General features: G+C 41.1%; 53 protein-coding genes (2 of these 53 only partly in view). 36 read left to right on the top strand and 17 right to left on the bottom strand.

Translation table 11 applies throughout. The features are described from left to right. The 6 genes from NAF19_RS15575 to NAF19_RS15550 all read right to left on the bottom strand — a co-directional run. Nucleotides 1-1503: part of a putative Ig domain-containing protein coding region (locus NAF19_RS15575; RefSeq protein ID WP_252790994.1), annotated on the bottom strand (this coding region is incomplete at its 3' end). The annotated region extends 5199 nt beyond the left edge of the window; the window shows 1503 of its 6702 annotated nt. Nucleotides 1504-2012: 509 nt separating this feature from the next. After that, a complete protein-coding gene (locus tag NAF19_RS15570) occupies nt 2013-2390 on the bottom strand; it encodes a hypothetical protein (protein WP_252790993.1) in 378 nt (125 codons plus the stop codon). A gap of 40 nt (nt 2391-2430) precedes the next feature. Next, nucleotides 2431-4821: an ABC transporter permease gene (locus NAF19_RS15565; RefSeq protein WP_252790992.1), complete on the bottom strand. Its 2391-nt coding sequence runs from the start codon at nt 4819-4821 to the stop codon at nt 2431-2433. A 110-nt stretch (nt 4822-4931) separates the two neighbouring features. Further along, on the bottom strand, nt 4932-6080 hold the full coding sequence (locus tag NAF19_RS15560) for a M56 family metallopeptidase (RefSeq protein WP_252790991.1): 1149 nt from the start codon (nt 6078-6080) through the stop codon (nt 4932-4934). A gap of 1 nt (nt 6081) precedes the next feature. Next, nucleotides 6082-6486, bottom strand: a complete 405-nt coding sequence (locus NAF19_RS15555) for a BlaI/MecI/CopY family transcriptional regulator (protein ID WP_252790990.1) — start codon at nt 6484-6486, stop codon at nt 6082-6084. Nucleotides 6487-6781: 295 nt separating this feature from the next. Next, entirely contained in the window at nt 6782-7966 is a 1185-nt protein-coding gene (locus NAF19_RS15550; RefSeq protein ID WP_252790989.1) for a proline dehydrogenase family protein, read from the bottom strand. Between the two features lie 149 nt (nt 7967-8115). Here NAF19_RS15550 and NAF19_RS15545 point away from each other — a divergent pair, with 149 nt between their 5' ends. The 4 genes from NAF19_RS15545 to NAF19_RS15530 all read left to right on the top strand — a co-directional run bounded on the left by NAF19_RS15545 (nt 8116) and on the right by NAF19_RS15530 (nt 10956). Continuing rightward, nucleotides 8116-8322: an RNA-binding S4 domain-containing protein gene (locus tag NAF19_RS15545; protein ID WP_252790988.1), complete on the top strand. Its 207-nt coding sequence runs from the start codon at nt 8116-8118 to the stop codon at nt 8320-8322. Nucleotides 8323-8324: 2 nt separating this feature from the next. Next, nucleotides 8325-9383: a 3-dehydroquinate synthase gene (gene aroB, locus NAF19_RS15540; RefSeq protein WP_252790987.1), complete on the top strand. Its 1059-nt coding sequence runs from the start codon at nt 8325-8327 to the stop codon at nt 9381-9383. Nucleotides 9384-9451: 68 nt separating this feature from the next. Then, nucleotides 9452-10354: a sterol desaturase family protein gene (locus NAF19_RS15535; protein WP_252790986.1), complete on the top strand. Its 903-nt coding sequence runs from the start codon at nt 9452-9454 to the stop codon at nt 10352-10354. A gap of 101 nt (nt 10355-10455) precedes the next feature. Next, the gene (locus tag NAF19_RS15530) at nt 10456-10956 is read left to right on the top strand and encodes a hypothetical protein (RefSeq protein ID WP_252790985.1); all 501 of its coding nucleotides are present in this window, start codon (nt 10456-10458) and stop codon (nt 10954-10956) included. 64 nt (nt 10957-11020) lie between these two features. On the opposite strand, the gene NAF19_RS15525 is transcribed toward NAF19_RS15530, so the two are convergent. After that, nucleotides 11021-11503: a nuclear transport factor 2 family protein gene (locus NAF19_RS15525; RefSeq protein WP_252790984.1), complete on the bottom strand. Its 483-nt coding sequence runs from the start codon at nt 11501-11503 to the stop codon at nt 11021-11023. A 234-nt stretch (nt 11504-11737) separates the two neighbouring features. On the opposite strand from NAF19_RS15525, the gene NAF19_RS15520 reads away from it, so the two are divergent. The 11 genes from NAF19_RS15520 (at nt 11738) to NAF19_RS15470 (ending at nt 22389) form a co-directional block, all read left to right on the top strand. Next, nucleotides 11738-12583 carry a sugar phosphate isomerase/epimerase family protein gene (locus NAF19_RS15520; protein WP_252790983.1) on the top strand — a complete coding sequence of 282 codons (846 nt, stop codon included), beginning with the start codon at nt 11738-11740 and terminating at the stop codon, nt 12581-12583. Between the two features lie 28 nt (nt 12584-12611). Further along, nucleotides 12612-12968, top strand: a complete 357-nt coding sequence (locus tag NAF19_RS15515) for a hypothetical protein (RefSeq protein WP_252790982.1) — start codon at nt 12612-12614, stop codon at nt 12966-12968. Between the two features lie 89 nt (nt 12969-13057). Then, nucleotides 13058-13423: a hypothetical protein gene (locus NAF19_RS15510; RefSeq protein ID WP_252790981.1), complete on the top strand. Its 366-nt coding sequence runs from the start codon at nt 13058-13060 to the stop codon at nt 13421-13423. A 331-nt stretch (nt 13424-13754) separates the two neighbouring features. Then, nucleotides 13755-14663: a prephenate dehydratase gene (locus tag NAF19_RS15505; protein ID WP_252790980.1), complete on the top strand. Its 909-nt coding sequence runs from the start codon at nt 13755-13757 to the stop codon at nt 14661-14663. Nucleotides 14664-14823: 160 nt separating this feature from the next. Continuing rightward, entirely contained in the window at nt 14824-15951 is a 1128-nt protein-coding gene (locus tag NAF19_RS15500) for a chorismate mutase (protein ID WP_252790979.1), read from the top strand. Between the two features lie 158 nt (nt 15952-16109). Beyond that, on the top strand, nt 16110-17393 hold the full coding sequence (gene aroA / locus NAF19_RS15495; RefSeq protein WP_252790978.1) for a 3-phosphoshikimate 1-carboxyvinyltransferase: 1284 nt from the start codon (nt 16110-16112) through the stop codon (nt 17391-17393). Nucleotides 17394-17467: 74 nt separating this feature from the next. Next, nucleotides 17468-18592, top strand: a complete 1125-nt coding sequence (gene aroC, locus NAF19_RS15490) for a chorismate synthase (protein WP_252790977.1) — start codon at nt 17468-17470, stop codon at nt 18590-18592. 316 nt (nt 18593-18908) lie between these two features. Continuing rightward, nucleotides 18909-20744, top strand: coding sequence for an ATP-dependent DNA helicase (locus tag NAF19_RS15485; protein WP_252790976.1), 1836 nt, complete (start codon nt 18909-18911; stop codon nt 20742-20744). Between the two features lie 87 nt (nt 20745-20831). Next, nucleotides 20832-21398: an MFS transporter gene (locus tag NAF19_RS15480; RefSeq protein ID WP_252790975.1), complete on the top strand. Its 567-nt coding sequence runs from the start codon at nt 20832-20834 to the stop codon at nt 21396-21398. A gap of 5 nt (nt 21399-21403) precedes the next feature. Further along, nucleotides 21404-22033, top strand: a complete 630-nt coding sequence (locus tag NAF19_RS15475; RefSeq protein WP_252790974.1) for an MFS transporter — start codon at nt 21404-21406, stop codon at nt 22031-22033. A gap of 50 nt (nt 22034-22083) precedes the next feature. After that, a complete protein-coding gene (locus NAF19_RS15470) occupies nt 22084-22389 on the top strand; it encodes a HigA family addiction module antitoxin (RefSeq protein WP_252790973.1) in 306 nt (101 codons plus the stop codon). A 52-nt stretch (nt 22390-22441) separates the two neighbouring features. On the opposite strand, the gene NAF19_RS15465 is transcribed toward NAF19_RS15470, so the two are convergent. Beyond that, nucleotides 22442-23026 carry an LOG family protein gene (locus tag NAF19_RS15465; RefSeq protein ID WP_252790972.1) on the bottom strand — a complete coding sequence of 195 codons (585 nt, stop codon included), beginning with the start codon at nt 23024-23026 and terminating at the stop codon, nt 22442-22444. Between the two features lie 139 nt (nt 23027-23165). On the opposite strand from NAF19_RS15465, the gene NAF19_RS15460 reads away from it, so the two are divergent. From NAF19_RS15460 to NAF19_RS15445, 4 genes are all read left to right on the top strand, one after another. After that, complete coding sequence (locus NAF19_RS15460) at nt 23166-25781, top strand: glycoside hydrolase family 2 protein (protein ID WP_252790971.1); 2616 nt, start codon at nt 23166-23168, stop codon at nt 25779-25781. Nucleotides 25782-25841: 60 nt separating this feature from the next. Continuing rightward, nucleotides 25842-26888, top strand: a complete 1047-nt coding sequence (locus NAF19_RS15455) for a hypothetical protein (RefSeq protein ID WP_252790970.1) — start codon at nt 25842-25844, stop codon at nt 26886-26888. 114 nt (nt 26889-27002) lie between these two features. Further along, nucleotides 27003-27512 (top strand): DUF3347 domain-containing protein, encoded by a 510-nt coding sequence (locus tag NAF19_RS15450; RefSeq protein ID WP_252790969.1) that lies wholly within the window; start codon nt 27003-27005, stop codon nt 27510-27512. Between the two features lie 172 nt (nt 27513-27684). Next, nucleotides 27685-28152, top strand: coding sequence for a DUF3659 domain-containing protein (locus tag NAF19_RS15445; RefSeq protein ID WP_252790968.1), 468 nt, complete (start codon nt 27685-27687; stop codon nt 28150-28152). A gap of 133 nt (nt 28153-28285) precedes the next feature. On the opposite strand, the gene NAF19_RS15440 is transcribed toward NAF19_RS15445, so the two are convergent. Further along, on the bottom strand, nt 28286-29059 hold the full coding sequence (locus NAF19_RS15440; RefSeq protein ID WP_252790967.1) for an HAD-IIA family hydrolase: 774 nt from the start codon (nt 29057-29059) through the stop codon (nt 28286-28288). A 287-nt stretch (nt 29060-29346) separates the two neighbouring features. After that, nucleotides 29347-30213, bottom strand: a complete 867-nt coding sequence (locus NAF19_RS15435) for an OmpA family protein (RefSeq protein ID WP_252790966.1) — start codon at nt 30211-30213, stop codon at nt 29347-29349. 349 nt (nt 30214-30562) lie between these two features. On the opposite strand from NAF19_RS15435, the gene NAF19_RS15430 reads away from it, so the two are divergent. Continuing rightward, nucleotides 30563-31087 carry a YceI family protein gene (locus NAF19_RS15430; RefSeq protein WP_252790965.1) on the top strand — a complete coding sequence of 175 codons (525 nt, stop codon included), beginning with the start codon at nt 30563-30565 and terminating at the stop codon, nt 31085-31087. Between the two features lie 71 nt (nt 31088-31158). On the opposite strand, the gene NAF19_RS15425 is transcribed toward NAF19_RS15430, so the two are convergent. The 3 genes from NAF19_RS15425 to NAF19_RS15415 form a co-directional block, all read right to left on the bottom strand. Further along, entirely contained in the window at nt 31159-31482 is a 324-nt protein-coding gene (locus NAF19_RS15425; RefSeq protein ID WP_252790964.1) for a hypothetical protein, read from the bottom strand. Nucleotides 31483-31619: 137 nt separating this feature from the next. Beyond that, nucleotides 31620-33575 (bottom strand): SGNH/GDSL hydrolase family protein, encoded by a 1956-nt coding sequence (locus NAF19_RS30795; RefSeq protein WP_252790963.1) that lies wholly within the window; start codon nt 33573-33575, stop codon nt 31620-31622. A 39-nt stretch (nt 33576-33614) separates the two neighbouring features. Then, a complete protein-coding gene (locus NAF19_RS15415; protein WP_252790962.1) occupies nt 33615-33866 on the bottom strand; it encodes a hypothetical protein in 252 nt (83 codons plus the stop codon). Nucleotides 33867-34037: 171 nt separating this feature from the next. Between NAF19_RS15415 and NAF19_RS15410 the strand changes: the two genes are divergently transcribed. After that, entirely contained in the window at nt 34038-35042 is a 1005-nt protein-coding gene (locus NAF19_RS15410; protein ID WP_252790961.1) for a PDDEXK nuclease domain-containing protein, read from the top strand. 205 nt (nt 35043-35247) lie between these two features. Here the strand turns inward: NAF19_RS15410 and NAF19_RS15405 are convergent, their stop codons facing one another. The 4 genes from NAF19_RS15405 to NAF19_RS15390 all read right to left on the bottom strand — a co-directional run bounded on the left by NAF19_RS15405 (nt 35248) and on the right by NAF19_RS15390 (nt 39900). Next, on the bottom strand, nt 35248-36519 hold the full coding sequence (locus tag NAF19_RS15405) for a DUF4262 domain-containing protein (RefSeq protein WP_252790960.1): 1272 nt from the start codon (nt 36517-36519) through the stop codon (nt 35248-35250). A 79-nt stretch (nt 36520-36598) separates the two neighbouring features. Further along, the gene (locus tag NAF19_RS15400) at nt 36599-37360 is read right to left on the bottom strand and encodes a DUF4272 domain-containing protein (RefSeq protein WP_252790959.1); all 762 of its coding nucleotides are present in this window, start codon (nt 37358-37360) and stop codon (nt 36599-36601) included. Between the two features lie 180 nt (nt 37361-37540). After that, the gene (locus NAF19_RS15395) at nt 37541-37975 is read right to left on the bottom strand and encodes a hypothetical protein (protein WP_252790958.1); all 435 of its coding nucleotides are present in this window, start codon (nt 37973-37975) and stop codon (nt 37541-37543) included. A 317-nt stretch (nt 37976-38292) separates the two neighbouring features. Beyond that, nucleotides 38293-39900, bottom strand: coding sequence for an AAA family ATPase (locus NAF19_RS15390; protein WP_252790957.1), 1608 nt, complete (start codon nt 39898-39900; stop codon nt 38293-38295). 709 nt (nt 39901-40609) lie between these two features. Between NAF19_RS15390 and NAF19_RS15385 the strand changes: the two genes are divergently transcribed. The 15 genes from NAF19_RS15385 to NAF19_RS15315 all read left to right on the top strand — a co-directional run. Then, complete coding sequence (locus tag NAF19_RS15385) at nt 40610-41422, top strand: polysaccharide biosynthesis/export family protein (protein WP_252790956.1); 813 nt, start codon at nt 40610-40612, stop codon at nt 41420-41422. A 7-nt stretch (nt 41423-41429) separates the two neighbouring features. Further along, the gene (locus tag NAF19_RS15380) at nt 41430-43853 is read left to right on the top strand and encodes a GumC family protein (protein WP_252790955.1); all 2424 of its coding nucleotides are present in this window, start codon (nt 41430-41432) and stop codon (nt 43851-43853) included. Nucleotides 43854-43994: 141 nt separating this feature from the next. After that, nucleotides 43995-45032, top strand: a complete 1038-nt coding sequence (locus NAF19_RS15375; protein ID WP_252790954.1) for a ferredoxin--NADP reductase — start codon at nt 43995-43997, stop codon at nt 45030-45032. 17 nt (nt 45033-45049) lie between these two features. Next, nucleotides 45050-45820, top strand: coding sequence for a glucose-1-phosphate cytidylyltransferase (rfbF, locus tag NAF19_RS15370; protein ID WP_252790953.1), 771 nt, complete (start codon nt 45050-45052; stop codon nt 45818-45820). 3 nt (nt 45821-45823) lie between these two features. Beyond that, complete coding sequence (gene rfbG / locus NAF19_RS15365) at nt 45824-46912, top strand: CDP-glucose 4,6-dehydratase (RefSeq protein ID WP_252790952.1); 1089 nt, start codon at nt 45824-45826, stop codon at nt 46910-46912. After that, on the top strand, nt 46900-47796 hold the full coding sequence (locus NAF19_RS15360; protein ID WP_252790951.1) for an NAD-dependent epimerase/dehydratase family protein: 897 nt from the start codon (nt 46900-46902) through the stop codon (nt 47794-47796). The genes rfbG and NAF19_RS15360 overlap by 13 nt, the downstream gene beginning before the upstream one ends. Further along, nucleotides 47780-49057 (top strand): lipopolysaccharide biosynthesis protein RfbH, encoded by a 1278-nt coding sequence (gene rfbH, locus NAF19_RS15355; RefSeq protein WP_252790950.1) that lies wholly within the window; start codon nt 47780-47782, stop codon nt 49055-49057. Before NAF19_RS15360 ends, rfbH begins: the two co-directional genes overlap by 17 nt. A gap of 9 nt (nt 49058-49066) precedes the next feature. Then, nucleotides 49067-50089 (top strand): GDP-mannose 4,6-dehydratase, encoded by a 1023-nt coding sequence (locus NAF19_RS15350; RefSeq protein ID WP_252790949.1) that lies wholly within the window; start codon nt 49067-49069, stop codon nt 50087-50089. Nucleotides 50090-50378: 289 nt separating this feature from the next. Next, complete coding sequence (locus tag NAF19_RS15345; protein ID WP_252790948.1) at nt 50379-51311, top strand: glycosyltransferase family 2 protein; 933 nt, start codon at nt 50379-50381, stop codon at nt 51309-51311. Nucleotides 51312-51338: 27 nt separating this feature from the next. Beyond that, nucleotides 51339-52760, top strand: coding sequence for a lipopolysaccharide biosynthesis protein (locus NAF19_RS15340; protein WP_252790947.1), 1422 nt, complete (start codon nt 51339-51341; stop codon nt 52758-52760). Nucleotides 52761-52771: 11 nt separating this feature from the next. After that, on the top strand, nt 52772-53968 hold the full coding sequence (locus NAF19_RS15335; protein ID WP_252790946.1) for a glycosyltransferase family 4 protein: 1197 nt from the start codon (nt 52772-52774) through the stop codon (nt 53966-53968). Between the two features lie 235 nt (nt 53969-54203). Further along, a complete protein-coding gene (locus tag NAF19_RS15330) occupies nt 54204-55205 on the top strand; it encodes an O-antigen ligase family protein (RefSeq protein WP_252790945.1) in 1002 nt (333 codons plus the stop codon). Then, entirely contained in the window at nt 55186-56238 is a 1053-nt protein-coding gene (locus NAF19_RS15325) for a glycosyltransferase family 4 protein (protein WP_252790944.1), read from the top strand. Before NAF19_RS15330 ends, NAF19_RS15325 begins: the two co-directional genes overlap by 20 nt. Nucleotides 56239-56281: 43 nt before the next feature. Then, nucleotides 56282-57298, top strand: coding sequence for a glycosyl hydrolase (locus NAF19_RS15320; RefSeq protein ID WP_252790943.1), 1017 nt, complete (start codon nt 56282-56284; stop codon nt 57296-57298). Nucleotides 57299-57306: 8 nt separating this feature from the next. Continuing rightward, nucleotides 57307-57671 carry the 5' portion of a glycosyltransferase gene (locus NAF19_RS15315; RefSeq protein ID WP_252790942.1) on the top strand. The gene runs 778 nt beyond the window's last position, so 365 of the gene's 1143 nt are visible here — the first part of the coding sequence; the start codon lies at nt 57307-57309; the stop codon falls past the right edge of the window.

Genomic DNA, 57671 nt, shown 5'->3' with positions numbered 1-57671 from the left:
GCTAATATCAGTCACAAAAACATTGCCCGCTGCATCAACTGCAACTCCAGTTGGATGAATAAAACCCGAACCAAGCGTAACAGGTGCGCCGCCGCCAATAGGTATTCTTTTAACAACACCACCAAGATAGTCGGCAACATAAATATTCCCGGCCGCATCTAATGTAAGACCACGGGGGCCGCTAAAGGCGTTGCTTACCGTTATCGGCACATTATCATAAGCCGGGGCGCCAACACCGCTGCCCGAAGGTGATAGCGGTGTGATACCCACACCGGCAGTATAGGTTGGCGGGATGCTGTAAATAAGTGTAAGCGGGGTAACTTTAATATTAACAATTGCCTGGCTGCCCCCAAAGCTATTATACGCCGTAACTGTATAATCGGTAGCCGGGCTGGCTTTTGCCGGTGTACCGGTTATATTGCCGGTTGCACCGCTAAATTTTAAACCTGCGGGCAACACCTTATTTATGAAATAGCCGCCAAGCGCGTCAACTTTTTTAACAAGGCTGTTGTTATAGTCTGACGCATAAATACTGCCAGCCCCATCAACCGTTATTCCGGTTATTAAGCTTGTGGTTAAAGTTAACGTAGTGGGTGCGCCCCCGAGCACCGGGTATTTTTTAATTAGATTGCCGGTAGCATCGGCTATGTAAACGTTGCCTTCCCCGTCTGACGATATGGCAATAGGGTTGGTAAATCCTGTGGCAAAAACCATCGGCACATTTGTGCCGGCAGGAAATTTGTATATTGTTTTATCTATTGAATCGCCGGTATAAACATTGCCAAAGCCATCAATCCCAACACTTATTAATGATTGGTAACCCGCTGCAATAACTACAGGTGCACCGCCTCCAGCTGGAATCATTTTTAAAGCTTTATTGCCTCCATCAGCCACATAAATATTTCCGGCCGGATCGCATGCAATGGAATATGCACTATTAAAACCCATGCAAACAACAACAGTTGCGCCGCCGCCAACCGGTACTTTTTTTACCGTATTGGTACCAACATCCGAAACATACACATTACCTGCAGCGTCAACGGCTACAGCAATAGGGTTTGAAAAGCCCGAACCTACAATACTTGGCGAACCGCCGCCCACCGGTATTTTTTTCACCTGGTTATTGGTATAATCGGCCACATACACATTCCCGGCTGCATCTGTAGCCAAACCACGAGGCCCGTTAAATGCCGAGCCAACCATTACCCCTGCAAGATTATAAGCCAAGGCAGCCACCCCGCTGCTTGTTGGTGATAATGTGGCAATTGCCACAGTACCCATGTAATTATGCGGAGTAGTATAACTGATAGCAGGAACAGCCTGTCCATGCGTTTTTCTTATTTTTGATGAAGCCGGCACCTCTTTTTCATTAGGCTTTGCTGCCGGTTTACCCGCATAAAGTGAATTACTAAAACAAACAAGCAGGACAAAAATGACTAATAATTTTGCCGCAAGGGAAGTTTGCGAAATCGTGTTGCGTGATGAAAGTAAAGATGTTTTCATAATAGGTCGGTGTTTATGACGGTATTGTTTGATAGCTATTTTTTTACGGTGAGATATAAGTATCACTTCAAGTTTCAAAGCTACCTTGCACACGATTCGTAAAAAATCATCTTTTAGGGTGATATTGGGGTAGCTGCTAAGGCTTCGGGGTTAGTTTCGGGGGGATTTTGCAGTATTTTTCAATACCGGTTTGGCAAGTGGTGGTGGGTATGCAGGTTATTGTTATTTGTGATGATGAAAATCACATACCTATTTCGGTAAAAAATCCCTCCCGGTAATTATTTGCTATTGGAATTTCTTTTTGTTTTACAAATACCCGGTTGCCATCAATATGGCTGATCATTGTTTTGTTGATCACAAACGATCGAAAAGGGAACCAAATTAGTTCCTGGCATTTACACCGGTTTACTCCGATTCATCCGTATTATCTTGCAATATCCGAAGATGGTTAATAAGTTATATAATATGCAGCCGCTCAATAAAATGAGGGCTGCATTTTTCATATTGGGTTATTGCTTCTTTTGTTTCAGGTAAGCATCATATTGCGCAGGCGTTAAAATTCCCTGCAATATTTTTAAAAACTCCTGTTGGTTTGCTGCCAGTTTATCTTTCTTTTCTTTCTCGCTAACCTGTGCTACTTTAATTTCATCCACAGATTTGGTATTTCCCAAATAGGCGTTGAATACTTTTTTTGTGGTGGCATCGTCTAAACCCAAAGATTGTTTAAGCCCGTCGGCAAATTTTTTCGAGCGCATCAGCACATCTTTGGGCATCTGCCATTCATTGCCGTTTTTTACGGGTGTTTCGGCCTGTTCGCCTGTTTGTGCTTTGGCTTTTATACCGCACAGGGTGAGCGCCAATGCGCTTAGGATAATTGCTTTTTTCATTTTTTAAAGATTTATTGTATTGCCTTTTTTTAATTAACTATTACGCGTTCCGCAACGATTTCACCGGGTTCGACAGCGCCGCCCTTAAGGCCTGCAAACCTACAGCCAGCGTGGCAATTACCAATGATAAGGCCCCAGCTAACGCGAAGCGCCACCAACTAAGTTCAACCCGGTAAGCGAAATTTTGCAGCCAGTTTTGCATTACCAGCCAGCCAACGGGTATCGCTATTGCAAACGCCAGCAACACAAGGTTGACAAAGTCTTTAACCAACATCGCGGTTAAAGTTGTTACCGACGCTCCCAATACTTTACGTACGCCAACTTCTTTCTCTCTTTTTTGCGCCGATAACAGCGCCAGGCCTAAAAGCCCTATTGCCGAAATAAAAATGGTGATGGCTGCAGCAAAGGTGATAACCTGTTTCCAGCGGTTTTCAGTTTCATAGGCCGCCCGGTTCTCTTCATCGCGAAACTGGTATTGAAAAGGATGATCAGGGTAAAGCTGGTGGTAGGTTTTCTCCATCGAAAGCAGCGTGGCGGCGGTATTTCCTCCCTTTATACGCAATATCATTTTTCCCAACGGTAATAAAGGTTCCTGCGTAAAAACTATGGGCTGTATTTTTTCTTTTAACGACTCATTATGATAATCTTTTACCACCCCCACTATGGTTACCCTTCGGCTTCCCCAGGTTGGTAGGTTCATATAATCGATGGTTTTACCGACAATATTTATTATCCCCAATTGCTTGGCCAGCGTTTCGTTCACTAATACCGATAAGGTCGAATCAGAAGAAAATGCAGCCGAAAAATTGCGACCGGCAACTATGTTTACACCCAATACTGGTAAATAGTCGTCGGCGATATGCTCATAAGTGGCAGTAAACTCTTTAGTTCCAATCCGGGTTTTGCCACCAAAGTGTCCGACATTGGTGTACGATACTCCGGTTACTCCCAGTAGTTTCGAAAACTCTGTTCGGTATAAGTCCATTACCTGTCTGCTCCTTATTCCCTGGCTAACAGTAAAATCAACCAGGTTTTTATCGGCATAACCTACTGATGTTTGCGTAAGCAGGTTAAACTGTGCATAAATAAACAGGGTTGAGATAATAAAAAACGTAGCCAGTGCAAACTGGATAACCACCAGGCTTTTGGCTAAATAGTTTTTTCCTATGGTATTTGCTTTGCCATTTAATGCTGTCAGCGGGTTAAATCCGGATAATACCATTGCCGGGTAAACTCCCGCCAGGCTGCCTGTAAGTACAGGCAACATAATAAATATCGCAATAAGTCGCCAATCCACTAAGGAAAAAAAGCCCAGTTGTTTGTTGGCTAAAACATTAAAAACAGGCAAGGCAACTACCGCCAACCCTACAGCCAAAACAGCTGCAATTAAACAGGTAATCACCGATTCGCCTACAAACTGTACGGCCAAACGGCTGCGTTTGCTCCCCATCACCTTCCTGATGCCAATTTCCTTACCCCGCTTAATGGACTGTGCTACAGTCAGGTTCACAAAATTAATGCAGGCAATCAGCAATATAAACACCGCAACGCCGCCCAGGATATAGGAGTATACCGGGTTGCTGCCCATGGGCGTACCCGCATATTCGGTATTTAAATGCATAGCGGTGATTGGCTGTAGTCCCCAATTGAAATGATTGCCATATCCTGCAAGGTTATTCAAATCAATTTCATCCTTTGCCCTGGTTTGATAAACCTGGTCCATTTTGCGGGCAACATTCTGGAGGTTAGCCCCTGGCGACATTAAAAAATAGGTAGGAAACGATACCCACATCCACCCATTATCGGGGCTTGCGGTTTCGAAATATGAAAAGGGCAAAAGTACGTTTAACTGTATGCTGGAGTTCTTCGGTGCATCTTTGGCTATGCCGGTAATGGTAAACGGCTCAAACCTTCCATTAATTTCCAGCAGCAAGGTTTTACCGGCGACTTGCGTTGTGCCAAAATATTTTATGGCGGCGGTTTCGCTCAGCACCATGGAATGGTGGTCGGCCAATACACTGTTGACATTACCCGAAAGCAGCGGAAAACTAAATATGTTAAAAAAGCTTTTATCAACCCAGGTAACCTGTTCACTAAAAATGTCGTTGTTCCTTTTTATAACGATGTCCTTTGGGTTTACACGGGTAAAATCCTGAATTTCGGGTATTTGCTGCTTAAAGGCCGGGCCCTGCACCAATGCGGCAATGGCAAATTTTTGGCTGCCGCCGTCCTGTTCTGTGCGGACACACGTCAGCTGGCATATATTGTCTTTTTTAAGATGAAAACCGTCGAAACTTAACTCATCTTTTATGTAAAGAATGATAAGTATACAGCAGGCCAGCCCAATACAAAGCCCGGCTATATTAATGAACGAAAGCACTTTGTTTTTGCGGATATTCCGCAGTGCTATTTTTATATAATTGCGTAACATAACGTAGTTTTTTAGTTGATTTTTTATGCAATGGCAACCCAGGGACGCCATTTGAAGCATGCATTTTATGTATTGAGTAAGTATTAATCTGTGATTCCTGCTAACGGCCTTTATGGACTGGTGCCCGGCTTTCGTGTTCGTTCTGCAGCTGCTTTCTCAGCTTGTTTTTTAGCCTCGAGTGCCTTGGCATTAACAGCATTTTGCGGTAAAGCTGTTTGTTTTGTATTTATTAACGAACGGATATTATTTACCGGGCCGGCACTAATAAAGAGCACGCCGAAAGCCAGCAATATAGCAAGGCAAATAATTTCAAAGTAGTTAAGTCCGCGGTTGCGGTTGTTGATCATCCGCTCCATACGTGCTATTATAGCGGTACCATTGCCGCCTAAAGCAAAAGTATGCCTGGGTGGGTTAAAGTTATACTCCTGGAAGTGCACCAAAGCCCTGATATAGTTTATTTTATTACCGGTTTGGGCCAACACTACGTCATCGCAACAGTTTTCGCGTTCCGTTTTTATTAAATGTGATAGCCAAAGCACTGCCGGATTAAAAAACAACAGCGTTTCCATTATGCTTTGCAGCAGGTTAACCAGGTAATCATTCCTGCCGATGTGGGCCAGTTCGTGCAAAAGAATGGCTTCCACTTCCGGTTGTTCCATTGAATTGACCAAGCCTACAGGTATAAGTATCACCGGCTTCAGATAGCCAATAACCAAAGGTATTTTTGCGATACCCGATTCGAGCAACGTTACGGTTTGTTTAATTTTTAATGATGAGCTTAATTCTAAAAGCTTCTGGCTCCAAAAAATCGGTACCCGGTTAATTTTTACCCGCTTTAACCGCTTGGTTATGTAAAGGCCAAAAAGTAATCGCGCACATTGCAACATTACCACCATTAACCATATTGCAACAATAATTCCTTCCTGTTCATGCGCATATTTCATACCAAAACCGAGATTGCTCCAAACGTCCGTTAAAGCATTAGTTTTTGCACTAACTGAAGCTTTGTTGATATTAAAATTGCTTTCGACCCGGTTTAAAAGCTCAAATGCAAGGGTATAAACAAATACAATAGTAAACAACAACAAGGTGCCGGTCAGCAGCCGGTATCTTATGGCAGCGTTTGCCTTCCTGGTAAATAACACGATAATGCCTGTTAGTATTGCCAACAATATTCCCTGCCAAAGCGAGTGCATCAGCGCATGACAAATAGCCTGGCTGATGCGTGGGGGGAATAAATGTTGTATCCGCTGCTCCATCTTATTTAACGTCCTTTTGCAATTTGTCCAGCAGTTCCTTCATTTTCTGTAAATCCTCTTTAGTGGTTTTTTTATTGCCGGCCAGCTGCATCATCAGGCTGCCTGCCGAACCCTGGTAAAGTGTATCTAAAAACTTATCCAGTAAATGTTCTTTGGTTTTATTTTCTTCCTCCACCACATGGTAAACATGCTGCATGCGGCTCTCATCCCGTTTTAAAATACCTTTATCTACCATTAACTGCATCAGCTTTAAGGTGGCGGTATAGTTCAACTCGCGAATTTTGTTGAGCTCCCCCATCACAAACCGAACCGGTGAAGGCCCATGCTGCCACAACACCTGCAGTATCTCCAGTTCTGATTTGGTGGGCTCTATGGGTTTATTATCTGTGGGTTGAGTAATATTCATATTACAAACCTACAAATAATTTTGTAGGTACAAAATTATTTGTAGGTTAATGGGATTATTTAACAAATTTTAACAGGGTACGGGGAAATTGTGGGTGCCGAAAGGCATTCAAACGTAAAGACGCAATGTTTTTTGGTCTCCCATTTTTGTAGAGACGCAATACTTGCGTCTCCCACGTGCAAATCAAAAAAGACGTTATTTCAAAACGTTGGTTTTAGAGACGCAAAGTATTGCTCTCCGAAAAAAATTATTTTACCCGGCAAATTTAGAGACGCAAGTTTGCGTCTCTACAAAATCATTTCGAAAGCTTCCTGCGCTTAACCTCTTTAGTAATCAAACCCAGCTCACGGCTCATTTGGCCGGCTATGGCAGTGTTCTCTTGCGCCCGTCTGAAAAGGTAAGGCAAAACAGCTTTTATAGGTCCATAAGGCACATATTTAGCCACATTGTATTTGGCATTAGCAAGGTTAAAGCTCAAGTTATCGCTCATGCCCAAAAGCTGTGAAAAATAAACATGGGGGTTATTATGGTCGATGTTCTTTTTATCTAACAATTCGGCAAGCTTGCGGCAACTTTCTTCATTGTGGGTGCCTGCCACGAAAGCAATTTGGGCGACGTGATCGGTGCAATAATCTAACGATAAATCGTAATCCCTGTCTGACGATTGTTTATCCGGCTGTATGGGTGATTGATAGCCTTTTTCTTCAGCTCGTTTACGTTCTTTCTCCATGTACGCTCCCCGCACCAGTTTGGCGCCCAAAATAAAGCCCCCTGTGGATGCGACCTCATGGTCGTTTTTTAATGATTGTAGTTTATCATGCCTGTAAAGCTGGTAAGTATTGTATACAATGGCTTTTTCGGTATTGTACAGGTGCATCATATCCAAAGCCAGCATATCTATGGTTTTCTGTATCCAGCTTTCTTCGGCATCTATCATTACCGGAATTCCTTTGGCATGTGCCGCTGTACAAATTGCCAAAACGCGCGACTGTACCTTTTCCCATTCTTCCTGTTCTAAAATACTAAGCTGCGCCTTTTCATCAAGTTTTTCCAGCAGCGAGAACCGGGCCACGCCTGTAACCTTAAAAACAGTAATCGGAACAGACTTATCCACGGCTGCGCGTTCGATGGTACGGATAATTTCGTCGCGGGTATTGTCAAATACATGCTCATCGTCCTCCCCTTCTATCGAATAGTCGAGGATGGTGCCTACGCCGCCGTTATAAAGGTTTTTTATGGTTTTATCGCATTCGGCAATAGTTTCGCCGCCGCAAAAATGTTTAAATATGGTTGCTTTTATCAGGCCCTTAATAGGCAAGCCGATATTAATAGCAAAATTGGTAATAGGTGGGCCAATTTTTACTAAAAAATTAACGTTAATAACTTTAAAAAGCCAGTAAGCACGCTTAAGGTCAGAATTGGACGAATGCCGGAAAGCTATCTCCGTATTCTCGAAAGACAAATTATTTTTTTCAGTCATGGGTCAGTTAGTACAGGTCATGTTTGTAGTTGATAACCTATGGAAAACATCCATCGACTACCAACTATGAATTATGGGCCAGTTTGCAAAATTATAAATTGCAAGCCAAATATCTCATTATTCGTTGAATAGTTTATTTTTGCTGCCCGATGATAGAGTTTAAAGTAACCGGCGACTATATACCAATGATACAATTATTGAAAGCAGCCAACCTGGTGCAAACCGGCGGCGAAGCGCAAATAGTTGTAACTGAGGGAGAAGTGATGTACAACGAGCATGTTGATTACCGCAAACGCCTGAAAGTAAAAAAAGGCGACACCGTTGAATTCAGAGGTGAAATTATCAGAGTTATATAATCATGCAGACCATCCATAGCGATAACTACCCCATATTTTTTGAAAACAGCCTGGCCGAGCTTAAAAAATTTGTTGATGCCGGCAATTATTCAAGGTCGTTTATTTTAACTGATGAGCACACCTCGGTTCACTGCCTGCCCTTAGTACAGGCTGTTTTTGACGGGCATGAGAATTTCGATATCATAGAAGTAAGTTCGGGCGAGGAAAGCAAAACTATCGACTTTTGTATAGGCATTTGGAAAATGCTGATTGATTTTGAAGCCGACCGCAAAGCGCTGTTGATAAACCTTGGCGGCGGTGTAATTACCGACATGGGCGGCTTTGCTGCATCAACCTTTAAACGGGGGATTGATTTTGTACATGTACCCACTACCCTGCTTTCGCAGGTGGATGCCTCGGTTGGCGGCAAAACAGGTATCGACATGGATAATATCAAAAATATCATCGGCACGTTCACCCAGCCAAAAGCCGTATTTATTTCTGACGATTTTTTTAAAACGCTGCCCGAAAGACAGATACTCTCCGGCATCGGCGAAATGCTAAAGCACGGACTGATAATGGATGCTGCCTATTGGGAAGCTTTAAAAAACAGCGATTTAAGCAAGCCGTCTGCGGCATTAATTCACCGCTCTGTTGAGATAAAAAACGAGGTTGTTATTGAAGACCCTACCGAAAAAAGTATTCGTAAGGCCTTAAACTTCGGGCATACCATTGGCCACGCGGTTGAGACTAATTCATTGATAAATGACAAACACCCGTTAACACACGGCGAAGCAATTGCTTTAGGTATGATTTGCGAGGCTTACTTATCCCACAAAAAAACAGGCTTGAGCAGTGCTGATTTGGATGAAATTGTAACGGTGATAAGTAAATTATACCCAAAATACAATCTTGCAGAAACAAACTTCGATACGTTGTGTGCAATAATGCTGAAAGATAAAAAGAACCAAAACGGCAACATAAATTGCACTTTATTGACTAACATTGGCCAATGCGTGCTTGACAATATTTGCACTAACGACGAACTTTGCGAAAGTTTATCATTTTACGCAAATTTGTAACTAAAAGGTATCGATCAGGTTTTTATCAAATCCGAAATCGAAAATCCGTAATTCGAAATCATTAAGCTATGTTCCACCCCGACCCCAGGCAGGAAACCGCAATTGTACTGGTAAGTTTACTGGTAGTGATGACCGTACTTGAAATGTGGTTCAGTTACCGCGAAAACCGGCATTATTACGAAAAGCGCGACACGCTCACCAATATTTATTTAACGACGCTTGCATTTTTGTTAAACCTTGCGGTTGGCGGCTCTACGTTTTTTATTCTGCATTTCGCATGGCAGTTCAGGTTATTCCAAATACACAATGCCATTATTTATTGGGTAGTATTGGTTGTGGCGCAGGATTTTTTGTACTGGGCGCTGCATTATACCGGGCACTATTGCCGCCTGTTTTGGGCCATCCATGTAACCCACCATTCCAGCGAACATTTTAATTTTACAACCGGCTTCCGTTCCACCGTTTTTGAGCCGCTCTACCGGGTGTTTTTTTACCTGCCCCTTGCCTTTATGGGCTTTAATGCTGTTGATATTTTGTACGCATACCTGGTAACCCAGCTTTATGGCAACCTTGTGCATACACAGTACAATGTGCCGTTGCCCAAATGGTACGGGCTCATATTCGTAACGCCTTCGCACCACCGCGTGCACCATGCATCAAATGTGCCCTACCTTGATAAAAACATGGGCATGGTTTTAATAATATGGGACAGGCTATTCGGCACCTTCCGCGCAGAAAATTTGCCCGAACCGGTAAAATATGGATTAACCCATCAGCCGGAAAACCTTGGCCCGGTAAATGTATTATTTCATGAATGGCAGGCTTTATTGACCGATGTAAAAAAAGCTCCTACGTTAAAAATAAAGCTGCAGTATCTTTTTAATCCACCGGGATGGAGCCATGACGGTAGCAGCCAAACCGCCAGGGTACTGCAAAGCGAGTGGGAGACAAATCACGTTTCAAACAATTAATCGGGCCCACCTAACGCCTGAAAAAATATTTGCTAAACCAAGTCTTAATTATTTAAATAAAAAGCTGTTATATTTAAATAATACTTTTTTCTCCTCCAATTATGAAAAAAATACTTTTATTACCAAGCCTGGTGTGTGCTTTTATTGTGCTAACCTTATCTGCATGCCATTTCAGCGTTGGCACCAGCAAAGATTTTAATACCGGCTTAAAGGAATCGCATAATGGTTTTGCGGTAAGTGATGTTTTCCTCGCCAACAAAGATGGACAGCACTTAAAAAACAATAAAGTGAAAATGGATTCCACATTCACCATCGTAGCTACCGGGGTTGAAAATTACAAGTTAAATGGCGGCAAGGCTTACCCCGGCTGCGAGTTAACTTTAAAGGATAAAACGGGTAAAGTATTAGGTTCGATCCCCGATTTAATGGCCGATATTGCCAAAAATGGCCTCGTTCCAACGGGCGCTACTACTTTAACAGCAATGTTATCCCTGCATCACCCATTTGTATCAGGTGAGACCTACCACGTAACGGCGCGCTTTTTTGACAAGTATGATCCAAAAAACGAAATAAAAGCGGACGTAGACGTATTGCTCCAGTAATTACTTATAGGGCATCCATTTGATAATTCTCAGTATCGGGCAGCAAACTCGTCGCCTGTACACATCAATGCAGGCTAATAACCCGCGTTATTTGCCATATACCATTTCTAAGCCTCCATACTACTATAAATTTATCAGGTTTGGATGGCGTTTCACTTTCCTGGTGATTAATAAAGCGGTGAAGGCCAACCTCTACAGCGCCAAACCCGGCTATGGGGTAAACCTCGATACTCCCCGGTACCAGCACCCTGGTCACTTTGCCGCAAATATTCTTCTTTAATGCATCTAAAAGAGCTTGTTTTGAAGTTTGCAAGCCTCCTTTGTCGTGGTAAAACTCTATACTGTCCGCGTAAATGGCGGCTTGTTTATCCATATCGCAAGTGTTGTAGGCGTTAAAATAAACGCTGTCCATATGCGCGATGGTGTTGTATAACTCCTGCGATTCGGGTTTGTAAGCATAAGTTTCTTTGCTCTGAGCAGATACAGCCAACGAAATAGTCGTTAAAATAAGCGAGGTTAAAAGGGTAGATAGCTTCAAGATTTTCATGATTGTAATATTATTTACAGATTGTGAGTCCAGTTCCATGCCAATTAATTAATATACTGACAATCAAATATTTGAACCCTATTAAAAATAAACCGCGTTCGTTAATGATACATGCATTGTTTGCTTTCGATACCATTAGCGACTCTAACAAATCTAAGCATCCCGGCTTAAATTAATATGAATATCCGCAGGATTTCATTTTATTTCCTGACTTTTGAAGTAAACCAACAACCAATGCAAATCAAATTTTTTTGCCCTAAATGGGGTTCGGATAATATTACATGGGATGCCTTTTGTGCAAAGGTAAAAGCAGCGGGCTACGATGGCGTTGAAACCCCGGTGCCTTTTGATGCTTCCGAACAACAGGAGATTATTACCGCAATAAAAGACCATGGACTATTGCTTATCGGGCAGTATTACCAATCGTTCGAAAAAGATTTTGAGGCGCATAAAGGCAGCTTTAAAAAGTATATGGAGTACCTGGCAGCAATGCAGCCTTTGTTAATCGACTCGCAAACCGGTAAAGATTATTTCACTGCCGCCCAAAACAGCGAACTTTTTGAAATAGCACAGGCAGTAACGAACGAAACCGGCGTAACCATAGCCCACGAAACCCACCGCAACAAAGCCCTGTTTGCCGCGCACATTACCAAAGAGTTGTTGGTAGCTAACTCCGATGTAGTTATTACTGCCGATTTTTCGCACTGGTGCAATGTATCCGAAAGTTTACTGGAGCAGCAGCAGGAATCGCTGGATGTTGCCACAAGCAGGACTGTGCATATCCATGCCCGGGTTGGTCACGCCGAATCAGCACAGGTATCCGACCCGCGGGCCACGGAATGGAGCGCCGAAGTTGAAGCACATTTGACGTGGTGGGATGCTATTATTGATTATAGGCTAAAAAGTGGTGCACAACTTAGTACCATCACACCCGAATTTGGCCCGGCACCTTATATGCCGGCATTGCCTTATACTAAAATGCCGGTAGCTAACCAGTGGGATATAAATGTTTACATGATGAGGATGTTGAGGGAGAGGTATAAGGGAATTGATGAAGAAAATATCAAAAACAACGAATAGTTATAAGATTAACTGTAAGAAATAATACATGAACGACCGTTACAAACTCGATCAATTTTACCAAGGCAAGGGGACCGAAGTTCAATATTCAAGTTTTCAGGAATTTAGCAAAGATGTTTATGACGTTGAGAATTTGGGTATTGTGTCGCTGGCGATGGATTTCCCGACGGGAACTTCTGAAAAAAGAAGAAAAGAAATAGAGCGCAAATGGATAGACACCTTACCCCAATTAGCGAAAGTAAAAGCCCTTTCGGTTAGGCATCGTGTAAAGCAGGAGTTCTTTGAAGCAATTTGTCAAATGCCCAACCTTGAACGCCTTTTCTTTTGGAGTTCAACTGTCGAAGACATATCTAGCATCGCAAAACTTAATAAGCTACAAAACTAAAACTTTGGTCTTTTAACCGTTTGACGGACATTTCACCGCTTTTATCATTAACAAACCTGACAGTGCTGTCGATTGACAATTGTTTTAAAGTGAGCAACTACGAAATTTTGGGTGAATTGACCAACTTATTAGGCTTAGAACTTTGCGGGGATAAATTTGCACCGAGAAAGCTTATGTTGAATAGCCTGAAGCCACTTACTAAACTAAAAAAGCTAAAGCACCTGGATCTTTCTTCAGCCTCTATTATTGATAAATCGTATGAATGCATTTTAGAAATGGAAAGTTTGGAAAGGTTGGATCTTCTCTCAAAAATGCCCCGAGAAACGAGGGAGAAAATAAAATCAAATCATAAAAACTTAAAAGCCGGCTTTTTTGTGGATTATGATTTTGAAAACAAAAAAATTTACGATGGTAAAAACTGGGATACTGATTTTGCTATGGGTGGTAATGAATGAGGCCAACTTCCGGTATTGCTATCTTGATGCCAGAAGAATGCCGAGCCACTTAAATATAATCATAAAAAAGTAGTTTGCCTCCATTTCAACCAAATTTTATTCTGTTTACCCCCTTTATTTTCAAAAAAATAAAATTTTCTATTGACAATACCATTTCTACCCGTATATTTACACCGCAAACAAAAACAAAATGAAATTTAACAGTGCATATTTTTATGGTTACTACTTTTACTTTACCAGTAAGAGCCGGGACTAATATGCAGTAACAAACATATAAAGAAACTGAAAAGTCCCGGCCAAAAACCGGGACTTTTTGCGTTAAGGGCAAAATATGAAACACGAACAATTACGAGTTGCAATTCAGGGGATACGCGCTTCGTTTCACGAGGAAGCAGCATTCAAATATTTTGGTGAAAATATTCATACCATTGAATGCAACTCGTTTAAGCAAACATTCGAGGCGCTAAAAAATAAAAATGCCGACTACGTGGTAATGGCTATCGAAAACAGCATCGCCGGCAGTATTTTACCCAACTACTCGCTACTGCTTAGCTATGGCTTCCCTGTTGTGGGCGAAATTTATCTTCCCATTCAACTCCACCTGATGGCGTTGCCTGGGGTAAAGTTCGAGGATATCAAATATGTAACCTCTCACCCTATCGCTATCCGCCAGTGTGTCGATTTTTTTGATGAGTACCCGCAGCTTAACATTGTTGAAAGCAACGACACCGCCGCATGCGCCAAACGCATCCGCGACGAAGGACTTACCGATACCGTGGCAATCGCCAACTCGCTGGCAGCAAGACTATATGGGCTGGATGTTCTGGAGCGCCGCATTGAGTCGAACAAAAAGAATTTTACGCGTTTCCTGATACTCACCCATCATGAAAATGTATCGAAAAAGAATCCTAATAAAGCCTCGCTTTGTTTCCAGGTGAGTAATACCGTGGGGGCGTTGGCCAAGGTGCTTAACATTTTTGCCGAACAGGGCCTTAATATGAGCAAAATACAAAGCATGCCAATTTTAGGCAAGCGTAACGAGTATAACTTTTATGTAGATGTAGAATGGGACGATACCAAAACCTACGACATTGCCATACGCCAGATATTAAAGTACACCCAAAACTTTAACATACTGGGCGAATATGAAAGGCACGACGAAGAAAACGGCGCACTGCCAAAAACTGTAAAGAACGAAAAGGTACCGAGGACATATATTAAAATTAAGAAGATGAGCTGAAGGGAAGTCCGAAAGTCGGGAAAGTCCGGAGAGTCAGTAAAGACAGAAGGATAGCGGAGGTTTGAAAGTCAGAAATCCGCAAATGAAAATTATCAGAGAGCCAAAAAACAATTAAAATATAAAAAACAATCTTCCGGTCTTCCGGACAAAAAACAAAGAAATGAAACTAAATTTAAACATACAACCATTAAGCTCATGGATTAAGACCGGCAGCGAACCGTTATTAATTGCAGGGCCATGCAGTGCCGAAACTGAAGACCAGTTGGTAGCCACCGCCCATTTATTAGCAAAAACCGGCAAGGTATCGGCCCTGCGTGCAGGTATCTGGAAACCACGTACCCGTCCGGGTGAGTTTGAAGGCATTGGCAGCATTGGTTTGCAATGGTTAAAACGTGCCAAGGAAGAAACCGGTTTGCCGACTGCTATTGAAGTTGCAACAGCCAAGCATGTTGAAGAAGCTTTAGCCGCAGGCGTTGACATCCTTTGGGTAGGCGCTCGCTCAACCGTTAACCCTTTTACTGTACAGGAAATTGCTGATGCTTTGCGCGGCGTTGATATACCGGTAATGGTTAAAAACCCGGTTAACCCTGATCTTTCATTATGGATTGGCGCTTTAGAGCGTATCAATAATGCAGGTATTACCAAATTAGCAGCTATACACCGCGGTTTTTCATCGCACGAAAAAAGCGCATTCCGTAACGAGCCGATGTGGGATTTGGCCATTAGCCTTAAAACACTGGCGCCAGAATTGCCACTAATTAACGACCCAAGCCACATTACCGGCAACCGTGATTTGATTGGCTACATTTCACAAAAAGCATTGGATTTGGATATGCAGGGCTTGATGATAGAGAGCCACATTGACCCTTCAGTGGCCTGGACAGATGCTAAACAACAGGTTACTCCTGCTGCACTGGTTGAAATTATTGAACACTTAACCTTGCGTAAGCCTGAAATCCGCAATGCTGCCGTAAAGGATAAATTGGAAGAACTACGTCACCAGATTGACAAAATAGATGACCTGGTTATCCAGAAAATGTCTGAGCGTATGAACATTGTTGAGCAGATTGGCAACTACAAAAAAGACAACAACATCACCATTTTGCAGGTTAACCGTTGGGACGAAATTTTGAGAAAAGGTGTTAACTACGGCAAAGCCTTAAAATTAAGCGCAGAGTTTACTGAGAAATTGCTGGAATTGATCCACGCCGAATCAATCCGTAAACAAACCGAGATAATGAATAAGGACAAAGCCGGACAGGCAGCAGATAAATTAACGCACGCGTAATTGCCCGCATAACCTTGCACTTTGGAGACGCGAAGCATCGCGTCTCTACGGATTTTTTCTTGTAGAGACGCAATACTTGCGTCTCCCACGGGACAGGCCGCCTTCAAAAAACAATGTAAAAAGACACAAGTATTGTGTCTCTACAAGAGAATTTATAAATGAAACATAACATCATCCTTACCAAAACAAGCAAAACAGTTAATGGCACGGTACAGCTCACCGGTTCAAAAAGTGAGTGCAACCGGGCGCTGATAATTGAGGCGCTAAGCAATGGTAAGGTAAAGGTTGAAAACATTTCGGACGCAGCGGATGCGCAGACGTTGTCTGAAGTCCTGAGTCGAAAGTCTGAAGTCTTGAGTCAAAAAGCGAACTACTCTGGACTTGAGACTAAAGACTTAAGGCTCGTAGACATTGGCCCCGCCGGTACGGCTATGCGCTTTCTAACTGCTTACTTTACATTGCAGGATGAAGAAGTAATACTAACCGGCAGTGCACGGATGAAGCAACGTCCGATTGGAGTTTTGGTTGACGCTTTGCGCGAGATAGGTGCCCAGATTGACTATGTAGAAAATGAAGGGTTCCCTCCTATCAAACTAAAAGGCAGCTTATCACAGCAATCTAATAAGGTCAGTATTAAAGGAAATATAAGCAGCCAGTACATTACAGCGCTGTTGCTTATAGCGGCCCGGATGCCTTTGGGTTTGGAACTGCATATCGAGGGCGATTTAACCTCGCGACCTTATGTTGAAATGACACTTGCCATGCTGCAAACAGCCGGTATTCAACACAATTGGGTTGATAACGTAATTTCGATTGAGCCGCAGGAATTCAAACCGACATCGATTTATATTGAACCGGATTGGAGCGCCGCATCTTATTGGTACGCAATTGCTGCTTTATCGGAGGAAGCAGAACTATTTTTACCTGGCTTAACCCAATACAGCTTACAGGGCGATAGCGTGATAACCGAGATAATGGCCAACTTTGGTATTACTTCGCAGTTTAAAGATGGCGGTGTTTACCTGCAAAAGGAAGTTAAACCAGTCTTCCGGAAAATATTTGATATGAAGGAATGCCCCGACCTGGCACAAACTGTTATAGTGGTTTGTGCGGCGTTAGGCCACGAAGCTACATTTACAGGACTTGAAACCCTGAAAATAAAAGAAACCGACCGCATAAAAGCCCTGCAAAATGAACTGGCAAAAATTGGCGTTAAACTGGTTGAAAAAGGCCAGGTTTATAAGCTGGACTGCAGCGAAAAGCAGATCCCCGACCGTATATTTGTAAACACCTACGACGACCACCGTATGGCCATGGCCTTTGCGCCGCTGGCGTTAGTGGTGCCTGAGGTGGAAATTGAAGATGCGGATGTGGTTGAAAAATCGTACCCGGCATTTTGGGGAGATTTGGAGAAGCTAGGATTTAGCCCCCTAACCCCCTGAAGGGGGAACAAGGGAGTATTAGTAATTAATTAAATTTTAAACACATAAATTCCCCCTTTAGGGGGTCAGGGGGTATGGCAGGCAATTCATTCGGGCAATTATTCAGGATAACAACTTTTGGCGAATCGCACGGCGAGGCTATCGGCGTAATAATAGATGGCTGCCCGGCGCAACTGGATATTGATATGGATTACATACAGGGCGAGTTGGATAAACGCAAACCCGGCCAGTCCAAAATCACCACGCAGCGCAAGGAAAGTGATACGGTAAAAATTCTTTCAGGCATTTTTGAAGGTAAAACCACTGGCACACCTATAATGATGCTGATACCAAACGAGGACCAGCGCTCAAAGGATTATACCCACAACGTTGACGTTTTCCGCCCATCGCATGCAGATTACACCTACCAAACCAAATACGGCATCCGCGACCATCGCGGCGGTGGCCGGTCATCCGCCCGCGAAACTGCGGCCCGCGTTGCAGCAGGCGCCATCGCAAAGCTGATGCTAAAAACCCAGGGCATTGAAATTGTTGCCCATGTAAGCAGCGTGGGTAAAATCAATGCACCTAACGTGGAGATAAAAAACGCCGATGAATTTATCGCGGACCGCGAAAAAAACATTGTGCGCTGTGCCGACCCGGCTACTGCGGAAGAGATGATCGAATATATCGACTCTATCCGCAAGCAAGGTGACACCGTAGGCGGCAAAGTGAGCTGCTATATACAAAATTGCCCCGTGGGCCTTGGCGAACCTGTGTTTGACAAGCTGCATGCCGATCTCGGCAAAGCGATGTTAAGCATTAATGCGGTTCATGGTTTTGAATATGGTTCCGGCTTTGCCGGCAGCGAAATGCGCGGCTCGGAACATAACGATATCTTTATTAAAAACTCATCGGGGCAGGTTGGCACACTTACTAATTATTCAGGCGGTATACAGGGCGGCATAAGTAACGGTATGCCAATTGCGTTCACTGTAGCATTTAAACCGGTCGCCACTATAATGCACAACCAGGCCACTATCGATAGCGAAGGCAATGCAGCCGAAATATCGGGCAAAGGCCGGCACGACCCATGTGTAGTGCCGCGGGCGGTGCCTATTGTTGAGGCTATGGCCGCACTGGTGCTTGCTGACCATTGGCTGAGGAACAGGAATTCGATTATGCCCCCTACCCCCCTAAAGGGGGAACGTAACGTTTAATCGGGTCTTATCGCCCATTTAAATTTTCTAAACCAGACTTTATATTTTCCAGTTTATTTATTATTGGGTAGTCGAAATCAGATTCACTAAACCCGGATTTTTGGGTTTACAGTGTAAACCCACTTTTAACTCAAAAAAACGAATAAATATTTAATTTACAAATACTTACAAAAGTGTTAACCCTAAAAAATGTAAACCATGTAAACCCACTTTTTGGCATGTGGTTCGCATTTTGGATTTTCTTATTTTGGGTATGTGATAACCTTAGACTTAATTTTTATTGCTAATTTTGTTAGACATCGTATTGTTCAGATAAATGTCTAACCTAAAAGCTGTAGAGAAGAAGTGGATTGAGAATTTCCGTAATTCGCTTTTGGTTGATAAGGTTGCTGAAGCCGTCAATGGTGATTTTTCTTTCCAGTTTTTTTATGGAAAATCGGCAGAAAGCCAGTGCCCGGAAAATTTCCTGTTCGACTTTAATAGTTATTATCACGCCCATTCCGGATTAGATATTCCGACTGTTTTAGACAAATGCTGCGAGTTCCTGGGTTTTATCGGCATAAAACTAAACGGCGACAGGTTAAGGGAATTCATTAAAAACAACCCCGCAGAATATAAAAACTTTGTAGACAAGTGCTACTACATTTTAAAAACCATTGCCCGGTTTGGTAAAACGCTGTCGTTAGCCAATCCTTTCAAAGATACTTTCCGCGAAATTGATTACCTGCTGCGGATTGAATGCGGTGAAATACAGCTCAAGATTTTCGATGAACCTTTGTTCCTGCCTGATTTGTACAGCAGGTTTAAAAACTTTCCGGAAGGTTATGAAAAAAACGTGATTGTATCGCAGTTGTTCCGCAAACTGGAAGATAGCAACGAAAGTTTCTATATTACAGGTAAGGCCGGCACGGGTAAGTCCACCTTCATCCAATACTTCGCCAAAAAAACACGGAAAAAGTTGCTGATGTGTGCTTTTACAGGCATTGCCGCAATCAATGTAGGCGGGCAAACCATTCATTCGTTTTTCAGGTTTCCGCTCAAACCGCTAATGCCCGAAGACGACGAGATCACTAAATTTGAGAAATATTCCAAAAAATATAAGCTCATACAGGAAATAGATGCCATCATCATCGACGAGGTATCTATGCTGCGTGCAGATATTGTTGAAGCCATCGATTATTCACTGCGGATTAACGGCGGCGATCCTAACAAAGTATTCGGCGGCAAGCAGATAATTTTTGTGGGCGATATTTTCCAACTGCCACCGGTGGCCAATTTGAACGACTCGACTGAAAATATGCTTTTTACTGAGGAATATAAAAGCCAGTATTTTTTTGATTCCATCGCTTATAGAAAGCTTAACCCTATTTATTTCGAGTTTAAAATATCCTACAGGCAAGGCTCCGATTCGGAATTTGTAAAACTGCTTGATAAGGTAAGGATTTGCGATACAAGCAAGGAGGCAATTGATGCGCTAAACATACGTGTTGACCCAACCTATGTTCCAAAAAACGATGAGTTTGTTATTACACTGGCTACCAATAACATGATAGCCTTTAATGAAAACTCGCGCAGGCTTTACGAACTACCCTACACTTCGTTTAAGTTTGAAGCCGTAATAGAAGGCGAGTTTAAGCAGGACAAATACCCTACCGACAAAACGCTTGAACTTAAAAAATATGCCCAGGTAATCTTCATCAAAAACGATTCGGGTGGCAGGTGGGTTAACGGCACCATCGCTAAGATTGATTTCATTGCGGATGATTTTATCGAAGTTCGGTTACAGGATGGAACTATCCACAAGCTGGAGCCTTCTACCTGGGAGAACCGCGTGTTTCAGTATGATAAGTTTAAACGGCGCATAGTATCCGAAACAAAAGGAAAATTTAAGCAATACCCGATAAAACTGGCCTGGGCCGTAACTATCCACAAAAGCCAGGGCCTCACTTTCGATAATACGATAATCGACGTAGGCACCGGAACATTTGTGAACGGGCAACTTTATACCGCCCTTAGCCGTTGCCGCACACTAAACGGCATCACGCTAAAAAAAGCCATCAGGAAAGAAGATATTATCTTAGATCAGCGCATCATCAATTTTCACGAGCGGGAGCAATTGATCAATTCAATTGATTTTGAGGTTAGTGATTAGATGGTTGGAGATTAGTTGCCGGACTACAAATTTTTCCATTCGCACATCCGCACATTTACACATCCGCACATTATCTTTACTCCCATCATGTTTTCCTCCTTTTTACAATTATACAAACAAGCTTATACTGGTCTTTCACGCAATAGCTGGTACCTCTCCGCAGTAATGCTAATTAACCGGGCAGGCACCATGGTGGTGCCATTTATGAGCATTTACTGTGTAAAACAGCTGCATTTCAGTATAGTGCAGGCAGGTGTGGTAATGTCGTTATTTGGCGTGGGGGCAATTAGCGGTTCCTTTGTTGGCGGCAAGCTTACTGACAAACTAGGTTTTTACGATATACAGGTAGCCGCCTTGTTAAGCGGCGGTTTTTTGTTTTTGCTGCTTGGTTACCAGCAGACGTTTTTAACAGTGTGCCTTGGCATTTTTGCGTTAAGCTTCTGCAACGAATCGTTCCGGCCGGCAAACTCCACGGCCATTGCGCATTATAGCACACCCGAAAATAAAACACGCTCCTATTCATTAAACCGATTGGCAATTAATTTAGGCTGGGCCGTTGGCGCCGGTTGCGGGGGCTTGCTGGCATCAGTAAATTACCACCTGTTGTTTTGGGTTGATGGCACAACTAATATTGTGGCCGCTTTGCTTTACTAAAGCTAATGCCAAGGGCGGGCATTATCAATACCATTAAAAAAGTGGAAGAAGGTATTGTTAAAATGTCGCCCTATAAGGACAAAATTTACCTCGTTTTTATTTTGCTTTCTGTTTTGTTTGCCATGTGCTTTTTTCAGTTTTTTATAATGGAACCTGTTTTTTATAAACTGCAATGGCACTTTAGCGAACGGTTTATTGGCTTCCTGATGGCCCTGAACGGCATTTTGATTGGTGTTGTTGAAATGGTGCTTATACATAACCTGGAAGGCAGAAGGCACGGGTTGATTTATATTGTATCAGGCATTTTAATAACAAGCCTGGGCTTTATTATGCTGATTTTTTTACCAGCAGCAACAGCATCGGCATTAATTATTGTTTTGCTGATGACTTTTGGTGAGATGATGAGCTTCCCGTTTATGAACACCTTTTGGATAAGCCGAGCTAACGACTACAACCGCGGAGAATATGCGGCCTTGTATAGCATGTCGTGGTCGGCAGCGCAGGTTTGTGCACCGGTTGTTGGCGGGGTGATAATTAGTTATGGTGGTTTTAGTTTGTTGTGGTGGGCACTATGCGGACTGAGTGTTGTGGCGGCCGGGGGGTATTATTGGTTGTATAGGTTTACAACGAACTAATGGTGGAATAAAGAACTTTAAAATAATTAAACGGAGGATAAAAAATGCAAATGTTTGACCCTGCCCATCCGGGCGAATTGATCCGCGAAACACTAGATGGTTTACGGGAAGAAAGTAAAAAAAAATTAACTATTGAGCAGGTTGCAACAGGGCTAGGAACAACCCGTAAAACGCTATTAGCAATCATTAACGGTAAACAAAGTGTTAGCCCCGAAATGGCTTTACGCTTAAGTAAAGGATTTAATACCAGTCCTGAATTTTGGTTGCATGCGCAGGAAAATTACGACTTAGCCCAAGCGCGCAAGAAAATCGACATTAAGCATGTAAAGGTATTTTGGGAACCAAAAGTGGCGTAAAAATGGAGGTATCGTGCCTCCGGGAAGGCATTTTAAAATAAATTGCCCTTTCCTAAGTCAAATTCCTATCCCTAAACCAAACCTCATCGGGCTTTATTTCTATATTCTCCATCAGGTTAACCAATTCTATAGCATCGCCCGACGATAAAACCAGGCCACGGTTTGCCGGTTTTAGGAACTTTTGTTCAACCATCAGGTCCATTTGTTGAAGCAGCAGGTCGTAAAAGCCGTTTACATTTAGTATACCTACCGGGTGGCTGTGCAGGCCAAGCTGTAGCCAGGTTAGCACTTCGAAAAATTCTTCGAGCGTACCAAAGCCACCGGGCAGCATGATGATGCCATCGCAAAGATCGTTCATCAGTTGTTTGCGCTGGTGCATGTTGTCGACTATGTGCAATTCTGTCAAGCCTGTGTGACCAACTTCCTTATCCATCAAAAATTGAGGTATTACGCCAATCGCTTTACCGCCCCGGTTTAAAACGGCATCGGCCAAAATGCCCATTATGCCAACTTTGCCGCCGCCAAATACCAGGGTGATGTTGCGGTTTACCATTACTTCGGCCAGTTGCTCAACAGCCTGCAACAGCAAAGCATCGCCATTAAAGTTAGCTCCGCAAAAAACACAAATCGATTTCATAAGTAGTGTAATTGTAGTGGCGAAGGTCGTAAAAAACGGGTGACGAAAAAAAGTTTACCATATTATTTTGTTAAAATTGTGAAGCCAATATTAATACACCTGCTATATCCCGGGCCGTGGCCTATTTAAACCTTTTGAAATGAAGAAAATTATACTTTTTGCATTATTGGGCCTTGTGTGCCAATATTCGTTTGGGCAGGCAGCAACTGAAAGTTATCGGCAAGTATTAAAATCCGGATGGAACATGCAATCGGCTGTTACCGATGCTACGGCAGGCGGACAAATTTCAACAACCGCTTTCAATGCCGCTAAATGGTATAAGGTAAGCGTACCTACAACAGTAATAGCAGGGCTGCTGGCCAACAAAGTATATGATTTCGACCCGTTTTATGGCCGCAATTTTGAGAAGCTGAACGATAGCCGGCTGGACAAACCCTGGTGGTTCCGCAAAGAGTTTAAACTTCCGGAAAGTGAGAATGGTAAAAACGTAGTATTAAAGTTGCAGGGTATAAATTACAAAGCCAACGTTTGGTTTAACGGTAAGCTGATTGCCGACTCAACCCAGGTAATGGGGCCTTTCCGTATTGTAGAGCTGGATATCACCAAAGACATAAAATACAAAGGCAATAATGTTTTAGCCATTGAAGTAAAACGCCCCTTCGACCCAAACAAACGCGGCGGCGACCTTGCCATTGATTATGCCGACTGGATACACTACCCACCCGATTTTAATAATGGCATTATCAATAACGCAGAGATAAAGACCTTTCGCAAGGTAGGCGTTGAATACCCCTTAGTAACCACAAAGTTCGATTTACCGTCGCTGGCAGTGGCCCATTTATCGGTTGATGCTATGGCGGTTAACTATACTGATAAACCACAGGATGCCACGATAAAAGGTAAAATTAATGGCCATGTAAGTTTTGAGCAAAAGGTGCACCTTAATCCGCGCGAAAAGAAACAGGTTACTTTCAGTGCTGCAAGTTATCCGCAGCTTAATATTAAAAATCCCCGCATTTGGTGGCCATGGGAATATGGGAAACCAGAACTAAACAGGATTAAACTATCATCGGTTACTAATGGCCGGTTAAGTAATGAGTTAGCTGAAAATTTCGGCATCAGGCAGGTATCGTCAGTAATGATTGATAGTAATAAAGCACGCAAATTTGTAATTAACGGTAAACCTATTATGTTACGCGGAGCGGCATGGTCGCCTGATATTTTCCAGCGCCGTTCGCGCGAGCGCCAGGAACAGGAGCTGAAGCTGGTGCGGGATATGAATATGAACATCGTTCGCTCGGAAGGCAAACTAGAGGACGATAGTTTTTATGAGATATGCGACCGCGAAGGCTTATTGGTAATGACCGGCTGGATGTGCTGCGGGGCATGGCAATACCCCGAAAGATGGGATGCAGCCAAACGGAGCGTTGCCATGGCGTCGGACAGCAGCGTGATGTACTGGCTGCGCAACAAGCCATCGATGTTGACCTGGCTAAACGGCAGCGATATGCCACCGCGCGATAAAAAGGTGGAAGCCGATTGGCTGGCTATTGAAGCCGACCTGAAGTGGCCCAACCCAACCATCGCCAGTGCAAACGAAACAGCTTCCAAGGTATCGGGTCCAACGGGTGTAAAGATGGCCGGGCCTTACGATTGGGTTCCGCCCGCCTATTGGGAAGCTGATACAGGCAAATACGGCGGCGCATGGAGTTTTGCTACCGAAATTTCGCCGGGCCCTTCTATCCCACCCTACGAAAGCCTGATTAAGTTTATACCAAAGGATTCTATTAATAATAAAAGCCTCGACTGGTTGTATCACTGCGGCACCATGCAATTCGGAAACACCAAAATTTTTGATACCGCGCTTTATGCCCGTTATGGCAAGCCCGCAAACATGATGGATTATTTAAATAAAGCGCAACTGCAAAATTATGAGGGCCATCGCGCCATGATGGAAGGTTACGGCTTGAAAAAATACAACAACGCAACCGGTGTTGTGCAATGGATGTTGAGCAATCCCTGGCCAAGCCTGATTTGGCATACCTATGATTATTACCTGTACCCCGCCGGCACCTATTTCGGTATGAAAAAATCGCTGGAGCCGCTGCATGTAATGTATTCATACAAATCAAATGCAGTTGATATTATCAATTCAACGCTGCTATCGTTTACGGGGTTAAAGGTTAAGGCAACGGTGTATAATCTCGACGGCACACAGAAATTCACCAAAGAAGCATCTGCAAATGTAGCTGAAGATGGAACAAAAGAGTGTTTTGAGTTGCCGCAGATAGATGGCTTAAGCGATGTTTATTTTGTGCGATTGGAATTAAAGAATGCTTCGGGGAAAATTGAGAGCATAAATTGGTACTGGCTGTCGGGCAAAAAAGATGAGTTGAACTGGAAGAAATCAACCTGGTATTATACACCACAATCAGTTTTTGCGGATTATTCACCTTTAAGCAGCATGCCGAAGGCAACCTTGAGAGTAAGCCACGTATCGGCCAAAACAGAGAATGGGGCAGCGAACAAAATCACGTTAACCAATACCGGTAAATCGGTTGCATTTTTTGTGCATATACGGGCATTGAAAGAAAAAGGCGGCGACGATATTTTGCCGGTTATTTTTGAGGATAACTACATTACTCTCGCGCCCGGCGAAACGCGTACCATCAATTGTGATTACTTAAATAAGGATACCGGTAAAAGTGAGCCTTATTTTTTAATAAATGGCTGGAACGTTGATGCGGTTGAATAAAACCGGTGGAGATGTTTTAACTTTGAAGATCGCCGGTAATTGAGGCGGTAATTTAAAATTATGAAAAAAGCATCTTCAGCAATTTTATTGGGACTGATTTTTTTGCTGGCTGTTTCATGGAAAAAACCTGTGACAGACACGATATCCGAAGGGCAACAACCGCAAATATCAATTGATAAAAAGGGGATTATCAGGGTAGTGTTTGGACAGCAGGATAAAATATTTTGTGCTACCTCCGCCGATAAGGGTACTACATTCTCCGATCCGGTGTTGGTGGCAAATGTACCTGATATGCACCTCGGCATGTCGCGCGGACCGCAAATTGCCAGCTCGGATAAATTTTCGGTGATAACAGCGATGGATAAGGCCGGCAATATTCATTGGTACAGGCTAAGCGCGGGGAAATGGAAAGATATGGGCAATGTTAACGATTTGAAAAAATCGGCCCCAGAAGGCTTAATGAGCATTGCTGCCGACGATAAAGATAATTTTTACGCCGTTTGGCTTGATACCCGCACGGGTGGCAATAACCAAATATATTTCTCATCGTTGCAGGGCCACAGCACGGGTTGGTCGAAAAATATGATGGCCTACCGTTCGCCCGATGGCCATGTATGTGAATGTTGCAAACCTAACATTGCGGTAAAGGGCGCACAGGTTGATATCATGTTCAGGAACTGGCTAAGCGGATCAAGGGATTTGTATTTGGCAAAATCCACCGATGGCGGCAAATCTTTCACCCCGGCCGAGAAATTGGGTAATGGTACGTGGAAATTAAACGGCTGCCCGATGGACGGTGGCGGCATTACTATTGGTGATAACAATTTAGCTAAAACAACCTGGCAGCGCAGCGGCACTATTTTTTATGCCGAACAGGGCAAACCCGAAATTTCTGTTGGTGCCGGAAGAATTTGCAGTATTGCCGGCAACGGAGCAAACACCTTAATTGCGCTTCAAAAAAACGATACCGTAAAATTGATCAACCTAAAAAACAGGAGCGAAACCTTTGTGGGCAATGGCAGCTTTATGAAGCCGTTGGCATTACCCAGCGCCAAAACGCTATGTGTTTGGGAGCAAAACAATAAAATTAAGTATAGAAAAATTTAGGCAGGCAGCCGAAATATTTTAAAAGCATTATTTGCGTTTATATGGAGTAAATAATTGCGCTACAAATTTTAACTTTGAATGCACTAGCCCGCAGTTTAATTTCAAATATTATTTATGAAGACTTTAAAAACACTTTCATTTACGCTGATACTGGCTTTTTTGGCCGTGGCGAGCAATGCAAAGCCGGCCACCGCTAACACTATCGACAAAATAGTGGCTGCCTATCTCGACCTTAAAAATGCCCTGGTAAACAGCGATGGCAATGCAGCAAAAACAAAGGCTAAAGATTTAGTTACAGTATTATCGGCCCCGGCTGACGCAAGCCTGACGGCGGCACAGCAAAAAATATTCTCAAAATACCAGGATAAGCTGCTGTTTGACAGCAGGCACATCAGCGAAACCAATACTGTTGAGCACCAGCGTGAACATTTCGCCAGCTTATCAGCAAACATGTACGAAGTTTTGAAAGCTGTTAAGTTAAACAGCGCAACATTGTACCAACAATACTGCCCCATGAAAAAAGCCTACTGGTTAAGCGAAAGTAACCAGATTAAAAATCCGTATTTCGGCAGTAAAATGCTTACTTGCGGCGAGGTTAAAGCCACGTTGGTACCGATAAAATAGAAAGCAAACAGTAACGACATTGGCAAAGCCCGCAGATACTAATCATGTGTTTGCGGGCTTGCTGTTTATATAGGCCTTGTTTTTTGACAACAGTCACATTTTAGCGGGGAGACTGTCATGTTTAATCCGGTCGTCAATAGGCAGTTTTGTGTTGACTTAAAAAATTAGCAACATGAAAAAACTAAACACCCTATTACTCATATTGGCTATTTTAACCGCTGGGTTAACGAAAACAATCGCCCAAACTCACCAGGAAAAAACCGCCAAAATCTTCATCAACAAAAAAGGTGAAATTAATGACGAAAACGGAACCAAACTTGGCTTTATTGATAAGGACAATATTGTAAAAGACAATACAGGCAAAAAGCTATATTTTATTGATAAGGACGGCAATGTTATCGACTCCCAGGGAAAAACTTTAGGCAAGGCGCAAAAAAATGGCTTTTACTACAATAACAAAGGCGAAAACGTGCTTCAAACCAAAGACCTGGACAAAGAAAAATGTGCTATTTTAGATCCACAGGGGCACAATATTGGCACCATTCATCAGAATTATAAATTGCATGCCTGTGCCGCCCATTGTTTCTTTTTAGAGCAGAAAAAGCTAAAAGCAGAAAAAGAAAAAGCTAAGACGAAATAGGTTCTTTTAGCCAGAAACTCATTAAAGTCCGAAAGATCGTTTGTCCGTTTTTTAGGGAACTCGGGAGCAAAAAGATCTTTTCGGACTTTTTTAATTTTTCCGTCTTTCGGAGTTTACTGAATTTCGAATTACCCTACCACCACTTCAGCGGAAACTCAATTGCATCTACTGAACTTACAATTAAATCGGGTTTAAAAGCATAGTGGCTGAGCTGCTCCTTTTTGGCAATGCCGGATAGCACCAGGATTGTTTTGTAACCCATTTGCACACCGCCTTGAATATCAGTTTCCATGGTATCGCCTACTACGGTTGTTTCGGCCGTTTCCAGGCCAAGGTATTTGCGTGCCGAGCGCATCATTACCGGGCTTGGCTTGCCGGTAACAAAGGCTTTGCGACCTGTAGCCTCCTCAATCATGGCGGTAGTTGCAGCAATACCCAGGTTGTTCCAGCCGGGCTTTTTGGGTGATGGGTCGCGGTTGGTGGTGATAAACTTGGCGCCACCTAATATCATATCTACAGCACGTTGAACCATCTCTAAAGTAAAATTCCTGCCTTCGCCAAGCACCACAAATTCGGGGTCGGTATCAACCAGGGTAATGCCATTTTCGTGCAGGCTGGTAAGAAGGCCGCCTTCGCCTAAAACATAGGCAGTACCGCCGGGCCCCTGGTCGCCCAGGAATTTCCCGGTTGCCATAGCGCTGGTGTATACATGTTCCTGGGTAACTTCAATACCGAAACTTTTAAGCTTACGCACAGCTTCCAGCCGGGTGCGCTGGCTGTTGTTGGTCATAAACGTAAACGGAATTTTCTTTTCGAGCAGCTTGGCAATAAATTTATCAGCGCCTGTTATCAGCTGCTCGCCGCTGTATATCACGCCGTCCATATCTATTAATAGTCCTTGTTTCATGGTTTTTGTTTTCATTATCAAATCGGGGCACTAGTTTAGCACCCTATACTCAAAGATAAGACAAACCAAGGCAACAATTTAAATATCGCAACAAAAATGATTTATACTTAACAAGTTGCCATGAAATAATGCGATCTATTAAATTAATATCAATACCAGGTTATTTGTCGATACTGACCGATTGATTTGCCGGAAAATACTTTAATCTATCAGCAAGCTTAAAAACGAAAACGCCCCGCAGTTTCCCGCGAGGCATTTTCATTTACAAAACTTTAATCTTTATTGTCTTATTGTCCTTTCGGAACTTCGTTGCCTTTACCTATCAGGCCCATAAATTGGTCGAGCTTAGGTGTAATAATTATTTGTGTACGCCTGTTCTGACTCTTGCCACTTGGCGAGGAGTTATCGGCTATTGGGTTAAATTCACCACGACCGCCCGCAGTTAAGCGTTTTGGGTCGACACTGTAAGTAGTTTGCAAAGCTTGTACTACCGACGATGCCCTTAGGGCGCTTAAATCCCAGTTGTTACGGATGTTGGTCTGTTTTATCGGTACGTTATCGGTGTTACCTTCAATCAGCACATCGTAAGTGGAATAGTCGTTGATAATTTTCGCAACTTTTGCAAGTACGCTACCTGCTGTGGGCGAAATTTCATAACTACCTGATTTATACAGCATGTTATCGGCCAGCGATACGTAAACAACACCTTTAAGTACCTTAACATCAACGTCCTGTGCTTCAGCCGGGCTAAGCGAACGGGTGAGATTGTTGGTGAGAATCATGTTAAGTGAGTCGCTTTTGTTTTTCAACTCAACCAGGTGGCGGATGTATTTATCCGACGCAGTAATTTGATCGGCCAGTTTGGCAATATTAACATTACCCTGGTTGTTTCCTGCCAAACATTTGTTCAGCGCATCCTGCAAACCGGCTGCGTTTGATTTTGCCGTAGCAATTTGCTCCTCCAGGCTGGTAACCCTGGCCCTGCTGCCCGAAAGTTCCTGCTGGGTAACCTGCCAGCTTTGTTTCAATTTACTGTTTGTATCGAGCGACTTATTATAATTTGCTTGTAATTCGGCATATTTTTTATTGCTTACGCAACTTTGGGCTACTACCGCTACCAAAAGAATTATTGGTAACAAAAATTTAATTTTCATAAGTATGTGATTTTACTTTAACCGATTATAATTCATCTATAATCGACATTTGTAATAACAGCCTAAGCTTAAAAAAGTTTATATTATTTGCTTTTGTGTATGATTTTACATACAGACAACCGGTATTGTGCTTGTGCCGTATTGTATAAATATTAATAGGCTGCAAAACAGGCATCCTGGTAAGCTTTAAAAAACGGCGTTCGTCGGTTTACTACGGCTACTAATCGGTGTTTAATTATGCTCTATCTATTATCGCGCCTGATAATGAGGTATAGTTATATATTTGAACAGCTATTATAAACTAAAACTAACAACACTTAATCATTCTAAAACTTTCAAACAATCAACAATGAAAAAACTTATTTATCCCGCAGCGGCAGTAGCGCTGTTTTTTGCATCGGCTTTTACAGTAATTAAATCGCAGGACTGGAAAATTGCCGAGGGCTATTCTATAAAATTTGATGGCGGCGACCCGTCAGGCGAATTCGGGGGATTAAAAGGCACCATCAGCTTTGATGCTAACGACCTGGCAAACTCCAGGTTCAGTACAAGCATCGATGTAGCGAGCATAAACACCGGGAACGGCATGAAAAACACCCATGCCAAAAGCGAAAAATGGTTCGACGCTGCAAAATATCCAACTATCACCTTTACATCATCTTCGATAGCTAAAACAGCATCAGGCTATGCCGCCACAGGTACGCTTGATATGCACGGTGTTCAAAAACCGGTTACCATTCCTTTTACTTTTGATGGCAGCACATTTAAAGGCAGCTTCGAGGTAAACCGCATGGATTATAACGTGAACACAGCCGAACCAGCCCACGGCAGCCAGAAATTTAAGGTTGATATTACCGTTCCGGTTTCAAAATAACAGGCAATGTTTAAACGAGCATTTTTTCACGGCTTGGCGGCGAGTGTACTTGCGGCAATTGTAGGCATAATTTACAACCGGATATACTTTTTTGCTACAGAGGCCGATTTCTCGAAAGTATTAAACATTGGCAGCATAACCGGCATTAGTGTTATGGTTTGCATGCTGGCGACTTTTATATATTTTGGTTTAGCAACGTGGCTTAAAAAGACGGGGGAGATCGTATTTAACTTATTGTTTTCTATCATCTCTTTTGCTTGTGTAATGATACCGATATCGATTTCGTTACCATTGAGCATAAAAACACCGGAGCTTTTCCCCGGATTAGCGGTACCGATGGTTTTTTTTCCGGCCCTGGCCTGGTATACGTTAAAACCGCTGTTTACTGGTAGCAACAGATAAAACGAATAAGTACAACTTATAAATTAAAACGCCTTCCGGGAAATTGGGAGGCGTTTTGCATTGAAAACAAGGCTGATATTAATGGAAAAATTCTTCTGATTATTTTGTTATTTGTATTAAACTTTAACTGTTATTCGTTAATCAAAAAGTTGACTATTCTGCTTGCATTGCCTTTGCTTGCCTTATTTTTTTGTTCGCTTATCCTGATCTTCAATACATGGCTGCCGGGTTTTAAATCACTACTGAGTAAAAGGTACCATGGCAAATGAAGCATGCCGCTCCACTGGGTGTACAAGTCGATATTTTTGAATTCGCCGTTATCAATAGCGTATGAAATTATGCCCGCATCTGAACCTGAAACTATGGCGATTCCGGCAGCTGTGCCTTTAAAAGGCAGTGATAGCTCTGCGCCCGGTGTATCTGAACTTAATACCGGGATATTTACAAAGCCTTCGCGCGTGGGTAATCCATCTGTCGGTTGCCATTTGGGTGTAATTGTCCAGCGATTTTTATAAACCGCATTTTTAATATTGTAATAGTTGCCATTTTGAAAACTTGCTTTATTTAGCGGTTTTGGCAATACTATTTTCCGGCTTGCTATATTTTCCGGCAATCGGTCAAAACAATCGCCAAGCAAGTTTTTTATAGTTGCAAAATATAACTCCTGCCCAAACACTGCCGGGTGAAGGTCTTTAAAATCATCGGCCCAGGTAAATTCCTTATTATTCATTTTATCCCTTACTTCCTTAGCAAGGTTAATAAAAGGAAGATTATAATAGCGTGATACCAACTGATGATTACTGATCTCTGTGGGCACCAGTCCCTTGTTATAATCACTTGTTTTTTCAGGATCGGCAAAGGCCATCATCACAATGTCCATCTCCGGATTGCTTTTTTTAGCATGCCTGATGATGCCTTCGAGGGCACGTACCTGGGTGAGGCTGTCAGTGCCATTCGCCTTGTCGTTTACAGCTGCTTCTACAAACAAAAGGTCTGTCTTTCCCGAATCAAGCACATCCTGCTGCAGCCTGAAAGCGTGGGGTAGGCTGCCTAAAGAAGGGATACCTGCCGCGATGAAATGAAATTCCGCATCGGGGAACCGTTCCTGCAGATACCTGCCTATTTTTTGCCGCCAGCCTGGATTATAGGTGATCGATCCGCCAAGAAAAGTAACCGTGGCTTTTTTACGGGTGGTAACTGCATGATAAAAATTGCTTAAGCCACCTGCCATTTCAAAGTAGTTGCTGTATGCCAATGTCTTTTTTACCGGGAACGAATTATTGAATATAAAATCGGCATAATATCCGGCCCTGTCAATCGGGAAATGATGCCCCTGTAATTCCTGCGGACCAATAGTTACCGGGTGAACGCTCATTGGCCCCCCGGCAGCTATGTACCGTTGTGCAAACACATAAGTATTTTCCGCAGGTGGCGCCAGCTTATCGTTTAATCCTATAACATGCAACATAGGTACCCTGAAGGCTGCAAGTCCTTCCAGGTTATCAATTGGGTTATCATTGTAAGCCATTGCCTGCGCTTCGGTAAAATGGTAGACGGCCTTTAACTGGCTCCATAAGGCGGTATCACCTATCCCCTTTCCCTTGCCGCCCGGCCAGCTTTTAATATCGCATACCGGGGTTTCCGCATAAATACAGGTGATTTTATCCGGGTTTCGTTTTGCCCATCCGTAGGCATACAGTGCACCGCGGCTTACCGCCTCGAGGGCAACTTTTGGGGCCAATGATACTTCATTAGTGAGATAGTGATAAAACTTATCCCAAACCTGTAAAGATTGCGGGCTTCCGTACTGATCATCCACACTTATATAAGCAATATAAAAACCCCTCGAAAGCAGGATGCTATCCATATCGGTATGCCAGTCGGGAAACGAGGCCCTCCAAACCCAGGGATTTCCCGGCAGGGCGTGAGCCGGCTTTACGTAATACGCCATATGGCCCTCTATGGCCAGCGCTTTTTTCTCAAAACCTTTCCATAGACCCGGTGCGGGTTTTTCCTGTGCTTTTACCAATAAAAAACTGCTTGCCAGCAGGGTTGTTAAAATGAGCCGTGGGGTTTTTATTTTCACTTCTAAAAAAATATTTCATCACAAATTAGCTAAATCAATTTAAACTATACGCTGGTGATGATAATTACAGGAAAAAATGGGGTAAGTGCTAAGGGCAATTATTGGGACCTGCTTTATTTTATTATTAAGACGCGAAAGCATGAAATCGCCAACCGCATCCTCACTTTCGGGGAATTCAGCATCCTGGTATGCCTTTTGGCGATACCATTTTAACAGCGCTTCTTCTTCAGCTTCAGAGGCAGTATTGTCCCTGTATTTCTGAATTAAAATGTAAATTCGGTCCTGGTTCAATTGGTTATTGAGTGTTTGTACAGGTGTGTACCGTTGGAAAAGGTTTAACCCTATATGGGGGTTGAAATATTTTTGAGGAAAATAAAAATGTGATTTTTTATTGGTTTTGATGGGATATTTTGAGCACAATAGAGATGATTAAATAAAAATATTTTATACGTACTATTGTTTATGGCTTTAGAAAAACAGTTTTCAGACGTTATAATCCTTATCAAGGAATTGCGAAATGCAGCTTTTAAGGCAGTGAATGTAGAACTCATCAATTTGTATTGGCAGGTGGGAGCTTACGTAAGCCAAAGAATAGAGGCGGAAGAATGGGGTAAATCAGTTGTTCAGAAACTTGCTCTTTATATTGAACAAACGGAGCCGGATATCAGGGGATTTTCTGACAAAAATTTATGGCGGATGAAACAGTTTTATGAAGCATATAAAAATCATCAAAATCTCTCAGCACTGCTGAGAGAAATTAGCTGGACCAATAATTTGACAATTTTGAGCAGAACAAAGTCTATTGAAGAAAAGGAATTTTATCTGCGATTATGCGTCAAGGAAAAATACAGTTCACGCGAATTAGAAAGACAAATGAATAGTGGAGTTTTTGAAAGGGTCATGATAGGAAATCAAAAACTCCCGGCAGTGATGAGAGAATTTGACATAGACGTTTCTAATACTTTTAAAGATAGTTATGTTTTTGAGTTTTTAAACCTTCCTGAGTTACATAGCGAAAGGCAGCTGCAAAAGGCCTTAATAGTTGAAATGAAAAATTTCATATTGGAACTGGGCAAAGATTTTTTATTTGTCGGTGAAGAATATCGGCTACAGGTAGGCAATAGCGATTTCATGATCGATTTGTTATTTTATCATCGCAGTTTGCGTTGCCTGATTGCATTTGAATTGAAGGCAGATAAATTTAAGCCGGAACACTTGGGTCAACTTAACTTTTACCTTGAAGCTTTAGACCGGGATGTAAAAAAGGAGCACGAAAATCCGTCGATTGGAATATTGCTATGTAAAAACAAAGACATTGAAATAGTGGAATACGCCTTAAGCAGGAACCTTTCGCCGGCAATGGTTGCCGAATATCAAACGTTATTGCCCAATAAGAAGCTCCTGCAAAGAAAACTGCATGAGATTTTTGAGTCCTCTGCTGATAATTCTTTGGGTAACAATATGTAATGGTGTTGCCGTAGTATAATTAGAATTTTGGAGGTTGAGATACTGTAGTCAGAATTACTACAGGCATAGTAGTTCGTAGATGCAATCTACGGACAGCGGGGCACGAATGGCCCACCTCTTTTGGCCGACCCGGATACTCGCGCTAGAGGAGTTAATGAAGGCTGTGTAATTAAGATTTTCAATACAAGATGTTATCAAAAAACTACTAAAACTTCCACCATGGCTTTTTTTTCGGTTCTTCTACTTTAATATGAACTTTTGTTCCGTTCGGGATATTTTTCAACTGTTCGCATATCTGTCCATTTATTGCAAAATGAACGCTTATATCAGTAGGCTTAACATTGTCAATAGTGTATTGTCCTCCAATGACTGGCAATTTCTGAAAACTATAAACTTCATTTTCCTGTAAAAATATTTGTTGCTCCTGAAGTTCAAGATAGAGGTCGGTTAAAAACCAGGTCGCAGTTTTTTCGGGATCTCTAAGGAATTCTTCAAATTGAATAGGCGAAGAGGCGACTTTAGTAAAAGTTCCTATCCCTGTATCGAGCCAGCTTATTTCGTCATTGGCATCAACAATAAACATGTCCCCAAATTTTGTTACCATCAACACATTTTTATATCCCGCAATTAGCCAATTCCATGCTGAGGTGATGTCTTGAAAATCGATTTTTTTGATATCTTTAATTAAATCCGAGATTTCATTATTCCGGATGCTTTCAGTATCGCCGATAATGTCATCTTCCCCATACTGCCATTCGTCATACCGACTGCTTCGCCATGCTCTCCACCCATATTGCAAATGATATATTTCATTTACAGATGGGTCAAGCTTCGTGATTTCTTCCAGGCAGACCAATTTAGAATCAGCTAAATTGGGCTCCAGGCTGGTGTGGAACTGCCAATCACCGTCTTCATTGTGATAAACATATAAAATGGGATCGCCTTCGAACGCTTGCTTTGTTGTATAAACGCCTAAGTTTTTTTGTTCATAAAACTTAAAATCTGTATTTCTATCAAGAAGTGGTTGCTTGAATTTCCAATCATGATTAAAATTGTCATCCCACGGGAAATTATTTTGTTTGTCGGGCCAAATGAGTTCCAAAACCGGAAAATCAAAACTCATGTCATAAAACCAGCCTGCATACCCTAAGTAGTTGGGGTAAAATTCTTTATCAACTTTAATAAACTGAATATGATAACCTTCCAAAAAGCCAGAATATAATTTATTTGTTGTTATTATCTCCCCGTTTTTTATCAAATCGCAGGCATGGTTGATAATACTTGCCATTACGTCTGTCTTCAAACCAAAACAAATGATTTCAGGGTGTCCATAGTTTTTATACAGTCCAATTGAATAAACAAAACCTGGTAAATAGTTATCCGGCTCAAGCAGCGAGAGATGACATCCGAATTTTTCTATATTAGCAAGTATAGCCTGTTTTGCTTCATTGTCATGCTGGGTATGTTGGTCGTCCATAAATCAAAATGAGATTTGGCAAGAAATATACAAAGTTTTCCGGCCTATTCATGCGGCGTGTATATGAACCGGAGAGGCATTAGGTATCGGTTGTTACATTGTCCCAACTTTCCTGCAGAAAATTAATAAGCCAGTTTAGTGCATAATGCCTTTCGAATACTACCCCTTTATCCATGTTTCCGGGTGCAGGTTGATTCTTAGTTCTGGCATCTACGCACGCCCAGTCTAGTCTCAATATCAGATCGGCCTGGTCGAGTATTTCTTTTTTGCTCCTGATCACCGCTTTTTGTCTGAACTGCGCTTCTGTCAAATTATTTACTATGTTCAAGTCGGCGCCCGGATTGCAAAATTTGTCGGGGTAACTCAAAGTATCAACGAAACCAAGGGCCCAAAGCATAACGTGCAGATCCTCATATTTCCAGCCACCGTCTATCGCTTGTTGCTGCGTTAGTTGCTTTGCATTTGCGTAGGCCTTTTCGTTAGGGCTTAATTTTGCCTGGATGCCGTACTTTTTATCTATTTTATCCAGTCTGTCAAGTTCAAGTTTCTCACTTTTCAAGCCGATGTAAACGAGCGCGAGGGCCCGGTCGACCACTTCATCTTTTGCCCTTATCGACACTTTGGCTTCTGGATCGGTGAACAACGCATTTGGATTAGTGTAAACCGGTATGTTATGACTTTTGCAATAAGCTTCCGAGCCTTTGCGTCTTTCGGCTTGGTCATTGGTGGGGGTTATGTGTTCAACCGGTCGTGTCGGGTACGTAGTCGCCCCTGGCCTAAAATTACATGACCCTAAAGCCAGGCCCAGGAATGCTATAGAAAGCGGCTTTATACACTTCATTTATTGTCTGATAATTTTTGTGTAACCGGTCGTAAATATAACAGAGATTTACAATTTATGGGAAGGTTGGATGGAAAATTTTCGTTGATGGTCAGGCAGCTATGACCGCTGTCTGTTAAGATACGGTAATCAAAGATTACAAGCACAGTAGCCCGTGGGCGCAGTATACAGTCTGCAAGGCTATCGATCATCCTCCTCATCCTTGTCACTGCTCCAACATTTAATATAAATAATATTGGGGTCAAGCGCCTCCTGTGGCAGGTCCCTGATCTTGCCGATAAAAACCTGGTCCTTGTCGTTGGCCCAGACCTCGTACTCCAGTTCGTTGGGTATTTGGCCGGTGAGTATGGTGCGGGGCGGGATGTCAAAATAGCGCATAATCGACAGGATAGTGCGCCCGGTTTCGGTTAGGTCTTTAAAAGTTTTGTCGGCTTTGGCTTTTGCGGCTTGTACCTTGCGGTTGTAGCTGATGATGGCGTCTAAGTCGCTTAAATTGGTTTGCCCGGTGTAAGGCGGGGCGTTGTCTACCAGGTCTTGGAAGCGTTCGTTGCACTTTGCAAACAGGTTGGTGAGGTGGTAGTAGTGGCTGCACCAGGTGGTAAATTCGGTGGTCATGGGTATTGGGGGTTATTGGGTTGATAAATTTTTTTTTTTGGGGGGGGGTATAGCTAAGTGTAATTACAGGTCGGAAATAAAGGATAGTTAAAGCTATCACATCGTCATTGCGAGGAACAGCCTGTCCCGAAACATTCGGGAAAGCAAACCCTGCACACGCAAATCAAGAAACAATATAATTGTGGTTACCAATCAAGCGGCTGTAAGGTCTCTAAAAGCATAAAGGTCCGTTGATTGTCCTTAGTAGAGGTTGCTTCGTTCCTCGCAATGACGTGCAGATAGAAAGACCTCGCCTTCAAGCAATTACAGCTATTTAGTTAAGTTGACACCCCGTTTTTGTCATCTTTCATTCCCTTGATGGAATTTTCGCGCTTCGTCTTTCCTAATATATGTTCCAGCAATTCTGGCGTGAGCGCCATATCAATTACTGATGTTTTCATGCCCCAGTAGGGTTTGGGGATTACACCGGGCTTTGCTTTTTGGTCATTGGGTATTACGTCATTGGTAATTGGCAGGGGCTGGATAAGCTGCGGGGTTGGGTGTTCTGTGTCAGGGCTTTCGTCATACGTAATTCCCGGCTTCGAATTCTGTATATCCTGCGCGGTTGTGTGCTCCATATCAGGCATTTCTTCATACGTAGTTCCCGGCTCCGAATACCCCTCCCTACCCTCCCATGGGAGGGAATCGCACAGGGCCGCCGCTTTTTCATCGGGATATTTTTCCTGGTCATTAGTCATTAGTGAAGCTGCAGTCCCTATCTCACCTGCACATCCTTCGTCATCTTCAAATCCACTCATCTTCAAATTTTCAAATCCTCCTTCATCCGCACATTCACGCATGTGCATATCCGCACATCCATGAAGCAGGCGGTTAACCGTGGCGAGGCCTACACCTAGCTGGTTACTTATTTCGCGCTGACTGTGGCCGTTGGCGGAGAGGTTGGCTATTTTATTGGCCAATTGTTGGCGGTCGGCGGCGGTACGGGTGAGCAGGTGGTGCCGTTCGGGGCTGTTGCCTTCGAATTGAAAGTGCAAAAACGTGCCGGGTTTTTGGATACGGCAGAGGGCTACATTGTCGTGACCGTAGCGCTGGCGGGTGTTGCGTTGTTTGATCTGTTTGAGGTAGCAAAGGTCGTTATCAGCGGTGCTTTTACCGATGGCGAAGGCGCTGTCGGCGAAGTTGATGAGCAGTTTGCTGCCGTGGAGGTCGTCGGCGCTGATGGGTTGGGTAGCGTTGCGACGTTTGGGGGTATGTGCCAGTACGAGGATAGACAGTTTATGCTCGTTTTTTAATGCCTTGAGGCTTTTCATGAGCGCAAGCGCGACAGCCGAATTTTCGGTACCGCCGCGCAGGCAGGTGATGTTGTCGATGATTAAAACTGTGGCTTTAGCCTGGTTTACTTTATACTCAATAGCGGCAATCAGCAGCTCGTTTTCGTTAACGTTGGATGGCGGGTCGGGTATAAAATTATACTGTGCGCGGAAGAAATTATCCGAAAATTGGTGATCGGCATCGTCCTGGCTGTAGCGCAGCCCGAACTGGGTTTGGCTCAGCTCAAAATCGATGTAAAGCACGCGGGCGGGCGGCGCCTGGCAGGTAAAAGGGGCAATGCTTTGTCCGCGGGCAATGCTTTCGCCGATCTGCACGGCCAGTATGGATTTGCCGATGTTGGTATCGGCAAACAGCATACAGAGTTCGCCCTGGTGCCAAAGTTCGCCAAGCAGCATTTTGGCTTCGGGTTCGCGCCGGGCCAGCTCCAACCAGCGGTTACCGTTTTCGATGGTAAACATGCGGCGGCAGTCTTCGGGACTGGGCGGCGTGGGTTCGGGGCGCGTTTTTTTAGCAGGGCGGTAAGGCAGTCCGCGGGTTTCGGCGCGCAATTGTTCGATGAAGGGCGGGCGTTCGGATAGTGGGTTTGTTTGCATTGTTGTAGTGATTACCACAAATTTAAGGGGTTGATTTGGTTAAAGTGCTGACACTGTTTTGTCAGTGGGTTGACGCATCTTAGAGACTGGTTAAAACTAATTTGGGGAGGCGTCTCCGGTACACAACGACCTTGCATCTTTAACTTAGGTGGCGTGAATAGCATATGGGAGACGCAAAACATTGCGTCTCTACGCCGAAACGCATGTTTTATATCGTTTGATTCAGCTATTTGCGGATTTTTCAAAAAATGAATACGCTGATAATGAGGATGTTTCAGAACGTTCCGGGCGTTCCATGTGCAAAAATGGAACGCTTCGTTAACCGCACTGATAATTCTATACACCGGCCTTGAACGGGTTTGCAATCATTATACCTTAATCTTTAACGCTACCTGTTTTTTAGCAAAAACGAACTTATTTTTCAAAAAAAAACAAATAAAATAGGCTAAGCAATCAAATAAATATCATTAATGGACTTTATTTATTAAAAAATCCATAAACAACATACCATTTTTTAGTAAAAATTAAATTTATGTAAATATTAAATGATAATTACTATAAATTTCATGTTAAAGCTTTGTAATACAGCAATAAAATTTACGTAACAAAGCTATAAAACACTGGTTTATTGAAAATATTTAAAAAAAGATGTAAATATTTGTATTTTTGATTATCTTGCGATGCATTTATTACGAATAACATTAATTAAATGAATAGAAAAACACTTTTAATTTATTACCCTCTGTTTTTTTTATTTTTGTTAACGACTTCTTGCTCGTCGACGAAAAAAATCAAATATTTTCAGGACATACCTGATTCCGGGGATTTAAAAACGATTGCCAAAGGGGAATATGCAGAACCTAAAATATTGGTCGATGATATACTAACGATCAATATTCAAACAATAGATCCCCAGTCTTCGGGCCCTGTTTCAACGGGAAATATTACAAGCAGTAATGCTACCGCTTTAGGGGCCGCCGCTCTTTTTTCAAATGTTGGCGCAAGCTCTTCATCTGGTTACCTGGTAGATAAGGAAGGAACCGTTAATATTTCTATAATCGGAAAAGTTAAGCTTGCCGGCTTAACAACTTTTGAAGCCACACAGGTTATTCAAGCCGCCGTTAACAAATACTATAAAGATGCAACCGTGAATGTCCGGTTCGCAAATTTTAAAATAAATGTTACGGGCGAAGTGCTGAGGCCAGGCACCTATACAATGCCAAATGAAAAAGTTACAATACTTGATGCTTTGGCACTTGCGGGCGACCTGACCATATTCGGAAAGCGCGAGAATGTGTTGCTGATCCGGGATAACCCGGATGGCACCAGGACACCGTACCGTATCAATCTTAAAAATAGCAACATCATGTCGGCGCCATATTTTTATCTGCGCCAAAACGACTTCATATATGTTGAGGCAAGAAAAGCTAAATCTGATGCTACCGACGCCGCCCAGACCAAATATATCTCGATAGCAGGAACCATTTTATCTTTAATTATTGTATTTGCCACAAGGCGTTGAAATTATTATGGCTGAAAAAACATATTCAAATAAAGGAAAGATTATTACCAACATACATGGTGAAGAACGATTTGATTTAAAGGCGGTTCTGTCAAAAATAATCAATCACTGGCCATTATTTTTAGGAAGCGTTGTAATTTTCATGGGGATATTCCTGATATATAAAAGGTACAGTACCCCTGTGTACACAACAACTGCGATGGTGCTGGTATCGCAACAAACAGGTAGCGGCGGTGGTGGTGGCGCAGGCATGATGGGTGGCGGCGCGTTAGGCTCGCTAACCGACGTTTCTTCATTGCTTGGGATTCCAAACAATGCCAATAATGAAGTCCGGTTATTACAGTCGCGTAGTTTAATCACCAACGTTGTAACTAAGCTGCAGCTAAACATTGCTGTATTTAGAAAAGCCACATTTAAACCTATCGAAATTTACAAAGAATCACCTTTTACTATAGACATACATTATAAAACCGATTCGATAGCGAAAGAACAATATAATATCGGCATAGAAGACAATGTGGTTCACCTAACAAATACGAAAGAAAATATTGATATCGAAGCCAAATTTGGCGAACCCATAAAGTTGTTTCAATACGATCTGGTATTCAACAGAACTCCTGCTCTTGTCGAGAAAAAAGGGTATGTTGTAAAAATTCAATCTAAAGAATCAAGTGTCGAGGAAATCTCTTCCTTATACGAAGCAGCACTGTCTGATAAGTTGTCTACTACCATTGAACTCAACCTCAGGTATCCACACCCGGGAAAAGGGGAAGCAATACTTCATGAGTTAATGGTGCTTTATTTGAAGGCAGATTTAGAAGACAAAGTTTCCATTGCAGATAGCACCCTGGCATTTATTGACAGAGAGCTGGCTTTAGTTAGTAACCAGTTAGTGGGGGTTGAAGATCAGTTGCAGCAATTTAAACAATCACATCAGCTTGCTGACGTTCAGGAGCAATCAAAGGCCCTTATTGGCAGCGCAAGTGATTACGAAAAGCAGTTAAGTGCGTTTGAAGTTCAATTGCTTGTAATTTCAGATCTTGAAAAATATTTGAATGATCCAAATAATAAAAAGGTTGTCCCTTCATCACTATCTATCCAGGATGCAAATTTTGGCGCCGCACTGGCCCAATATAATGATCTCGTTATGCAGCGGGGCAGGTTAAGCCTTTCATCTACAGATGAAAACCCGATGGTTAAAAACCTGGATAAGCAAATGGAAACGTTTCGCGAAACACTATCCAGAAGCATTACCGAATACAAGAAAAGTATCATCATAAGCAGAAATGCGCTGATGTCAAAAAACCAATCGTTTACAGGGCTAATTAAAAGTGTTCCCGCCAAAGAACGTACCTTCCTTGATTATACAAGGCAGCAAAACGTTAAAGAAGCGCTTTATTTATTCTTACTGCAAAAAAGGGAAGAAACTGCCATTACAAAAACATCCACAATAACTACATCCAGGATAATCGATGATGCAAAAAGTGAGTATTCTGCACCAAAAAAACCCATAGTTATTGCGTTCGTCCTTTTATTGTTCATGGCATTTTTGGCTCCCTTTGGTTTTATATCTGTTAAAGAGTCGCTAAAAGTCAAAATTTCATCAAAATTAGACATTGAAAACGCTACGGATGTACCAATTGTAGGAGAGATAAGCCATAGTGAAGATGGCGAAAGCCAGGTGGTTACTAAAAACTCCAGATCAATAATTTCAGAACAGTTTCGTGGCTTGCGAACAAATCTAAATTACCTGCTAAAAACCGACAGTCCCCAGGTAATCATGGTTACCTCGAGTATGAGTGGTGAGGGTAAATCCTTCATCAGCTTAAATTTAGGTGGCGCCCTTGCACTAAGTGGCAAAAAAGTATTGTTTATGGACCTGGATCTCCGGAAACCGAAACTTGCATTTTCATTGGGTATTGACAATAAGAATGGCTTTAGCAATTACATGGCAGCCAGCAACTTACCGATAGAAAAAGTTATGCAACCCATAACAAGTATGGAGAATTCCTTTATTATCGCTTCAGGCCCTATACCACCCAATCCGTCAGAACTATTATTAAATGAACGGTTGGGCCAATTGATTGAAGAGCAGCGGAAGCATTTTGATTATATAATAATAGATAGTGCACCCGTCGGTTTGGTTTCGGACGCGTTACTTATTGAAAAATTTGCGGATATAACTTTATTTATTGTCCGGCAGAATTACACTTTTAAAACACAGTTACAAATCATAAACGATTTAAATGTTAGCCAAAAAATTAAACGCTCGTATTTGGTTGTTAATGATATAAAAACTCAAAAAGGCGGTTATTACGGTTACGGCTATGGGTACGGCTATGGCTACGGTTATGGTTATGGCTATGGTTACGGAGAAACCGATAAAAAAGCTAAACGCAGTTGGGTTAGCAAACTGTTTTCAAAAAGCTGATCGGAGCATTTTGAATGTGATTGACCTTTTAGGTTAACTTTTCTGACTGTAACCGGCATGAATCGCGCTTCACACGAATAAACCTAAACGGTTTGAGCTTTATTCGGGAAAACATGGTTATGTACTTGAAACACTAAAACAATGTACACACTTAAAGTAGTTAAAATTATTCAAGAATCTAATGACGCAACTACCCTGTGTCTTAAACAGCCTGGTTTAAAAAAGGTAAAGTATTCCTCCGGCCAGTATTTAACGCTTATTGTGAGAATAAATGGCCGAAAATACATCAGACCATATTCCTTTTCTTCCGCACCCGGAATAGATGAGTTTTTAGAAGTTACCATAAAAAGAGTTATCGGTGGCGTAGTTTCAAATCACCTGGTAGACGTGATTAAGGAGGGTGACGTATTGGAGGTTTTACAGCCCCTGGGCGATTTTGTTTTGAACCCGGATGTTGATCTATCAGGTAAACATATCGTTCTATGGGGTGCCGGAAGTGGGATAACGCCTTTAATGTCGATTGCGAAATATGCCCTGCATAATAAAATTGGTGCGCATGTTTCCCTGGTATACGGAAACAGAAATCCGTCAGCGGTGATCTTTAAAGACAAGATTGAAGCGTTGCAGGAGAAATTTGGCGATACGTTTTCGGCCTGGCATTTTCATACCAGGTTAACAATACCGGTAAACAATCCCAATATCATTGAGGGGCGTATCAACCCAAACAAAGTTTTTTCCATCATGAAAAATGTGGGCGATTTTAAAGAGTCGCTGCATTATATATGCGGCCCGGCCGGTTTAAAAGAATCGGTTAAAACCTCATTAACTGGGTTAGGGCTTGATGAGAAAAATATATTTACTGAGGATTTTGAATTAGTTAGAGATCCTGCTGATTTTGAGAATATTACCACGCAGATGGTGTCCGTTGAAAAAAATGGAGTGAAAGAGCTGGTAGAAGTGATAAAAGGCAAAAGCATTTTGGAGGCTGGGTTAGATGCAAATATTGATTTGGATTATTCATGCCAAACCGGAAGTTGTTTTATATGTAAAGGCAAGATATTATGTGGCGAAGTAAAAATGATTGGTGTGCAAAAACCATTGGACGAATTACTGGCAGATGAGTGTTTGCTGTGCTGCAGCTTTCCTTTAACCAACGATGTATCTGTATTAATTATCTAAGAAAAACAAATAAAAATATGAAGGTTGTATTATTAGCGGGTGGTTTAGGTACCAGGCTTTCAGAGGAAACTGTTCTAAAGCCAAAACCGATGGTTGAAATTGGTGGAATGCCGATTCTATGGCATATCATGAAAATTTATTCCTCATATGGGTTTAATGATTTTGTGGTTTGCCTTGGTTACAAAGGTTATGTTATAAAGGAATTTTTCTCCAATTACTTTTTGCATAAATCTGATGTAACTATTGATATGACCAATAACACTGTGAAGGTGCACGACTCACAGGCAGAGCCGTGGAAAATTACCCTGGTGGATACAGGCAATGATTCAATGACCGGCGGAAGAATAAAAAGGATAGCAAAGCATGTGGAGAACGACACGTTTATGCTAACCTACGGAGATGGAGTTGGTGATGTTGACATAAAAAAACTATTGGAAGTACATAAGCAAGGCGGAAAACATTGTACTGTGACCGCAGTTCAGCCGTCGGGAAGATTTGGAGCTTTAAATATTTCCGGGGACCAATCTGTGCATTCATTCATGGAAAAACCCAAAGGCGACGGTTCATGGATTAACGGCGGTTTTTTTGTATGTGAGCCAGCGGTGTTTGATTATATCGAAGGTGACCATACGTTGTGGGAACAAGAACCAATGGAAAAACTTGCCAGCGATAGTCAACTCATGTCATTCAAACATGAGGGCTTTTGGAAACCAATGGACACGCTGCGAGATAAGCAGGAATTAGAGGGAGATTGGTCTAACAATAAAGCTAAATGGAAAAATTGGTAAGCTATGGTTTTCGGAAATTGTTATAAAGGAAAAAAAGTACTTGTAACCGGGCATACAGGATTTAAAGGATCATGGCTGTGTATTTGGCTTAAAGAACTTGGGGCCGAAGTCTACGGATATGCACTGGCGCCCTACTCGGCCATGGATAATTTTGCAACCTGTAACCTGGCAACCGAAATCCACCATTTAGAGGGCGATGTTCGTGATAGTGCTAAACTTACAGCTTACTTTGATGCCGTGCAGCCAGATATTGCGTTTCACCTGGCAGCCCAACCACTGGTTTTACTTTCCTATCATGATCCGGTTAATACATTTGAAACCAATTTAATGGGCACCGTTAATTTTTTTGAAGCCGTACGTAAAACTCCTTCTGTAAAAGTTGCAATTAATGTAACCAGTGATAAATGTTACGATAACAAGGAATGGGTTTGGGGATATCGCGAAAACGATCCTATGGGTGGAAAAGACCCTTATAGTGCTTCAAAAGGTTGTTCCGAATTAATCACTGCCTCGTATCAAAACTCATTTTTCAAAGATGAGGGTACGTGTTTAATAGCCTCTGCAAGGGCCGGCAATGTTATAGGCGGCGGCGATTGGGCAGCCGACCGTATTTTGCCGGATTATTTTAGAGCTTATAGAAAAGGAGAAAAGTTATTAGTGCGTAACCCACACGCAACAAGGCCATGGCAGCACGTTCTTGAACCTTTAAGCGGCTATCTAAATTTAGGCGCTGCATTGCTTATAAATGGCAGGAAATTTACAGGCGGTTGGAATTTTGGCCCTGAAGACACAATGAATTATTCTGTTAAAGATTTGATTGAAAGAATATTGCATATTGATAATAAAGGAGGTTACACTACCCCGGAAATTATGGATAAACCGCATGAGGCAATATTGTTAAAGCTAGATATATCTAAAGCGGTAAATTATCTAAACTGGAGGCCGGTGCTTTCATTCGATGAAACCGTTGCATTTACAGTTGCCGGATACCATGACGATATTGCAAAAGAAAATATTTTTGAAAAGAGGAAGCAACAAATCAGTCTATACACCTCAAGCGCTTTAAAAAAAGGAATATTATGGGCGCGATAACTAACATTTTAATAACTGGTGGAACGGGCTACCTCGGAAGTAACCTGGTTGAGACTTTTTTAAAAAAGGGTTTTAAAGTGACGGTATTAAAAAGAGAAACCTCTAACGTAAAACGCTTAAACCATCTTATAAACAGGATAAAATTATACGATATAGAAACTTTTGATCACAAGCATTTTTTTGAGACAGAAAATATAGATTGTATAGTTCATACTGCAGCGTCCTACGGCCGGAAAGGAGAATCGTTGAGCAGTATTTATAATGCAAATTTGTTTTTTTCGATTAAGCTTTTAGAATGGAGTGTTGAATACAACGTAAAGTATTTTTTTTATGCGAATACTGCATTACCACAGAATTTAAATTCTTACTCATTATCAAAGAAACAATTTTCTGAAATTTTAAAACTTGAGCGCGGTTCGGTAAAAGTAGTGGACATTGAGTTGCAATATTTCTATGGACCGGGTGATGATGTGTCTAAACTTGTAACCTTTGTTATTTCCAAAATCCGTAACGGCGATAAGTCTATAAATTTTTCTGAGGGCATTCAAGTTAGAGATTTTGTATATATAGCTGATGTTATGTCTGCTTACCTGGTTTTGTTTGATAACGCTGAAAATTTGCCTGGCTATTCGAATGTTCAGTTAGGATCTGGATCAGGAATAGAACTTAGATATTTAATACAAAAAATAAAGGAAGCTATTGGGAATAATGATCTATTGTTAAACTTCGGTGCGTTACCAACAAGACCAAACGAAATCATGTATGCCGTTGCTAATATTGATTTTTTGACAAAGTTAGGCTGGAATCCAAAATACAGTATTGATCAGGGTTTAATAGAAACTATAAATAAAGAAAAACAATCGCTTTATGATTACTATAAATAATAAAGATTATAACCTCAAAACATTTCAAAAGAGTATTCCGGGAGTAAATTATATACCGGTTACCGGGAAGGTCATTGAAGAAGATGACCTGTTATTGTGCATGGAATCCGTTGCCGATGGCTGGCTTACTGCCGGTCGTTTTGCAAATGAATTTGAACACAATTTCACCACTTACTTTGGAGCAAATAAATCGTTACTGGTAAATTCAGGCTCTTCCGCAAATCTAGTGGCATTTTACACATTGACTTCGCCTAAACTTGGCGAAAGGGCTATTAAAAGAGGAGATGAGGTTATTACAGTAGCCGCAGGATTCCCAACCACAGTTAATCCAATTGTTCAATTTGGTGCTATTCCTGTATTTGTAGACGTTGATATTGCAACGCACAATGTTCAGGCGGAACTTTTAGAGTTGGCTGTTTCAGCGAAGACAAAAGCAATAATGATTGCGCATTCTTTAGGCAATCCATTTAACCTGGATGAAGTAATGCGCGTGGCAAAAAAATACAATTTATGGGTAGTTGAGGATGATTGTGACTCGTTAGGTGCTACATACCGAGGAAAAAAAACCGGCACTTTTGGTGATATTTCAACATTTTCTTTCTACCCCGCTCATCACATAACAATGGGTGAAGGAGGTGCCGTTTTAATTAATAATTCAGAGTTAGCAAAAATTGCAGAAAGTTTTAGGGATTGGGGGCGTGATTGCTATTGTGAACCAGGGAAAGATAATACCTGCGGATGTCGGTTCTCACAACAATTGGGCTCATTACCATATGGCTACGACCATAAATATACTTACTCGCACATCGGGTTTAATTTGAAAGTAACTGATATGCAGGCCGCTTTGGGGGTGTCACAGTTACGTAAGGTTGATCGTTTCGTTGAAAAACGCAAAGAAAACTTCAAGTTGCTTTATGATAAAATGAAGGAATTCGAAGAAATATTTATTCTTCCAAAGCCAACAGAATTTAGTGACCCATCGTGGTTCGGCTTTTTGTTAACACTTAGAGAAGGTGATGCTTCTGATAGGCATATGCTTGTTCAACATCTTGAGCAAAACAAAATAGGCACACGTTTATTGTTCGCCGGAAATTTATTGAGACAGCCTGCATATACAAATGTAGAATACAAAGTTGTCGGCGAGCTTACAAATACAGACATCATAATGAATCAGTCTTTTTGGCTTGGTGTGTGGCCAGGACTTGATGAAAGTCATTATGATTATATAGCGGATGTAATTAGAAAGTATATTAACTCTTAAATTATTACTATGAGATATTTAATTACCGGTGGATGCGGGTTTGTTGGCAGCAATTTAGCGTCTGAAATCTTAAAACGTAATGATGAGTTGTTTGTGATGGACAATTTATTTCGTCATGGAAGTTCTCAAAACTTAGAGTGGCTCAAAACCCAGGGAGAGTTTAAGTATTATCCGGCGGATATTAGAAATTATAATGACGTCGAAACGGTGGTGAAAGACGTCAAACCTAATGTTATCTTTCATTTAGCAGGTCAGGTAGCAATGACAACCTCTTTGGCAAACCCACGATTAGATTTTGAAATAAATGTTTTAGGTGGGAATAATATTTTGGAAAGCGCAAGAAAATATAGCCCCGAAGCTATAATTACTTACTCATCAACTAACAAAGTATATGGTGATTTTGATTGGATAGACTTTCAGGAAACTGATACCCGTTATAAAGCAATAGGATATGACAACGGTTTTGATGAGCGATTACCATTAGATTTTCAATCGCCTTACGGCTGCTCGAAAGGCGCGACAGACCAGTATATGTTAGATTATGCTAAAATGTTTGGCTTGCGCACGATAGTTTTCAGACACTCCTCAATTTTTGGTGGACGCCAATTTTCAACCACAGATCAAGGCTGGGTGGGTTGGTTTGTAAAACAGGCCCTGGATATTAAAAAAAGCAGACTTAAAGAACCATTTACAATATCCGGTTCCGGGAAGCAAGTGAGAGATATTTTATTTGCAGACGATCTGTTAAGTTGTTATTTCTCTTCCATCGGCAGAATTGATGAAACAGCAGGAAAAGCGTTTAATATAGGTGGGGGCATGGAAAACAGCCTTTCATTATTAGAGCTGTTTAGTGCTTTGGAAAATGAACTGGATATTAAAATGACGTATAAAAACTTGCCCTGGCGGCAAAGCGATCAAAAGGTTTTTGTAGCAGACATCGGTAAAGCAGAAAAATGCTTTAATTGGACGCCAAAAGTCTCCAGCCTTGAAGGCATTAAAAAAATGATAGCGTGGGTTGATGTATCCGGATAATTAGGTGCAGATGTATTTGCACCAATTACAAATATCGGGTTAATTATATCGCCCACCGGCCTGGTTTTGCAACCATGAGGAAGTTTGTAATCAGATAGTAGAAAACTTTTGTCGGGCGTTATCGGCTGCAATATTGTCAATCACTATTTGAGCTAATGTATTAGCGCACATTTTTGTTAACTGCGCAACCGACTAAACGAATTTTCTATTACATCGAAAGAACCTGCGACACAAATAAAAAACGAATTGGACTAATAAATGGGTACAAATCTTTTATAAAAATATTGAAATGGCTCTACTAAGTATCTTGCTCCCAACTTTTAATCGTGATGAATTTTTACTTAAGAATTTGCACATTCTTTACGGAATAATAAAAAAGGCTGATTTTTTAGATAACGTTGATATTATCATATCCAATAATTGCTCAACTGATAATACGAAAAATATAGTCAGAAACTTTAATGATACTCACGATATAACGATTCATGTTTTTGATCAGCCAGTAAATATCGGATTAAAAGCAAACGCATTATTTGTGTTATCCAAAAGTGAAGCTGAATATGTGATGTATTTAGGCGACGACGACTATATTAGTTACGAATATTTTATTGAGTGCATAGATATACTGCGCAAGGATAAAGCCACCTATGCGATAGTTCCAAATTATTTCCCTGTATCGGTTGCTGATGAAGTTCTTGGGGATCCGAGGGACAAAATGGAGGTTACTTGTTTTTATAATCCAGGCTTTAGTGCGGTTGTAAGTAACTCTTATCGCGGTCATCAATTAAGTGGCATAGTTTTAAAGAGAGAAGGTTTACTTGATTCTTATTTAATGCATAAGGTCGATAACATCTATCTGTTTATTTATATGATAGGTATTTGGTGTTTAAAGGGCAATGTTTACCGAATAAGCAGTTCGCCAACCAGGGTTACCCAACCAGAAAAAAAGAAAGACTGGGGATATGGAAATGACGGTTTAATGAATGAAATCTTTGATAATTATAAAAGGCTTCCGGTGAACTATTTCAAACGCTATTTACTTGAATCAAAATTTTTTATCGTTTCATATTGGCGGTTTACAATGTATCGGCAGCTTGGAATAAAACCATTTGCCAGGGCATACATAAATATTGCGTTTGCAAAAAATGCTACTACATTATTTTCAATTTCATTCTTCCCTTTACTATTGGCGGGGTTTCTGAGAAAAAAATACCTTAACTAATATATTCAACAAAACATACGGGACATTGTGAGTTTTAAAAAAGGGCTATTTAAGAATATTTTAATATCTGGCGGGTTCAACTATCTATCCCAGGGCATAAATTTTCTTTCAACCATAATACTTTCCCGCTTATTGTCCCCGGAAAGCTATGGCGTGATCGGTTTAATTACTGTTTTTACAAATTTTATAATGGTTTTTTCTGACGGTGGATTGTCTTATGCATTAATCAGAAGCGACTATGGACGCACTTATCAACGCGTGTTAAACAATTTATCATGGCTATTGGGCATAATATTATTTTTGATGACAATTGCTTTGGCTTATCCAATTTCAGTTTTTTACAAAAACCCCAATTTGTTTTGGCCAACCATCGTATTATCTTTTACTTTTTTACTCCGCAGTTTAAGCCTGGTGCAAGGAGCGATATTAGCCAAGCAACTTAGGTTTGCTACAATAGGGAAAGTGACGTTGCTGGGCATGGTTGTATCTGTAAGCATAACTATTGTATTAGCACTTTTAGGGGCCGGTTATTGGGCGTTGGTATTTCCTCAAATAGTTAATGCTATTATAATGGCTATTTCTTATGAACGTAACGTAAAATTAGGTTTTAAAATTTATCCGCTTAATTATATTAAAGTAGGTTTTAAGCATACAAGAAAACTTGTGGCGAGCGTTATCGGCTTCAACGCAATCAACTACTGGTCGCGAAACTCTGATAATATGATTGTTGGGCGGGTTTATGGAACAAGTGATTTAGGGCTATATAGCAGGGCCTATTCTTTATTAACATTGCCATTGGTATTGATTTCAGGACTGTTTGCCAATATTTTATTTCCAAGCTTAAAGAGGTTAAAACAAGAAGGTGGAGATATTGAGCAGGAATATTATTTTGTATTAAGGGTTATCACTTTATTGAGTTTCCCACTCGTTTTTATTTTAATTGCGGTGCCAGATCATTTAGTGATGCTTCTTTGGGGTGTAAAGTGGATCAAAGTAGCGCAGTTTTTGCCATACTTCGGTTTACTTATTTATACGCAAACTTTACTTTCAACGGTTGGGCAATTATTAATTTTACAGGGTAAAGAACGGCAATATATGATATCTGGCTGGGTATCTGCATTTTTTTTGGTTGGCGGAATTATTTTTGGTTCAACCATATCGTTAATTGCCGTGGCCCAATATTATGCGCTTAGCTTCTTATTGGCTGTATTGACATTTAACATGTTTTATTCGTACATCAAAACCTTGAATTTCAAGACACCTGCTGTGCTTTGGTTTTGGGCACCTAAAATATTTTTATCGATTTTGTTATGGACGGCCATTTTTTTTAACATATCGATAATAAAATTCGCAGTTCTAATTGCCTTGTTTTTAAGCATTTTATTTGAAAGCCGAACAGAGATTAAAAAATTAATAATTACGATTCAATCAAAATACACCGGGGCTTAATTCATTAATGGATGAGAATATTGATAATTAACACATTTTATTATCCAAAATTTGTAGGCGGTGCAGAGATATCGGTTCAATATCTGGCAGAGGCATTAGTAGCGGAGCGTCATAAAGTCTTCGTGATCTGCATCGGTGACCACCAAAGAATATACAGGCACAATGGGGTATTGATTATTCAATTTAAACAAAAAAACATTTATAACACCTTTACCAATAAAAAACGCAGCGCATTGGCAAAAATTGTATGGCATGTTGTTGATTCTTTTAATTTAATTCATTTTTACACGCTTAGCAAAATAATTGACAGGATCAATCCCGACATAACGAACACTAACAATATACAGGGGATCTCTCCTATTATTTGGAAGTTAATAAAAAACAAGCGACTCAAACTTGTACATACAATTAGAGATTATTACCTGCTTTGTCATAAGTCTATCCTTTTCCAAAATGGTCATCCTTGTGATAAATTATGTATTGATTGTAAGATAACACATAGTCTAAAAAAAACGTTCTTTAAATATCCGGATCACTTTATAGCTATAAGCGATTTCGTTCTGAATAAACATAAGCAATATGGTGTTATTAAGACGGAGGCAAATGTGATTTATAATGCGGTGCCGACACCGACGTCTCAATACCCAAAGCGCCAAATAACTACAGCAGGCAAGGTAACTTTGGGTTATATGGGACGATTGAGCTTTGATAAAGGATTTGATTTTTTAGTTGATGAACTCATCGCGTTGAAGAGTTCAGTACGCCAGAAAATTGAAGTATTGTTTGCAGGCAAAGGTGAGGACGAAAAGATTCAAGAAAGCTCCGCAAAATTACACTCGATTAATATTAAACATTCGTTTCTAGGTGTTGTTAAAGCAAATGATTTCTTTTCAAAAATAGATGTACTGATAATACCTTCTTTATGGTTTGAACCATTTGGAAGAGTAGTAATTGAAGCTTTGGCTTGCGGAGTGCCGGTATGTATGAGCGACCGCGGAGGATTAATGGAACTTTATAACAGTAATTGCAGTTGGTTATTTGCTCCGACAAACGGAGAGTTAACAAATAAAATTACTGAGATCAGCGATGCCCCGGTGTTAGTATTGCAAAAAGGGGGCATGGGACCGCAATATGCGGCTAAATTTAGTATAAGTAAAAATTTGGCGGAAACGTCAGACGTATTTTACAAAGTTTTATTAACCGACTAAAGTTATTATGAAAATACTAAAGAACGTTTTTGTTTATTATATTATAATTAGTTATTTCTTTCCGGCTCCGCTGCGATTTTTCTATTCTTTTATTTTGCGTAACGATGCATTGATTTACGCTATTAATTTGATTTTAATTTCTTTAATTCTACTGTACAAATTTAAATCTCTTCTTGCGTTCATAAATAATAATATCTGGCTGTGCTCGTACTTAGTTATACTCATATTGTATTCGTTGGCACTTGCAGATTATAAAGTGGTATTATATTTCTTTTACATTATTATACCACTTTTCTTCTTTTATTTCTTCAACTATGAAGTTTTAGATTTTATAGCTACCAAAAAAACGATATTCATATCACTTTTCTTACTTTGCTCTGCTGGTATCGTTTACGATTATTATTTTGATTTCCCCTGGAAAGGTCTTGCAAGCGCAAGTATTGGCGGGGGCAATGTCGACGTTTCTAAAGACTGGACGACTGGAGGGATTGAAAGAATCGCCGGCTTTTCAAGATCATCGTACGATGCGGCGCTCGCAGTGATGTTCTTTTTGATATTAATAATTTGCAAATACAAAAACCTGGTACTAATACATATAGTATTTACCATAGCTTTCATTTCTATTTATTTGACCACAACAAAAGGGTGCCTGGTTTCACTGGCGGTTGTTTATTTTGTTTATATAACTAACAGTTTTAGAGAAAGGTTTAAAGAATTCTCGCTAAAGACTATTGTTATTTTACTATCAGCATTAATGATTATACTTCCGTTAGGGCTCTTAAAAGATTTTGAAATTCCATTCTTTAATAACCAATCTTTTAAAGACAGGATTTATAACGAATGGCCATTCATTATGCATCAGTTTAAAGATTTTATCTCGTATGTTCTTGGATTGGGGATTGGAGACGTTGGTTTAGGAAAACAATTGTATGGAAACGCCAGGTTGGCAAGTCCAGGCGACAATTTTTTTATTTTTTTGTATTCAAATCTTGGACTTTTGGCCTTCGTCTTGTTTTTCGTGATTGCAAAACGTCTAAAAATAGTGAAAGACGACTTATTTAAATACATGACCGTATTTTTATTCAGCTATGGGATTACAACAAATATCCTGGAATCGCCGATAGGTCAATTGGTAATTACTATTTCATTATTTATGTCTTTTAATGGGTTCGCAGCCCAAAAAGAAGATACTGAAATTTCATCAACTGAGTTCAATTATGATTTGCATAAATTGTAGATTTCTATCTCAACAAATTACGGGCGTTCAGCGTTATGCGATTGAAATATGTTTGCAATTAAGACTGTTTGATAAACATATAATTTTTTTATCTCCCGGTAATATAATTCATCAAAGTATAGCAGAAAAATTAAATGTTAAAATTATTGGAACGAAATCAGGTTATTATTGGGAACAGGTTGAACTGCCTGATTGGCTGAAGAAGCACGGAAACCCTTTATTAGTGAATTTGTGTAACATCGCTCCTTTACGCTACAATAATAATTCGATTACGATACACGACATTGCTGTGTTAAAACATAAGGAATGGTTTTCGAAAAAATTTTTTTTATTTTATAAAGTAGTGATGCCATTACTGGTAAAAAGGGCTAAAAAAATATTTACCGTAAGTGAATTCTCAAAATCAGAAATAATTAGCTATTTTTCTATTAATCCCGACAGCGTTTTTGTCGTAAATAACGCAGTATCCAAAACTATTTCCCCAAATGATACTAGCGATCGTTGGGAATTAAACGACAAAAAATACATATTGGCCGTATCATCAATAAACCCACGAAAGAATTTCAAGACAATTATAGAGGCATTTAATAAGATCGATAGTGATATGCATTTAGTAGTTGCCGGTGAAGCCAATAAAGCCTTTAATAAAGTCGACTACATAAATGAGGCCGTAAAAAATAAAAAAATTTTATTTCTCGGTTATGTATCAGACGAAGAACTTGGATTTTTATACAAAAATGCTTTTGTTTTCGTTTACGTATCACTATATGAGGGCTTTGGAATACCTATGCTTGAAGCCATGAGTTGCGGTTGTCCTGTTATTGCTGCCAATAATACAAGTATGATCGAAATTGGGCGAAACGCAGCGTTGTTTGTAGATGCATTGGACCCGGAGCAACTAAGGAAAAGTATTTTAGATATAAATAACGACGCTCATTTAAGAAACAATTTAATAGCAAATGGGCATTTAGTAAACAAAGAATATACATGGGAAGAATCTGCAAGAAAACTTTATGAAAGATTATTTCTCTAATAAAGTTATTTAAGGAGATATAACGAATATTAATTAATCACTTATGAAGAATTCAATTGTATTAAGAATGAGCTCAGTATCGGGAATATTGATAATTTGTTTAATGTTGTCGGGATTCTATTTACCTATGGTAAACGATCCATTTATTTTAGGTGTTAATGGCCACCCTCTAAACCACAAAGTATACCTTTCTACCCCGGTTGCTACCCAAGCCTCTCTATTGAAATCCCTGGGCATGTCATATTATAGAGTGGATATAGGAACAGATTTAAATGGAACGATCACTAATGAATCAAAGTTCCTGGAACTGGCGACTGTATTTCAGCAAAACAATCTAAAAATCCTGCCAATGCTTTATCCACATGGTTACGAGCAGTGTAATGACGCGCTTACTGCCTACAATTTGGGGAAAAAGATGGCAGGTGGCTTTGCTACCAAATACGGCAAATATTTTGATCACTATGAGATAGCAAATGAAATAGACTTAAAGCTTTTAAAAAAACGTACGCTTGATGGAAAGGACACTTCTGATTATGACTCCGCAAAATCCAAAATTATTTGCAATTTTTTGAAAGGAATGAATGACGGTGTTAAAGAAAGTGATCCAACTGCAAAAACTATTATTAATATGTGCGAAACTCATTCCGGTTTTATAAAATTGCTAAAGTCGTATAATATTAATTTTGACATTATTGGACAGCATTGGTATTCTAACAAAATGTACTCACAGTCGGTTGATTATCAAAATACAGTTAATGATCTCCTGGCTGTCTACAATTATAAAAAACCAATTTGGATAACAGAGTTTAATCAATTTTGGGGATCGATTAATAGAAGGGAAGAATCTCAAAGTGCAATTTTAAATGATTTTATAAATAATTGCAGTAAGAATAAAATGATACAGGCTTTATTTATTTATGAACTTTTAGATGAGCCTGATTTGAAGATGTCTGACAAGATGCAGTATGAGAAAAAATTTGGCATCGTTGAACGAGATGCTATTTCAGGGCAAATTAAATATAAGCCATTTGCAAAAGCGCGAATGACCAAAAACAATTAATACAACGCATGAAGATAGCAATAGTACAGGATGACTTAATGCGGCGAGGCGGCGCCGAACAGGTTGCACTTACGTTTCACCGGGCATTTCCGGAAGCTCCAATTTACACCCTTTGTTATCAGCCCGACCTCACCTATCCGGAATTTAAATCGGCAACTATAATCACGAGTTCATATCAGCGCATAGCGAAAACCGAGCGGCAAATGAAACGCTACTTTTTCCCCCTGGGATTAATGGCGATGCAACAAATGAAGATTGAGGGGTTTGATGTCGTTTTAATGTCGACTACTTTTTGCGCCAAATATGTTAAGATTTCCAAAAACACAGTGGTTATCTGCTATTGCCATAACCCCTTTAGATTAGCCTGGGAACC

Source organism: Mucilaginibacter flavidus (assembly GCF_024055575.1).
Taxonomy (GTDB): Bacteria; Bacteroidota; Bacteroidia; order Sphingobacteriales; family Sphingobacteriaceae; genus Mucilaginibacter; species Mucilaginibacter flavidus.
This window is presented reverse-complemented; position numbering and strand designations above follow the sequence as displayed.

Coding starts and splice junctions, on each gene's coding strand:
- NAF19_RS15430 (WP_252790965.1), top strand. CDS start 30,563: ATGAAAAAACTTATTTATCCCGCAGCGGCAGTAGCGCTGTTTTTTGCA.
- NAF19_RS15485 (WP_252790976.1), top strand. CDS start 18,909: ATGTCTAACCTAAAAGCTGTAGAGAAGAAGTGGATTGAGAATTTCCGT.
- aroC (WP_252790977.1), top strand. CDS start 17,468: ATGGCAGGCAATTCATTCGGGCAATTATTCAGGATAACAACTTTTGGC.
- NAF19_RS15470 (WP_252790973.1), top strand. CDS start 22,084: ATGTTTGACCCTGCCCATCCGGGCGAATTGATCCGCGAAACACTAGAT.
- NAF19_RS15545 (WP_252790988.1), top strand. CDS start 8,116: ATGATAGAGTTTAAAGTAACCGGCGACTATATACCAATGATACAATTA.
- NAF19_RS15390 (WP_252790957.1), bottom strand. CDS start 39,900: ATGCAAACAAACCCACTATCCGAACGCCCGCCCTTCATCGAACAATTG.
- NAF19_RS15560 (WP_252790991.1), bottom strand. CDS start 6,080: ATGGAGCAGCGGATACAACATTTATTCCCCCCACGCATCAGCCAGGCT.
- NAF19_RS15500 (WP_252790979.1), top strand. CDS start 14,824: ATGAAACTAAATTTAAACATACAACCATTAAGCTCATGGATTAAGACC.
- NAF19_RS15385 (WP_252790956.1), top strand. CDS start 40,610: ATGAATAGAAAAACACTTTTAATTTATTACCCTCTGTTTTTTTTATTT.
- NAF19_RS15395 (WP_252790958.1), bottom strand. CDS start 37,975: ATGACCACCGAATTTACCACCTGGTGCAGCCACTACTACCACCTCACC.
- rfbH (WP_252790950.1), top strand. CDS start 47,780: ATGATTACTATAAATAATAAAGATTATAACCTCAAAACATTTCAAAAG.
- NAF19_RS15465 (WP_252790972.1), bottom strand. CDS start 23,026: ATGAAATCGATTTGTGTTTTTTGCGGAGCTAACTTTAATGGCGATGCT.
- NAF19_RS15320 (WP_252790943.1), top strand. CDS start 56,282: ATGAAGAATTCAATTGTATTAAGAATGAGCTCAGTATCGGGAATATTG.
- NAF19_RS15445 (WP_252790968.1), top strand. CDS start 27,685: ATGAAAAAACTAAACACCCTATTACTCATATTGGCTATTTTAACCGCT.
- NAF19_RS15520 (WP_252790983.1), top strand. CDS start 11,738: ATGCAAATCAAATTTTTTTGCCCTAAATGGGGTTCGGATAATATTACA.
- rfbG (WP_252790952.1), top strand. CDS start 45,824: ATGGTTTTCGGAAATTGTTATAAAGGAAAAAAAGTACTTGTAACCGGG.
- NAF19_RS15350 (WP_252790949.1), top strand. CDS start 49,067: ATGAGATATTTAATTACCGGTGGATGCGGGTTTGTTGGCAGCAATTTA.
- NAF19_RS15325 (WP_252790944.1), top strand. CDS start 55,186: ATGATTTGCATAAATTGTAGATTTCTATCTCAACAAATTACGGGCGTT.
- NAF19_RS15565 (WP_252790992.1), bottom strand. CDS start 4,821: ATGTTACGCAATTATATAAAAATAGCACTGCGGAATATCCGCAAAAAC.
- NAF19_RS15460 (WP_252790971.1), top strand. CDS start 23,166: ATGAAGAAAATTATACTTTTTGCATTATTGGGCCTTGTGTGCCAATAT.
- NAF19_RS15525 (WP_252790984.1), bottom strand. CDS start 11,503: ATGAAAATCTTGAAGCTATCTACCCTTTTAACCTCGCTTATTTTAACG.
- NAF19_RS15400 (WP_252790959.1), bottom strand. CDS start 37,360: ATGAAGTGTATAAAGCCGCTTTCTATAGCATTCCTGGGCCTGGCTTTA.
- NAF19_RS15535 (WP_252790986.1), top strand. CDS start 9,452: ATGTTCCACCCCGACCCCAGGCAGGAAACCGCAATTGTACTGGTAAGT.
- NAF19_RS15555 (WP_252790990.1), bottom strand. CDS start 6,486: ATGAATATTACTCAACCCACAGATAATAAACCCATAGAGCCCACCAAA.
- NAF19_RS15335 (WP_252790946.1), top strand. CDS start 52,772: ATGAGAATATTGATAATTAACACATTTTATTATCCAAAATTTGTAGGC.
- aroB (WP_252790987.1), top strand. CDS start 8,325: ATGCAGACCATCCATAGCGATAACTACCCCATATTTTTTGAAAACAGC.
- NAF19_RS15505 (WP_252790980.1), top strand. CDS start 13,755: ATGAAACACGAACAATTACGAGTTGCAATTCAGGGGATACGCGCTTCG.
- rfbF (WP_252790953.1), top strand. CDS start 45,050: ATGAAGGTTGTATTATTAGCGGGTGGTTTAGGTACCAGGCTTTCAGAG.
- NAF19_RS15380 (WP_252790955.1), top strand. CDS start 41,430: ATGGCTGAAAAAACATATTCAAATAAAGGAAAGATTATTACCAACATA.
- NAF19_RS15475 (WP_252790974.1), top strand. CDS start 21,404: ATGCCAAGGGCGGGCATTATCAATACCATTAAAAAAGTGGAAGAAGGT.
- NAF19_RS15360 (WP_252790951.1), top strand. CDS start 46,900: ATGGGCGCGATAACTAACATTTTAATAACTGGTGGAACGGGCTACCTC.
- NAF19_RS15345 (WP_252790948.1), top strand. CDS start 50,379: ATGGCTCTACTAAGTATCTTGCTCCCAACTTTTAATCGTGATGAATTT.
- NAF19_RS15375 (WP_252790954.1), top strand. CDS start 43,995: ATGTACACACTTAAAGTAGTTAAAATTATTCAAGAATCTAATGACGCA.
- NAF19_RS15550 (WP_252790989.1), bottom strand. CDS start 7,966: ATGACTGAAAAAAATAATTTGTCTTTCGAGAATACGGAGATAGCTTTC.
- NAF19_RS15570 (WP_252790993.1), bottom strand. CDS start 2,390: ATGAAAAAAGCAATTATCCTAAGCGCATTGGCGCTCACCCTGTGCGGT.
- NAF19_RS15455 (WP_252790970.1), top strand. CDS start 25,842: ATGAAAAAAGCATCTTCAGCAATTTTATTGGGACTGATTTTTTTGCTG.
- NAF19_RS15515 (WP_252790982.1), top strand. CDS start 12,612: ATGAACGACCGTTACAAACTCGATCAATTTTACCAAGGCAAGGGGACC.
- NAF19_RS15405 (WP_252790960.1), bottom strand. CDS start 36,519: ATGGACGACCAACATACCCAGCATGACAATGAAGCAAAACAGGCTATA.
- NAF19_RS15435 (WP_252790966.1), bottom strand. CDS start 30,213: ATGAAAATTAAATTTTTGTTACCAATAATTCTTTTGGTAGCGGTAGTA.
- NAF19_RS15480 (WP_252790975.1), top strand. CDS start 20,832: ATGTTTTCCTCCTTTTTACAATTATACAAACAAGCTTATACTGGTCTT.
- NAF19_RS15450 (WP_252790969.1), top strand. CDS start 27,003: ATGAAGACTTTAAAAACACTTTCATTTACGCTGATACTGGCTTTTTTG.
- aroA (WP_252790978.1), top strand. CDS start 16,110: ATGAAACATAACATCATCCTTACCAAAACAAGCAAAACAGTTAATGGC.
- NAF19_RS15410 (WP_252790961.1), top strand. CDS start 34,038: ATGGCTTTAGAAAAACAGTTTTCAGACGTTATAATCCTTATCAAGGAA.
- NAF19_RS15530 (WP_252790985.1), top strand. CDS start 10,456: ATGAAAAAAATACTTTTATTACCAAGCCTGGTGTGTGCTTTTATTGTG.
- NAF19_RS15440 (WP_252790967.1), bottom strand. CDS start 29,059: ATGAAACAAGGACTATTAATAGATATGGACGGCGTGATATACAGCGGC.